This is a genomic window from Desulfovibrio sp. (assembly GCF_014803725.1).
In the GTDB taxonomy this organism is placed as follows: domain Bacteria; phylum Desulfobacterota; class Desulfovibrionia; order Desulfovibrionales; family Desulfovibrionaceae; genus Desulfovibrio.
This window is the reverse complement of record NZ_JAAVBE010000021.1, coordinates 1-56,643: the sequence shown is the minus strand read 5'-3', so window position 1 is coordinate 56,643 and position 56,643 is coordinate 1. Positions and strand designations below refer to the sequence as shown.

At 63.8% G+C, this 56,643-nt stretch carries 53 protein-coding genes, 2 tRNA genes and 2 pseudogenes (1 of these 57 only partly in view); 39 read left to right on the top strand and 18 right to left on the bottom strand.

Annotated features, from left to right (window positions below):
- The 3 genes from HDR50_RS07760 to HDR50_RS07750 form a co-directional block, all read left to right on the top strand.
- Window positions 1-859, top strand: the 3' portion of a protein-coding gene (locus HDR50_RS07760; RefSeq protein ID WP_291357510.1) for an NAD(P)-dependent oxidoreductase. It extends 65 nt beyond the left edge of the window; only the last 859 of its 924 coding nucleotides appear in the window; its start codon lies beyond the left edge, outside the window; the stop codon is at window positions 857-859.
- Window positions 860-932: 73 nt separating this feature from the next.
- On the top strand, window positions 933-2,972 hold the full coding sequence (locus HDR50_RS07755; RefSeq protein ID WP_291357508.1) for an alpha amylase C-terminal domain-containing protein: 2,040 nt from the start codon (window positions 933-935) through the stop codon (window positions 2,970-2,972).
- Complete coding sequence (locus tag HDR50_RS07750; protein ID WP_291357506.1) at window positions 2,972-4,015, top strand: hypothetical protein; 1,044 nt, start codon at window positions 2,972-2,974, stop codon at window positions 4,013-4,015. Before HDR50_RS07755 ends, HDR50_RS07750 begins: the two co-directional genes overlap by 1 nt.
- A gap of 9 nt (window positions 4,016-4,024) precedes the next feature.
- Here the strand turns inward: HDR50_RS07750 and rfbC are convergent, their stop codons facing one another.
- The 10 genes from rfbC to HDR50_RS07700 form a co-directional block, all read right to left on the bottom strand.
- Complete coding sequence (rfbC, locus tag HDR50_RS07745; RefSeq protein WP_291357504.1) at window positions 4,025-4,570, bottom strand: dTDP-4-dehydrorhamnose 3,5-epimerase; 546 nt, start codon at window positions 4,568-4,570, stop codon at window positions 4,025-4,027.
- Between the two features lie 56 nt (window positions 4,571-4,626).
- Complete coding sequence (gene rfbA, locus HDR50_RS07740) at window positions 4,627-5,526, bottom strand: glucose-1-phosphate thymidylyltransferase RfbA (protein ID WP_291357501.1); 900 nt, start codon at window positions 5,524-5,526, stop codon at window positions 4,627-4,629.
- Window positions 5,523-6,623 (bottom strand): dTDP-glucose 4,6-dehydratase, encoded by a 1,101-nt coding sequence (rfbB, locus tag HDR50_RS07735; protein WP_291357499.1) that lies wholly within the window; start codon window positions 6,621-6,623, stop codon window positions 5,523-5,525. The genes rfbA and rfbB overlap by 4 nt, the downstream gene beginning before the upstream one ends.
- 74 nt (window positions 6,624-6,697) lie before the next feature.
- Window positions 6,698-7,258 (bottom strand): exonuclease domain-containing protein, encoded by a 561-nt coding sequence (locus tag HDR50_RS07730; protein WP_291357497.1) that lies wholly within the window; start codon window positions 7,256-7,258, stop codon window positions 6,698-6,700.
- Complete coding sequence (locus HDR50_RS07725; protein ID WP_291357495.1) at window positions 7,245-7,664, bottom strand: hypothetical protein; 420 nt, start codon at window positions 7,662-7,664, stop codon at window positions 7,245-7,247. Before HDR50_RS07725 ends, HDR50_RS07730 begins: the two co-directional genes overlap by 14 nt.
- Window positions 7,661-8,206 carry a thermonuclease family protein gene (locus tag HDR50_RS07720; RefSeq protein ID WP_291357493.1) on the bottom strand — a complete coding sequence of 182 codons (546 nt, stop codon included), beginning with the start codon at window positions 8,204-8,206 and terminating at the stop codon, window positions 7,661-7,663. Before HDR50_RS07720 ends, HDR50_RS07725 begins: the two co-directional genes overlap by 4 nt.
- Before the next feature lie 134 nt (window positions 8,207-8,340).
- A complete protein-coding gene (gene feoB, locus HDR50_RS07715) occupies window positions 8,341-10,560 on the bottom strand; it encodes a ferrous iron transport protein B (RefSeq protein ID WP_291357491.1) in 2,220 nt (739 codons plus the stop codon).
- A gap of 97 nt (window positions 10,561-10,657) precedes the next feature.
- On the bottom strand, window positions 10,658-10,930 hold the full coding sequence (locus HDR50_RS07710) for a DUF2325 domain-containing protein (protein ID WP_165077408.1): 273 nt from the start codon (window positions 10,928-10,930) through the stop codon (window positions 10,658-10,660).
- A 144-nt stretch (window positions 10,931-11,074) separates the two neighbouring features.
- On the bottom strand, window positions 11,075-12,244 hold the full coding sequence (locus HDR50_RS07705) for an HlyD family secretion protein (protein WP_291357488.1): 1,170 nt from the start codon (window positions 12,242-12,244) through the stop codon (window positions 11,075-11,077).
- Window positions 12,245-12,346: 102 nt separating this feature from the next.
- Window positions 12,347-13,639: a competence/damage-inducible protein A gene (locus tag HDR50_RS07700; protein WP_291357486.1), complete on the bottom strand. Its 1,293-nt coding sequence runs from the start codon at window positions 13,637-13,639 to the stop codon at window positions 12,347-12,349.
- A gap of 41 nt (window positions 13,640-13,680) precedes the next feature.
- Between HDR50_RS07700 and HDR50_RS07695 the strand changes: the two genes are divergently transcribed.
- The 7 genes and pseudogenes from HDR50_RS07695 (at window position 13,681) to HDR50_RS07665 (ending at window position 21,921) form a co-directional block, all read left to right on the top strand.
- Window positions 13,681-14,157 (top strand): HU family DNA-binding protein, encoded by a 477-nt coding sequence (locus HDR50_RS07695; protein ID WP_365817196.1) that lies wholly within the window; start codon window positions 13,681-13,683, stop codon window positions 14,155-14,157.
- 213 nt (window positions 14,158-14,370) lie between these two features.
- Window positions 14,371-14,574: a 30S ribosomal protein S21 gene (rpsU, locus tag HDR50_RS07690; protein ID WP_165078020.1), complete on the top strand. Its 204-nt coding sequence runs from the start codon at window positions 14,371-14,373 to the stop codon at window positions 14,572-14,574.
- Window positions 14,575-14,678: 104 nt separating this feature from the next.
- On the top strand, window positions 14,679-15,131 hold the full coding sequence (locus tag HDR50_RS07685; protein WP_291357482.1) for a GatB/YqeY domain-containing protein: 453 nt from the start codon (window positions 14,679-14,681) through the stop codon (window positions 15,129-15,131).
- A gap of 127 nt (window positions 15,132-15,258) precedes the next feature.
- Window positions 15,259-17,685 carry a Smr/MutS family protein gene (locus HDR50_RS07680; protein ID WP_291357480.1) on the top strand — a complete coding sequence of 809 codons (2,427 nt, stop codon included), beginning with the start codon at window positions 15,259-15,261 and terminating at the stop codon, window positions 17,683-17,685.
- A gap of 49 nt (window positions 17,686-17,734) precedes the next feature.
- On the top strand, window positions 17,735-19,471 hold the full coding sequence (gene dnaG / locus HDR50_RS07675; protein ID WP_291357478.1) for a DNA primase: 1,737 nt from the start codon (window positions 17,735-17,737) through the stop codon (window positions 19,469-19,471).
- On the top strand, window positions 19,458-21,224 hold the full coding sequence (gene rpoD, locus HDR50_RS07670; protein ID WP_291357476.1) for an RNA polymerase sigma factor RpoD: 1,767 nt from the start codon (window positions 19,458-19,460) through the stop codon (window positions 21,222-21,224). Before dnaG ends, rpoD begins: the two co-directional genes overlap by 14 nt.
- Window positions 21,214-21,921: pseudogene (locus HDR50_RS07665) on the top strand (thermonuclease family protein). Before rpoD ends, HDR50_RS07665 begins: the two are co-directional and overlap by 11 nt.
- A gap of 52 nt (window positions 21,922-21,973) precedes the next feature.
- Here the strand turns inward: HDR50_RS07665 and HDR50_RS07660 are convergent.
- Window positions 21,974-22,855, bottom strand: coding sequence for an ornithine carbamoyltransferase (locus HDR50_RS07660; protein ID WP_291357474.1), 882 nt, complete (start codon window positions 22,853-22,855; stop codon window positions 21,974-21,976).
- A gap of 332 nt (window positions 22,856-23,187) precedes the next feature.
- Between HDR50_RS07660 and trxA the strand changes: the two genes are divergently transcribed.
- The 5 genes and pseudogenes from trxA (at window position 23,188) to HDR50_RS07635 (ending at window position 27,396) form a co-directional block, all read left to right on the top strand.
- A complete protein-coding gene (gene trxA / locus HDR50_RS07655) occupies window positions 23,188-23,523 on the top strand; it encodes a thioredoxin (RefSeq protein WP_291357472.1) in 336 nt (111 codons plus the stop codon).
- Window positions 23,523-24,449 carry a thioredoxin-disulfide reductase gene (gene trxB / locus HDR50_RS07650; protein WP_291357470.1) on the top strand — a complete coding sequence of 309 codons (927 nt, stop codon included), beginning with the start codon at window positions 23,523-23,525 and terminating at the stop codon, window positions 24,447-24,449. Before trxA ends, trxB begins: the two co-directional genes overlap by 1 nt.
- Window positions 24,442-25,173 (top strand): outer membrane protein assembly factor BamD, encoded by a 732-nt coding sequence (gene bamD / locus HDR50_RS07645; RefSeq protein ID WP_291357468.1) that lies wholly within the window; start codon window positions 24,442-24,444, stop codon window positions 25,171-25,173. Before trxB ends, bamD begins: the two co-directional genes overlap by 8 nt.
- Window positions 25,174-25,377: 204 nt before the next feature.
- Window positions 25,378-25,835 (top strand): annotated as a pseudogene (gene tnpA / locus HDR50_RS07640) (IS200/IS605 family transposase).
- A 202-nt stretch (window positions 25,836-26,037) separates the two neighbouring features.
- Entirely contained in the window at window positions 26,038-27,396 is a 1,359-nt protein-coding gene (locus HDR50_RS07635) for a Y-family DNA polymerase (RefSeq protein ID WP_291357466.1), read from the top strand.
- A gap of 12 nt (window positions 27,397-27,408) precedes the next feature.
- Here the strand turns inward: HDR50_RS07635 and HDR50_RS07630 are convergent, their stop codons facing one another.
- Window positions 27,409-28,746 carry a MiaB/RimO family radical SAM methylthiotransferase gene (locus tag HDR50_RS07630; RefSeq protein WP_291357464.1) on the bottom strand — a complete coding sequence of 446 codons (1,338 nt, stop codon included), beginning with the start codon at window positions 28,744-28,746 and terminating at the stop codon, window positions 27,409-27,411.
- Between HDR50_RS07630 and HDR50_RS07625 the strand changes: the two genes are divergently transcribed.
- Window positions 28,745-29,635 carry a M15 family metallopeptidase gene (locus HDR50_RS07625; RefSeq protein WP_291357462.1) on the top strand — a complete coding sequence of 297 codons (891 nt, stop codon included), beginning with the start codon at window positions 28,745-28,747 and terminating at the stop codon, window positions 29,633-29,635. The genes HDR50_RS07630 and HDR50_RS07625 overlap by 2 nt on opposite strands.
- A 6-nt stretch (window positions 29,636-29,641) precedes the next feature.
- On the opposite strand, the gene HDR50_RS07620 is transcribed toward HDR50_RS07625, so the two are convergent.
- Together HDR50_RS07620 and HDR50_RS07615 are read right to left on the bottom strand one after the other, a co-directional pair.
- On the bottom strand, window positions 29,642-30,130 hold the full coding sequence (locus tag HDR50_RS07620) for a YbaK/EbsC family protein (protein ID WP_291357461.1): 489 nt from the start codon (window positions 30,128-30,130) through the stop codon (window positions 29,642-29,644).
- A gap of 56 nt (window positions 30,131-30,186) precedes the next feature.
- A tRNA-Pro gene (locus tag HDR50_RS07615) sits at window positions 30,187-30,264 on the bottom strand.
- A gap of 129 nt (window positions 30,265-30,393) precedes the next feature.
- Between HDR50_RS07615 and HDR50_RS07610 the strand changes: the two genes are divergently transcribed.
- From HDR50_RS07610 to HDR50_RS07580, 7 genes are all read left to right on the top strand, one after another.
- On the top strand, window positions 30,394-31,512 hold the full coding sequence (locus tag HDR50_RS07610; protein ID WP_291357460.1) for a chemotaxis response regulator protein-glutamate methylesterase: 1,119 nt from the start codon (window positions 30,394-30,396) through the stop codon (window positions 31,510-31,512).
- A gap of 21 nt (window positions 31,513-31,533) precedes the next feature.
- A complete protein-coding gene (locus tag HDR50_RS07605; protein ID WP_291357458.1) occupies window positions 31,534-33,471 on the top strand; it encodes a HEAT repeat domain-containing protein in 1,938 nt (645 codons plus the stop codon).
- Between the two features lie 527 nt (window positions 33,472-33,998).
- Entirely contained in the window at window positions 33,999-34,838 is an 840-nt protein-coding gene (locus HDR50_RS07600; protein WP_241159366.1) for a protein-glutamate O-methyltransferase CheR, read from the top strand.
- A gap of 36 nt (window positions 34,839-34,874) precedes the next feature.
- Window positions 34,875-35,651: a ParA family protein gene (locus HDR50_RS07595; protein ID WP_291357455.1), complete on the top strand. Its 777-nt coding sequence runs from the start codon at window positions 34,875-34,877 to the stop codon at window positions 35,649-35,651.
- Complete coding sequence (locus HDR50_RS07590) at window positions 35,645-36,280, top strand: chemotaxis protein CheW (RefSeq protein ID WP_291357453.1); 636 nt, start codon at window positions 35,645-35,647, stop codon at window positions 36,278-36,280. Before HDR50_RS07595 ends, HDR50_RS07590 begins: the two co-directional genes overlap by 7 nt.
- A gap of 123 nt (window positions 36,281-36,403) precedes the next feature.
- A complete protein-coding gene (locus HDR50_RS07585) occupies window positions 36,404-36,769 on the top strand; it encodes a response regulator (RefSeq protein WP_165077276.1) in 366 nt (121 codons plus the stop codon).
- Window positions 36,770-36,834: 65 nt separating this feature from the next.
- Complete coding sequence (locus HDR50_RS07580; protein WP_291357450.1) at window positions 36,835-39,993, top strand: chemotaxis protein CheA; 3,159 nt, start codon at window positions 36,835-36,837, stop codon at window positions 39,991-39,993.
- Window positions 39,994-40,127: 134 nt separating this feature from the next.
- Here the strand turns inward: HDR50_RS07580 and HDR50_RS07575 are convergent, their stop codons facing one another.
- Window positions 40,128-42,548 (bottom strand): ABC transporter permease, encoded by a 2,421-nt coding sequence (locus HDR50_RS07575; RefSeq protein ID WP_291357448.1) that lies wholly within the window; start codon window positions 42,546-42,548, stop codon window positions 40,128-40,130.
- 307 nt (window positions 42,549-42,855) lie between these two features.
- Between HDR50_RS07575 and HDR50_RS07570 the strand changes: the two genes are divergently transcribed.
- Complete coding sequence (locus tag HDR50_RS07570) at window positions 42,856-43,314, top strand: hypothetical protein (RefSeq protein ID WP_291357446.1); 459 nt, start codon at window positions 42,856-42,858, stop codon at window positions 43,312-43,314.
- A gap of 47 nt (window positions 43,315-43,361) precedes the next feature.
- Window positions 43,362-43,598: a glycine zipper domain-containing protein gene (locus tag HDR50_RS07565; protein ID WP_291357444.1), complete on the top strand. Its 237-nt coding sequence runs from the start codon at window positions 43,362-43,364 to the stop codon at window positions 43,596-43,598.
- An 86-nt stretch (window positions 43,599-43,684) separates the two neighbouring features.
- Here HDR50_RS07565 and ruvB read toward each other — a convergent pair whose 3' ends face one another.
- Both ruvB and ruvA read right to left on the bottom strand, forming a co-directional pair.
- Window positions 43,685-44,647, bottom strand: coding sequence for a Holliday junction branch migration DNA helicase RuvB (ruvB, locus tag HDR50_RS07560; protein ID WP_291357442.1), 963 nt, complete (start codon window positions 44,645-44,647; stop codon window positions 43,685-43,687).
- A gap of 29 nt (window positions 44,648-44,676) precedes the next feature.
- Complete coding sequence (gene ruvA / locus HDR50_RS07555; RefSeq protein WP_291357440.1) at window positions 44,677-45,288, bottom strand: Holliday junction branch migration protein RuvA; 612 nt, start codon at window positions 45,286-45,288, stop codon at window positions 44,677-44,679.
- A 124-nt stretch (window positions 45,289-45,412) separates the two neighbouring features.
- Here ruvA and HDR50_RS07550 point away from each other — a divergent pair, with 124 nt between their 5' ends.
- Window positions 45,413-45,691 (top strand): DUF5334 family protein, encoded by a 279-nt coding sequence (locus tag HDR50_RS07550; protein WP_291357438.1) that lies wholly within the window; start codon window positions 45,413-45,415, stop codon window positions 45,689-45,691.
- 93 nt (window positions 45,692-45,784) lie between these two features.
- Here the strand turns inward: HDR50_RS07550 and HDR50_RS07545 are convergent, their stop codons facing one another.
- A complete protein-coding gene (locus tag HDR50_RS07545; RefSeq protein WP_291357436.1) occupies window positions 45,785-46,354 on the bottom strand; it encodes a hypothetical protein in 570 nt (189 codons plus the stop codon).
- A 246-nt stretch (window positions 46,355-46,600) separates the two neighbouring features.
- Here HDR50_RS07545 and HDR50_RS07540 point away from each other — a divergent pair, with 246 nt between their 5' ends.
- The 13 genes from HDR50_RS07540 to HDR50_RS07480 all read left to right on the top strand — a co-directional run bounded on the left by HDR50_RS07540 (window position 46,601) and on the right by HDR50_RS07480 (window position 56,513).
- Window positions 46,601-47,227, top strand: a complete 627-nt coding sequence (locus HDR50_RS07540; protein WP_291357434.1) for an MBL fold metallo-hydrolase — start codon at window positions 46,601-46,603, stop codon at window positions 47,225-47,227.
- Between the two features lie 17 nt (window positions 47,228-47,244).
- The gene (locus HDR50_RS07535; protein WP_291357432.1) at window positions 47,245-47,865 is read left to right on the top strand and encodes an NAD(P)H-dependent oxidoreductase; all 621 of its coding nucleotides are present in this window, start codon (window positions 47,245-47,247) and stop codon (window positions 47,863-47,865) included.
- Window positions 47,866-48,134: 269 nt separating this feature from the next.
- Complete coding sequence (locus tag HDR50_RS07530) at window positions 48,135-48,623, top strand: ComF family protein (RefSeq protein ID WP_291357430.1); 489 nt, start codon at window positions 48,135-48,137, stop codon at window positions 48,621-48,623.
- 155 nt (window positions 48,624-48,778) lie between these two features.
- Window positions 48,779-49,756: a DUF4198 domain-containing protein gene (locus tag HDR50_RS07525; protein ID WP_291357428.1), complete on the top strand. Its 978-nt coding sequence runs from the start codon at window positions 48,779-48,781 to the stop codon at window positions 49,754-49,756.
- Window positions 49,757-49,856: 100 nt separating this feature from the next.
- Window positions 49,857-49,932 (top strand) — tRNA-Glu (locus HDR50_RS07520).
- Window positions 49,933-50,171: 239 nt separating this feature from the next.
- Window positions 50,172-51,368 carry an integrase arm-type DNA-binding domain-containing protein gene (locus HDR50_RS07515; protein WP_291357426.1) on the top strand — a complete coding sequence of 399 codons (1,197 nt, stop codon included), beginning with the start codon at window positions 50,172-50,174 and terminating at the stop codon, window positions 51,366-51,368.
- A 608-nt stretch (window positions 51,369-51,976) separates the two neighbouring features.
- Window positions 51,977-52,186 (top strand): AlpA family phage regulatory protein, encoded by a 210-nt coding sequence (locus HDR50_RS07510; RefSeq protein ID WP_291357424.1) that lies wholly within the window; start codon window positions 51,977-51,979, stop codon window positions 52,184-52,186.
- Window positions 52,179-52,343 carry a hypothetical protein gene (locus tag HDR50_RS07505; RefSeq protein WP_291357422.1) on the top strand — a complete coding sequence of 55 codons (165 nt, stop codon included), beginning with the start codon at window positions 52,179-52,181 and terminating at the stop codon, window positions 52,341-52,343. The genes HDR50_RS07510 and HDR50_RS07505 overlap by 8 nt, the downstream gene beginning before the upstream one ends.
- A 267-nt stretch (window positions 52,344-52,610) precedes the next feature.
- Complete coding sequence (locus HDR50_RS07500) at window positions 52,611-53,372, top strand: toprim domain-containing protein (RefSeq protein WP_291357420.1); 762 nt, start codon at window positions 52,611-52,613, stop codon at window positions 53,370-53,372.
- Window positions 53,300-53,959, top strand: a complete 660-nt coding sequence (locus HDR50_RS07495; protein WP_365817173.1) for an AAA family ATPase — start codon at window positions 53,300-53,302, stop codon at window positions 53,957-53,959. The genes HDR50_RS07500 and HDR50_RS07495 overlap by 73 nt, the downstream gene beginning before the upstream one ends.
- Window positions 53,960-54,045: 86 nt before the next feature.
- On the top strand, window positions 54,046-55,254 hold the full coding sequence (gene mobV / locus HDR50_RS07490; protein WP_291357418.1) for a MobV family relaxase: 1,209 nt from the start codon (window positions 54,046-54,048) through the stop codon (window positions 55,252-55,254).
- A 146-nt stretch (window positions 55,255-55,400) separates the two neighbouring features.
- On the top strand, window positions 55,401-55,895 hold the full coding sequence (locus tag HDR50_RS07485; RefSeq protein WP_291357416.1) for a protein MobC: 495 nt from the start codon (window positions 55,401-55,403) through the stop codon (window positions 55,893-55,895).
- A 12-nt stretch (window positions 55,896-55,907) separates the two neighbouring features.
- Window positions 55,908-56,513, top strand: a complete 606-nt coding sequence (locus HDR50_RS07480; protein ID WP_291357414.1) for a recombinase family protein — start codon at window positions 55,908-55,910, stop codon at window positions 56,511-56,513.
- The last annotated feature ends 130 nt before the right edge of the window (window positions 56,514-56,643 follow it).

The window sequence follows — 56,643 nt, the reverse complement described above, 5'->3', positions numbered from 1 at the left end:
GGGGCATTCCATGGCCGGCCATCTGCTGGACGCGGGCTGGCCGCTCACCGTCTATACCCGCAGCAAGGGCAAGGCCGAGCCGCTCATCGCGCGCGGCGCCGCCTGGGCCGACAGCCCGGCAGCCGTGGCGGCCGCTTCTGATGCGGTCTTTTCCATCGTGGGCTATCCGGCCGATGTGGAGGCCGTCATGCTCGGACCGACCGGCGCCCTCGGCGGCCTTGGGGCGGGCGGCATCCTCTGCGACATGACCACCTCGAGCCCGGAGCTCGCCCGGCGCATCGCCGCCGAGGCCGCGGCGAAGGGCTGCTCCAGCCTCGACGCGCCGGTGACCGGCGGCGATGTGGGCGCGCGCGAGGCCACGCTGTCCATCTTCGTGGGCGGCGACGCCGCAGCGCTTGCGAAGCTGCGCCCCTGCTTCGAGGCCATGGGCAAGCGGATCATGCACTGCGGAGGACCGGGCACGGGCCAGCAGGCCAAGCTCGCCAACCAGATCGCCGTGGCCGGCGTCATGTTCAGCGTGTGTGAGTCCATGCTTTTCGCGCAGGAGGCCGGCCTCGACGTGGCCGAGTGGCTTGAGCTCGTGGTGCCCGGGGCCGGCGGCAGCACGGCCATGAACACCCTGGGCCGGCGCCTGCTCAAGCGCGACTATGCGCCCGGTTTCTTCATTGACCATTTCATCAAGGATCTCGGCCTCTGCCTCGAGGAATGCCGCCGCATGAAGCTGGTGCTTCCCGGCGCCACCCTGGCCGAGGAATTTTATCGGATGATGCAGGCCAGGGGCCACGGACAGGACGGCACCCAAGCCCTCATCCGCTGCCTGGCCCACCTCTCCGGCAAGGAGTGGCGCGGGCAGCCCTGAACGCTGCGCCCGGACGCGCATTGTGCGCGGCTTACGACGCGCGGCATGACCGCCGTGTGCGGGAGAACTCGCCATGTCGTACACGCCGCCCCAAAATCCTCTGGAAGATCCGGCGCTTGCGCCCTACCATGACTTTCTTGTCCGGCGCAGCCGCGATTTCACCGCAGAAATGGAGCGCATCACTGCGACGTACGGCTCGTTGCGCGCCTATGCGGACCTTTACAAGACCTTCGGGCTGCACCTCATCCACGATGCTGACGGCGCAAGCCATTGGCGCTGGCGCGAATACATGCCCCACGCCGAAGATGTGTGGCTGACCACGAGCCGTCTCAACTTCCAGCGGCGCGCGAGCCACCGCTTCGAGCGCAAGGAGGGCGGCGTCTTTGAGCTGATCTTGCCCCGCGACGCGCTGGAGCACGGCGAATATGTGGAATTGCGCGTCCAGCCCAGGGGGAGCATGGCGGCCGGCCTCGGCAAGACGCCGCCGCCCCTCCGGCGCGTGCCCGCCTTCGCCAACTGGGTGGAGCAGGACAAGGCCGTGCCCGAGCAGTGGTGCGCGCGCGTCTGGTGCCCGGCCGAGCCCTACCAGTTCCGGCACCGGCGCCCCGGGCCCCTGGTCTTCCCGCGCATCTACGAGGCGCATGTGGGCATGGCGCAATCTTCCCTTGACCACAAGGGCGACAGCGTGGGCACCTATGACTACTTCATCAGCTCGGTCCTGCCGCGCGTCAAGGCGGACGGCTATACCGCCGTACAGCTCATGGGCATCCTCGAGCACCCGCTCTACCGCTCCTTCGGCTACCAGGTGAGCAGCTATTTCGCGCCGAGCTCCCGCTACGGCACGCCGGACGGCTTCAAGGCCCTGGTGGATGCGGCCCATGGGCTCGGGCTCGCCGTCATCCTCGACATCACCCACAGCCACGCAGCCTCCAATACCGAGCAGGGCCTCGCCGCCTATGACGGCAGTCACTACTTCTTCAGCAGCAAGGTCAACCAGTGGGGCACGCCCTCCTTCGACTACAGTCAGGAGATGACCCGGCGTTTCCTGCTCTCCAATTGCCGCTACTGGCTCGAAGAATACCGGCTCGACGGCTTCCGCTTCGACGCCGTGGGCAACATGCTCTATATCGACCACGGGCGCGACGACGACTTCTCCCATGTGGGGCGCTGCTTCTTCGGCAAGGACGGCGAGCCGCGCGAGGACGCCGCGGGCGAGCTGTATCTCTGCCTCGCCAATGCGCTCGTCCATGAGGAGGTGCCCCACGGCGTGACCATCGCCGAGGAATTCTCGGGCATGCCGGGCCTCACCTGCCCGCCGTCAGAGGGAGGCCTGGGCTTTGATTACCGCTTTGCCATGGGCATCCCCGACTATTGGGCCAAGGCCGTGGAAAACCCGCGCGACATGGGGAGCCTCTGGTACGAAATGACCAATCACCGCCCCTATGACCGCACCATCAGCTATGTGGAATGCCACGACCAGTGCATCAACGGCGACGACGCCATGATCTGGCGCCTGCTCGGCGATGCCATGTACAGCGGCATGGGCAAGGACTCGGAAAGCTGGAACATCTCGCGCGGGCTGGCCTTTTACCGCCTCATGCGGCTCATCACGCTCGCGACGGCCGACGCGGGCTATCTCAACTTCATGGGGAACGAGTTCGGTCACCCGGAATGGCTGGACGCGGAAGAGCATGCCCACCGGCAGTGGCACCTCGCCGACCAGCCCGACCTCAAGTATTCGGGCCTCGCCGCCTGGGACAAGGCCCAGCTCGTGGGTCTCGTGGGCGAGCACCTGAAGGATTTTTGCAAGCCTCCCCTCTTCCGTTACATCCACGAAGAGGACAGGCTGCTGGCCTTCGAGCGCGGGCGCCTGCTCTTCGCCTTCAACTTCAGCGAAACCAGCGCCCGCGAGGGCCTGCTCTTTGCGGTCACGCCGGGCAAGTATGTGGAATTGCTGTCGTCTGATGAACCGCGCTTCGGCGGCCACGGCAACCTCGATATAACGAAGCCGCCGCTGGAGCACTTCACGCGGCCCCTCGCCGACCGGCCGGAGCAGGACATTGAGCTCTACCTGCCGCCCATGGTGGCGCTGGTGCTCCATCGGGAGGATTGATGGCCCCGGGCGAAACTGGCGCCGCAGCGGCCCCGAAGCAAGAGCGTGCGGCAGCGCCTCCGCAGGCATCCCCGGAAGCCCCCGCAGAGCGGGTGGACGTGGCCGTCAACATCTTCGCCAAACCCTACCAGACGGCGCTCTCCGTGCTGTCGCTGCTGAAGCAGAGCGGCGCGCATGTGGGGACGATCTGGCTCCAGTACGAACCCAAGGGTTCCCGCTATGACCGCGTGAGCCCCTATGTGGTCGCGAGGTATCTCACGGAGGTGCTTCACTGGCCGTGCCGCGTCTCCCAGCCGGAGCACTGGCTGGCGCTCGAGGCCCCGGATATGGCGCGCCTTGACGATGCTGCCTACCGGCTCTCCATACGCTACCAGAGTGCCTTTGAGCACAGCGAGAGCCGCAAGCTGCTGCTCATGCACAACGATATTTATGTGTTCGGGGATGCGCTGGGGGAGATGCTGGCGGCCATGGGGGACGCCTTCGCCATCGGCCAGCTTGGGCAATGCTGGCGCTGCCCGGCCCATGCGGCCCGGGTGGTGAAGGATGTCATGGACCGCCCCCCGTGCAGCTCGGAGCGTTATGAGGAATTCCGGCCGGATGCGGCCGAGTTGCGCCGGCTGTATGCCCACGCGCGAGAACTGGGCGTGCCGGTGCGCCCCTATGAGGAATGTTTTACCGAGTTTTTTGACCGGCAGCCGTGGCCCCTGCCGGAGTGCCGCGTCAACGAGTGGTTTTGCCTGCTGGACCTGGAAAGGACGCGGCCGCACTGCGTGCCCTTTGGCCCGGCGCTGCCCCCGGGGGCCTTCGGCGCATGCGGCCGCTACAATCTGGATACGGCAGTGCCCTGGTTCCGGGCCATGCACGCCCTGGGCTTCCGCGCAAGGCACTTTGATTACAAGCGCTATCTGCGCCACTGGGTGGGCACGGGCAAAATGTCCGCCAGCCGCTACACCATGGCGGAAGACAATGCGCGCGCACTGCTCGCAAAACACTTCCCCGACTATATGGCCTGGCTTGAGCGCAGCGCACGCAAGCCCGCCTGACCCCCGCGCTCAGGCGAAGGTGGGGCACTCCGAAAGCGGCAGCCCGCGCGCATCCTTCTCGGAGAGGATGGGGCCGCCTTCGGGCATGGGCCAGTCGATGCCAAGCGCCGGGTCATCCCACCTAAGGCAGCATTCATCGTCAGGCGCATAGTAGGTGGTGCACTTGTAGACGAATTCCGCGCCGTCGCCGAGCACGAGAAAGCCGTGCGCAAAGCCCGGGGGAACCCAGAACATGCGGTGTTCTTCCGTATCCAGCACCATGGAATAGCTCTTGCCGAAATGGGGGGAGGAGCGACGCAGGTCAACGGCCACGTCGAACACCCTTCCGCTGATGACCCGCAGAAGCTTGCCCTGCGGCTGCCGCAACTGGTAATGCAGCCCGCGCAAGACGCGCCCGCGCGAACGGCTCTGATTGTCCTGCACGAAGACATGCTCGCCGCAGTGGCGCGCAAAGTCGTTCTGCCGGAAGGTCTCCATGAAGGAGCCCCGCGCATCGCCGTGAAGGATCGGCGTCATCACCACCGGGCCGCCGGGGGCGAGAGTCTGAAATTCCATTTGCCCTGAGTCTCCCTTTGTCGCTCACCGGGGCCGCGGCCCACCGGGCCCAATCCCTATGCGTCGTCTCCTGTCCGCCGCGCCGAATCCAGCAGCCGCAGCAGGTATTGCCCATATTCCGTCTTGCCGAAAAATTCACCGGCGCGACGCATCTCGGCATCGCTTATCCACCCGTTCTGCCAGGCGATCTCCTCAAGGCAGGCCACCTTGAGGCCCTGGCGCGCCTCGATGGTCTGCACATAGGAGGACGCCTCGAGCAGGCTCGAGTGCGTTCCCGTATCCAGCCAGGCGAAGCCGCGGCCGAGGCGCACCACATGGAGATCGCCGCGGTCGAGATAGGCCTGGTTGACGCTCGTTATCTCCAGCTCCCCCCGGGCCGAGGGCTTGAGGCCGCGCGCGATGTCCACCACGGTGGCGTCATAAAAATAGAGGCCCGTCACCGCAAAACGGGAGCGCGGCCGCGCGGGCTTCTCCTCGATGCCGATGGCATTGCCCGCGGCGTCGAACTCCACCACGCCGAAGCGCTCGGGGTCGCGCACCTGATAGCCGAAAATGGTGGCGCCCCTGGTGCGCGCCACGGCGCGGTTCAGCTTTTCCGTGAAGTGCTCGCCATGGAAAACATTGTCGCCCAGAATGAGGCACACGGGCGAGCCGGCGAGAAAGTCCTCACCGATGAGGAAGGCCTGGGCGATGCCGGCGGGCTCCGGCTGCACGGCATAGCTGAACTTGACCCCGAAGCGCGAGCCGTCCCCGAGGAGGCGCTGGTACTGGGGCATGTCCGCCGGGGTAGAAATGACCAGGATCTCCCGGATGCCGCCGAGCATGAGCACCGACAGCGGATAATAGATCATGGGCTTGTCATAGACCGGCAGGAGCTGCTTGGACACGCCCAGGGTGATGGGGTAGAGGCGCGTACCGCTGCCCCCGGCGAGAACGATGCCCTTGTAGGCGCTCATTTGCCCTCCATGCGCGTGCCGAGGCCCAGTCGTTCGCAGCGGTAGGTGCCGTCAAGGATGTTACGCCACCACGGGCCGTTTTCCAGATACCAGGCCACCGTGCCGCGCAGCCCCTCGTCAAAGGCCACGCGCGGCTGCCAGCCGAGCTCGCGCCGAATCTTGCCGGCGTCGATGGCATATCGGCCGTCGTGGCCGGGCCTGTCGGTCACAAAAGTGATGAGGTCTTCGTAGCGGGTCACGCCCTTGGGCTTGACGGGGGCCAGCGTTTCAAGGTGGCCGCAGATGGCGCGGACGACGTCGATATTCTTCTGCTCGTTGCTGCCGCCCACGGTGTAGGTCTCGCCGACGCGGCCGCGGGCGAGCACCGTCATGAGGGCGCGGACGTGATCCTCCACATGGAGCCAGTCGCGGATCTGCGCGCCCGTGCCATAGACAGGCAGCGACCGGCCGGCCAGGGCATTGATGATGGTCAGCGGGATGAGCTTTTCCGGGAATTGCCGGGGCCCGTAATTGTTGGAACAGTTGGTGATGAGCGTGGGGAGCCCGTAGGTGCGCTGCCAGGCGCGCACCAGATGGTCGCTCGCGGCCTTGCTCGCCGAATAGGGGGAGCTCGGCGCGTAGGGGGTGGTTTCGCTGAAGCGCGCGTCCATATCGCTGTCGGCGAGGTCGCCGAAGACTTCGTCAGTGGAGATATGGAGAAAGCGGAAGTCCGCGCCTTTTTTCGGATTTTTGGCGAGAAGATCCTGCCAGTAGCGGCGCGCCTCCTCCAGCAGGACAAAGGTGCCGCGCACATTGGTGTCCAGAAAGGGGGCCGGGCTGTCAATGGAGCGGTCCACATGGCTTTCGGCCGCGAGGTGCATGACCGCATCGGGCTCGAACACCTCGAAGGCCGCGCGCATGGCGGCTGGGTCGGCAATGTCCGCCTGAATGAAGCTGTAGCGCGGATGCTCCTCCACCTCGGCAAGCGACTCGAGATTGCCGGAATACGTAAGCTTGTCGATGTTGACAACGCGCCAGTCATCACGGGCCAGAGCCGCGCGCACGGCCGTCGAGCCGATAAAGCCGGCGCCCCCGGTGATCAGAAGCGTATGCGCCATGGAACGATCCACCTCCTGACTGCGTTTCTAACACAGCATATGCTGCAAACCAAGAGTGCCCCGGGCCCATGCGCTCAGATGCGCATGAGGGCGTCACTCACCCCGAGTTCGCGCAGGCGCACGTAAATGAGGGCGCAGCCTTCGGCATCGGAGGCGGCATTGTGGTGGTTGAGCGGGATGCCGAAATGCGCGCACACATGGTTGAGGCTGCGCGAGGGCAGGTCGAGCGGCGCCCGCCGCGCCCCCCGCAGGGTGCAGAGAAAGGGCTGGGCCGGGGGCTCGAGGCCGGCCACACGGCAGCAGGCATAGAGCACGCGCCTGTCGAACTGCGCGCTGTGGGCGAGCAGGCAGCGGGCGCCGCGCAATATCCGCGAGGCCTCGGGCCAGACCTGGGCAAAGGTGGGCTGGTCTTTGAGGTCGCTCCAGCGCAGGCCGTGGATATGGGTGAACCATACACGCGGGGAGGGCGGCCGAAGCAGGCTTTCAAAGCGCGCCGTCACCCGGCCCCCCTCGATGCGCACGAGACCCACGGCGCAGGCATAGTGCGCCGGCCGGCCGGAGGTCTCGAAGTCGATGGCGACGCAGGCGCCTTCAGCGCAGGGCACAGCCCCCGCGGGGTCTTCAGCGTGCGGCATTACCGGCCGCTTCAGCGAGGCGCGCCGTGATATAGTCGCGCATTTCCGGCGAGTCCTCGTCGAGGTTGAAGCACAGGGCGTCCTCGCCCATGAGCCCCTGCGGCACGAAATCGCCCTGCTCGTCCGGGTCCGTGACCAGGTCGGCGTAAAAACACACCGAGAGCCAGCGGCTTTCGGGCTCGTCGTCCACCACGTCCACCAGCACAAAGAGCTCGCGCCCTTTCTGGGCTGCGTGGCGCGCCCTCAAAGAATAGCTGATGCCGGGCCGGGCCTTGAAATCCAGGCTCACGTCCGCAAGGCCCGCCAGAAACTGCTCCCAGGCCTCAAAGGCCGGCTTCACATGGAGCGGGTCTTCCTTCCAGCCGGCCTCAAACTGCTTCACTTCCTCTGCGACAGATCCGTTCATGGCTGCATCCCCCGGGGCGCGGCCTGTGCCGGCGTGCCCGTCTTGCCGCCCCACTGCCAGGGCGGGCTTGTCATGTTGAGGCTCCAGATGCCGCGCCTGTCCTTGATGGCGCTGTGCTCCTCGATATGCCAGCGGCGGCAGAGCATGGCCTTGCAGGTGGCGCGATCCACCCAGGCGAGGCCCTCGTCCACCAGAAGATTGTTGATCGAGCGTCCCTGCGCCTGCACGAGCGCATGGACAACGCCGGCCCCTTCGCCGACGATGCTGACGATGACACGCTCCCCACGCGGCAGGAGGCTGAGCAACGTTTGCCGCGCTTCCTTGCCGAAGGGCTGGTCTTCGGTCGGCATGCCGATGCCGTAGAGGCTGATGGTATAATCCGCGCTCTTCTTGCCCCAGCGGCTGGCAACGGCGATGAGGTTGCCCTCCTCCACCTCGACCACATAGGCCGTGGTCTTGCGCGGGGTGAAGGCCTCCCAGGCGAGGGCCGTATCCGCCATCAGGAATGCGGCCACCAGGGCCGCAAAAAAAGCCAAGCGCATGGCCCCTCCTGCCTTAAGGAATTCTGCCTTGCGGGCGAAGCCCCGCCGGCCGCAGGATATGAAGATGCCCGCCCCTCCCCGGCCTTGTCAAGCCGGGGAAAGACGGGCACGGGGATAGGCGCGGCGGGGCGTCGTCAGCCCCAGAGGGCGCGGCCCGACTGGTACACGATGACCGCCACCGCATAGGCGAGCGCGGTATTGAACACGATGCTGAACACCATCCAGCCCCAGCTCCCGGCCTCCTGGCGGATGACCACCAGCGCCACGAAGCACGGCGAATACAGGAGCACGAAGAGCATGAGCGCGAGCGCGGTGGCCTTGGACCAGCCCGGGTCGCTCGCCAGGCGCTCGGCAAGGGACTCAGGCTCGTCCGGGTCCTGCTCGCCCAGGGCCCAGGCCGTGCCCATGGTGGAGACCACGGCCTCCTTGGCGGCCACGCCGGCAATGAGGGCGATGTCCGTGCGCCAGTCAAAGCCGGCGGGGCGCGTGAATGGCTCCACCCACTTGCCGAGGCGCCCGGCCACAGAATAAGCGAGCTTTTCCTCCTCGAAGGTGTTGTTCGCCTCGGAAAGCTCCTCCTGCACCGCTTCCCGCTCCTCCGCGTCCTTGGGGAGCGCCTCCAGGCGTTCCTCAAGGGAGGCGATGCGCGCCTCATGCGGGGCCGCGGCCTCATCCGGCAGCATGGGGAAGGTCATGGCCGCCCAGATGACCACGGAAATGGCCAAGAGCACGGTGCCGGCCTTCTTGATATACATCCAGGCCCGCTCCCAGCAGTGCAAAAGCACGCTCAAAAGCGTGGGCATGCGGTAGGGGGGCAGCTCCATGACAAAGGGCGTGGCCTCGCCCTTGACGAGGGACGAACGCAGGAAGCGCGCCACCAGAAGGGCGAAAAACCAGCCGGCCAGCATGATGCAGAACATGACCGTGGCCGCATTTTCGGGGAAGAAGGCCCCGGCCAGCAGCAAAAACACCGGCAGCTTGGCGCCGCACGTCATGTAGGGCAACGTCAGCAGGGTGGCCAGCTTTTCCTTGGGGCTGCGCAGGGTACGCGTGGCCATGGCGCCCGGAATGGCGCAGCCGCCCGCGATGCCCCCGGAGATGACATAGGGCATCACCGAGGCGCCGTGCAGCCCGAAGAAGCGGAACACGCGGTCCATCATGTAGGCCATGCGCGCCATGTAGCCGCTGTCTTCCAGAAAGGAGATGAGCGCGAACATAATCATGATGAGCGGCACGAAGCTCAGCACGCCGCCCACGCCGGCGATGATGCCGTCCACGAGGAGCGACTGCACAAGGCCCTCGGGCAGGATGTCGGTAAGGAAGTCACCCAGCAAATCGAAGCCGTCCTCCACCCATTCCTGCGGATAGGCGCCGAGCTCGAAGGTGATCTGGTACATGAGGTAGAGCACGCCCAGCATGATGAGCGGCCCGAAAAAGGCGTTGGTGAGCACGCGATCGATCTTGTCGGACAGCGCAAGCCGGTCCCGCCCCGGGTCCCTGTCCAGCACGCCGTCACGCAGGATGCTGTGGATGAAGCCATAGCGGTGGTCCGTGATGATGGACTCGGTGCTGGCGTTGAAGGTGTCATGGATATGGGCGGCTGTTTTGCGGCAGATGGTCTCCAGGCGCTCGGTGGCGGCGGCGTCGCAGGCTCGGGCCTCGCGCATGATGACCTCATCATTTTCCAGCAGCTTGAGCGCCAGCCAGCGCGGCGCATACACGTCTTTCAGGAGGCCGGAGGACTCGATGATGCGCTCCATCTCGAGAAGGGCCGTGTCGATGTCCGGCCCGTAGGAGAGGCGCAGGGGCTCGCGCGGGCCGCCATCGGCCAGTTTGATGGCTTCCTGCATGGTCTCGCGCAGGCCCTCGCCCTCGCGGGCGATCATAGGCAAGACAGGTGTGTGCAAGAGTTTGCCAAGGCGCTCCATGTCGATGTGGATGCCCGCCTCACGGGCCTCGTCCATCATGTTGCACGCGAGGACAACGGGCATGCCCATTTCGAGCAGCTGCACGGTGAGCAACAGGTTGCGCTCAAGGGCTGAGGCGTCGGCCACGTCGATGACAGCCTGCACATGCCCGGCGGAAAGCTCGCCGCGCGCCACCAGCTCTTCCTGCGAAAAAGCGGTGAGGCTGTAGGTTCCCGGCAGGTCCACCAGGGTGATGTGGCGCCCGTCGACATCAAGAGTGCCCTCTTTCCGGTCCACGGTCACGCCGGGGTAATTCCCCACATGCTGCCGCGCGCCGGTGTAGGCGTTGAACACCGTTGTCTTGCCGCAGTTGGGGTTGCCCGCCAGCGCGATGCGCAAAGGCGCGCCGGCGGCGTGATCCGTCTGTTTTTCCGTCCCTTCGTTCATTCTTCCTCCATGCCCCGTGCTCACGCATCCTTAGGAAAGGATAGGCAAAATGAAATTCATTTCCGAAATAACGGCTGCCTCGAGCCTTGTCAAGCGGCTACCCGAGCAGACATTCCCGCAGGGTCGAAACGCCGCAGGAATGGACGAAGCGGATGGGAATGTTGCGCGAGCGCGCGGCCTGCTGCGCCTTGCGCTTGGCCTCATGCGAGATCTTGTTGGTAAAGACGATGAGCGCATCGGGGTTCCCGATCTTGGCAACGAAGTTGCGCTCATTGCGGCTGATGCACTTGAGGTCGTGGCCAAGGGCCTCTGCCGTGGAAATGTACTCGGGCTTCAGGCGGTCCATGCCGCCGATAAGCGTCACGCTCATGGGTCTCTCCTCCCTGCCGGGCGCAGCCGGCAATTTTTCCCGTGTTGGAGAGACACTAATTGAAAATGAATTTCATTGTCAAGAAGAGCGCCCGCTCTTTCGCGCACAAATTTGCCGGCGCCCGCTGTCGTCCTATTAATCCTATTAAAAGGACAGCCCGTGGGTCATGACCGTGCATTCCGCGGGAGAACCGGGGCTGATGCCCCGCGGGAGCTCGCCGCTGAGGGCGATGCGTACCGGGATGTAGGCCACAGGCCGGCGCATGGAGGCAGCGCTGCCGTCCTCCTGAGGCGCGGCACCCAGCCCTTCGGGGAGCGGCTGCGGAGGCAGCACCTCTCGCACGCTGCCCGACACGCTGGCCTGCCCGATGCGGATACTGCACCGCTGGCCGGCGCGGATGCTGTTGGCATCCCCGGCCGGGAACCAGGCATCCACCCAGAAGGCGTCACGTGCGGCCGCGCCCGCGGGCGCGATGAAGAGCGCCGGTTCCCCAGCCTGGAGCAGTTGCCCGGGTTCTGCCATCCGGCGCAGCACCGTGCCGCCCACCGGCGCATAGAGGGTACCGTCGGCGGAAAGCTGCTCGGGCAGCGCGCTCCGGGTGGCATTCTGGCGCTGCTGCGAGGCGTGGTTGCGCGCCGCCATGACCTCCTGGCGGATGCGCTCCAGCTCCTGCTCCAGCGCCGCGCGCATGAGGCTCGCGCGCTCAAAGTCCGCCGCAGCCGCCTCCTTGCGGCTGCGCGCCATGGCTTCGGCCTCGCGCGCTGCGGCATACTTCTCCTTGCCGGCCGTGCGTTCGCCGCCCTGGCTGTCCAGCCCGCGCAGGGCCAGTTGCGCGCGCACATGCTCGGTCACGCGTTCTTCGCGCAAGAGGCGCAGCCGGTCTTCCTCATTGCGAGCCTGGGCCATGCGCACGGCGAAATCGCGTTCCGCCTCCTGCGCCTGGCGCAGACGGCCCGCGCTCTCCACCATGTCCGGCCCCTGGGCTGGCCGCAAGCTGGCGGCCTCTGCGGCAGCCTGAGCGAGGTGGCGGTCATAGGTCCCGGCCTCCATGCTGCCCACGGGCTGCCCCTGCGCCACAGTGTCCCCTTCCTTCACGTCGAGGCTCGCCACATGGCCGGAAAAGCGGGGCGCCACCACATGCACCATGCCGTCAAGACGAGCGGCAACGCTGGTCACGCGGCCGGAATACATCCACCAGGCGAGGGCCGCGCCCGCCAGCACGAGCACGGCGATAAGCAGCATCAGAAGACGGCGCAGGGGCCAGCGGCCGCTGCTCTTCGCGGTGGGGAGTTCAAGGGTCAGGGCTTCGGTCATGGCGTTTCTCCGGGCAAAGGGCGACCGGGCGGGCGCAAATTTCCCGCCGGCGGTTTTTCCTTTTTCGATGCAGATACCGTACCAGCGGCCAAGCCGCTGGCCTCATGCGCCGTCGGGTGCCCGCGCGCCGATATTCTCCCGCCGTTCCGCTTCCATGGGGAGGGCGGCCAGCCGGCGGCGCACAAGGTCAAGAGCGTGGCTCGCCGCGCGCTGGCGCGTCCAGTTGCGGCCGAGGTAACGCCCCTGCGGCCGCATGACGCGCAGCCAGATGCCGTCCGGCGCGCTGAGGGCAATATAGACAAGGCCCACGGGCTTTTCCGGCGTACCGCCGTCCGGCCCGGCGATGCCGGTGATGCCGATGCCGAGGTCGCCGCCCTGGCGCAGGCGCGCGCCGTCGGCCATCCATGAGGCCGTCTGCGGGCTCACGGCGCCATGGGCGGCGAGCACCTCTTCGGGCACTCCGAGCAGGCGCGTCTTGGTGCTGTTGGCATAGGTGACGAGGCCGGTCTCGAACACGGCGGAGGCCCCGGGCTGGTCGGTGATGCGCTTGGCGAGCAGCCCCCCGGTGCAGGACTCGGCCGTGACGAGATGCAGCCCCGCATCGGTCAGGCCGGCCACAACGACCGCCTCCAGGCTCGGTACATCCACGCCGTAGACCACATCGCCCAGGCGCTCGCATACCGCGCCCACAAGCGGCGCCGCAAGAGCACGCGCTTCAGCCTCGCTGGCGCCCTTGGCCGTGACGCGCACGAACATCTCGCCGTCCGTGGCATAGGTGGCCGCTGTGGGGTTGCTGCCCTGCATGAGGTCGCTGATGCGCTCGGCCGCGGCGCCCTCGCCGATGCCGAAAGTGCGGATCATGGTGGAAACGATGACTTCGCCTGTGCGCCGCTCGAGGAAGGGGCGGACGCTCCCCGCCAGCATGGGTAAAAGCTCGGACGGCGGCCCCGGCAGCAGCAGAACGAACTTGTCCGCGCCCACGGGCACGGCGCAGCCCGGCGCCGTCCCCACGCTGTTGGGGAAGGCCTCGGCCCCGGCGGGCAGGAGCGCCTGCTTGAGCTGGTTTTCGCCCATGGGACGCGTGCCGAAATATTCCCGCAGTCTGGCGAGGCTTGCCGCGTCTTCCACCAGCGGCAGCCCGGCCACGCGGGCGACGGTCTCCTTGGTGAGGTCGTCGTCCGTGGGCCCGAGGCCGCCGGTGCAGACCACGAGCGAGCTGCGTGAGAGCGCTTCGCGCAAGGCGGCTTCAAGACGCGCGGCATTGTCGCCCACGGTCTGCACATGCTCAAGGTCGATGCCGAAGGCCGCGAGCTCCCGCGCCACATGGGCCGCGTCCGAATTGACGGTATGCCCGAGCAAAAGTTCCGTACCCACCGAGATGATTTCCGCTTTCACGCCTGCTCCTTGCGCGCGGGCGCGCTCGAACCGCGCCCCGCATGCTGGGAGAAGTTAACCTTCCGCCCCGCCCTTCGCAAGGGCGCAGGGGGGAGTCCGATGGGCGTTTCGGGGCATCCGCCCTTGACAAGCCGGCCCAAAAGCGTTTGAGTTCCATGTGTACGACGTTGCCGCCACGGCGCTGGCCGTCGAGTGGGGAATCGATACGCGGTTGCCGTCACGCCATCTATCAGGAGGAAACGCTGATGACCAAGGCCGAACTTGTCGAAAAAATCGCAGCCAGGGGCAATCTCACCAAGGCTGGTGCCGAAAGGGCGCTCAACGCCTTTCTTTCCGCCGTGGAAGAGGCCCTGTGCAAGGATTCCAAGGTGACGCTCACCGGTTTCGGCACCTTTGCCGTTGAGAACCGCAAGGAACGCCAGGGGCGCAATCCGCGCACCGGCGAGACCCTGACCATTCCGGCCTGCAAGATGGTGCGCTTCCGCGCCGGGAAGACCCTCAAGGACGCGCTTAACTGACCACTTTTCCCGCGCCGCGGCAGCCCTGGCACCTGTGGTGCGGCTGCCGCGGCCCGGTCCCCCGTGCTCCCTCGCTCAAGCCCCGGCCGCTTGTGCACGGGGCGCCTTTTTTTGCATTCGCGCCGATATTTTTGCTTGAACTTCCGCTCCGGATGGAGTATGGATGCCTTTCGCATTTTTGCGCCGCAAAGGCGCCCAAAGGGGGTGATGTTCGTGCCCGGAGTTTTTCTGAATGATGACGAATATAACTTCGACATTGCCCTGCGCCGTTTCAAGAAGCAGGTGGAGAAGGCCGGCATTCTTTCTGAAATGAAGAAGCGCCAGCACTACGAAAAACCCAGCGTCATGCGCAAGAAGAAGAAGGCCGCCGCCCGCAAGCGGCTGATGAAGAAAATGCGCAAGATGAACATGGCTTAAGCTCCGCCACACATACTGCTTAAGCGCTGCGGGAGATCCTCGGGTTTCCCGCAGCGTTTGCGTCTTCAGCTGCAACCATCTCCCTATTCCTGCGAGAGGAAGTCATGAGCCTGACGGAACAAATCGAAAATGACTATGTACAGGCCTACAAGGCCAAGGACGCGCTCCGCGTGAGCGTGCTGCGCATGGTCAAGACCGCCGCAAAAAACCGCCTTGTGGAACTGCGCCGCCCGGGGGGCACGCTGGACGATGACGAATTGCTGGACGTGTTCATCAAGGAGGCCAAGCAGCGGCAGGACTCCATCGAGCAGTACACGGCCGCCAATCGCCCCGACCTCGCCGAAAAAGAGGCGCAGGAATTGGCCATCCTCACGCACTATCTGCCGAAAAAGCTCTCCCCGGAAGAACTGGACGCCGCGGTCAATGCCGCCGTGGACGATCTTGGCGCCACCGGCCCGCGCGACATGGGGCGGGTCATTTCCGCCATCATGACCGCCTTCAAGGGCCGCGCCGACGGCAAGGAAGTGGCCGCCGCCGTCAAGAAGCGCCTTTCCTAAGTAAAGGCGACCGCCAACGCGCCCGCGCCCTTGCCGCGTCCGCGGTTTTTTCTATCGGTGTGCCATTGCCAGACCGGGGGCCGGCCTTATCTTGTGCGGCATCACCACCCAACCGTGATGCAGGATCATGATACATCCCCGCACCCTTCAGGCTCTTGAATTCGACAAGATCATCGCCGCGCTGGCGCAGCGCTGCATCTCGGCGCCGGGGCGCGCGCTCGCCGAGGCGCTGAAGCCCCTGCCCGATGCCGCGGCAGCGCACAAGGCGCTCAAGATTTATGAGGAAGCCGCCCTGTGGGCGGCCACGCCTGAGCCGGCCAGCGGCAGGCCCTTCGCTCTCGCTGGCTTCCCGGATGTTTCGGGCCTGCTCCAGGCAGCCCAAGGGGGCACCGCAGCTCCCCACCGTGCCCTCCCCGATACCGAAGCCTTCTGGGCCCTGCGCGAGCTTTTGCGCGCGGCAACGAAGGCCCACACCTCCATCACCGTGCCCGACGCCGCCCGCAAGTGGCCGCTGCTTCTGGAGCTTGCCGAAGAGCGGCCCCTCCCGGCCCAGCTCACGGCAGCCCTCAACCGCTGCATCTCCGACGACGCCCTCCTGAAGGATGAAAGCTCGCCCGAGCTCTACCGCCTGCGCAGCGAAGTGCGCCGGCTGCACCAGAGCTGCCTCAGGAAGGTCAAGGATTTCGCGCGGCAATACAATCTCGTGCCCTATCTGCAAGATGATTTCATGACGCTTTCCTCCGACAGGTATGTCCTGCCGCTGAAAGCCAATTTCAAGGGACGCGTGCAGGGCATCATCCATGACTGGTCGCAGACGGGCGAGACCTGCTATTTCGAGCCCCTGTTCCTCGTCGAGATCAACAACCGCCTTCAGGAACTCAAGCATGAGGAGCGCGAGGAGGAGCGCAAGGTGCTCGCCTACCTGCGAGACCTGCTCGTGAGCGAGCTTCCGGGTGCTGAGGGCGCGCTCGCGCTGCTCGCAAAGCTGGACCTCCTCCAGGCCAAGCGCCGCCTCGCCGAGGCGCTGGACGCCCGCCCGGTGCCGCTGACGCCGGCGGAGGAAGGCATCGCCCTCGCGGGGGCGCGCCACCCGCTGCTGGTGCTCGCCCGGCAGGGGTTGGAAGCGCGGGAGGGCGCCTCCCAATCAGGCAAAAGTTCCCGGCCTGTGGAGCCTGTGCGCCCGCTGGACATCATCCTCCGGCCCGGCGAGCGCGTGCTCGTCATCACGGGCGCCAATGCCGGCGGTAAGACCGTCTGCCTGAAGACGCTGGGCCTCATCGCCGCCATGACCATGAGCGGCCTGCCGGCCCCGGCCGCCAGCGGTTCGCACCTGCCGTGGTTCGAGCGCATGGACGCCTTCATCGGTGACGAGCAGAGCCTGGACGGCAATGTCTCCACCTTCACCGCGCAGATCGACCATCTTGCCAAAGCCTGGAAGCATCTGGACGCGCAGGGCCTCGTGCTGCTCGACGAGTTCGGCGCCGGCACCGACCCGGCACAGGGCGCGGCGCTGGCCCAGGCCGTGCTCGACGGGCTTTTGGACAAGCGCTGTTTCGCGCTCTCAGCCACGCATTTTCCGGCACTCAAGTCCTACGCGCTCACGCGCGAGGGCGTGCGCGCGGCTTCCATGCTCTTTGACCCGGCCACGCGCAGGCCGCTCTATGCTCTCGCCTATGACCAGGTGGGCGCCAGCCAGGCGCTGGACGCCGCCCGCGAGCACGGCCTGCCCGAAGACATCCTGCGCCGGGCCGAGCACTATCTTTTGCAGGACGGGCAGGACACCACCGCCCTTCTTGCGCGCCTCAACGAGCTCGCAGCACAGCGCGAGGCGGAGCTTGGCGCCCTCAAGAAGGAGCGCGAGGCCGCCCACAACGCCGCCGCGCAGGCCAGGGAGCGCCTGGAAAAGGAGCGCACCCGCCTGCACGACGAGACGCGGCGCCACGCGGCCGAGCTCATGCGCGCCTGGAAGGAGGGCCGCGCCACGGCCAAGCAGTCCCTCAAGGAGATGTCGCGCCTGCGCGCCTCGCTGGCGCCCGCCGGTGACGCGCCCGCGGATTCGGTGCTCCCCGAGGCGCAGGCGCTCAGCGTGGGCCAGGAGGTGTTCCACACGGTCTTCAACAAGCGCGGCGTCGTGACAGATGTGGACGAACGGCGGGGCCGCGTGCGCCTGGACATGAACGGCGTCATCCTCTGGGCCGAGCGGCGCGACCTGCGCGAGGCTGCGGCCCCGGGCGCCGGCAAGGCCGCAGCGGGGCCGGTGCGGGCGCCGTCGACGTCACCCCGCAAGGCCGCTCCCGCGCAGGGAGAGACAGCGACCATGCGCCTCGATGTGCGCGGGCAGCGCGCGCCCGATGCCATCGCTGCCACGGAGCGCTTCCTGGACAAGGCCCTGCGCGCGGGCTTTTCCGAGCTGGAGATCGTGCACGGCCGCGGCACCGGGGCCTTGCGCCGCGAATTGCAGGAGTTTCTGCGCGCCCATCCCGCTGTCGCCAGCGCGACACTCGCGCCCGAGGACCGGGGCGGCGACGGCATGACCATCGTGGTGTTGCGGTAGGCCGGGCTGCCGCGCCGCTTTTTCTGTCACAACGCGCGCCGAGGCAGGCATGCAGTCAAGGGATGCCATCCGGCTCATCAAGGAACGGCTGAATATCGTGGACGTGGTGCGCCGCTATGTGGAGCTCAAGCGCAACGGCCCGCGCTGGGTGGCGCCCTGCCCTTTCCACCAGGAGACCAAGCCCTCCTTTTCCGTCAATGAGGAAAAGGGCCTCTTCTACTGTTTCGGCTGCCAAGCCTCCGGCGACCTTTTTGACTTTTACGGCCGCATCAACGGCCTGGACTTCCGGGACACGCTGGAACAACTCGCCGCGGAGCTCGGCATCGAGATCGAGCGCGGTGGCCGCCCCTCCGGGGGCGAGGCCCGGCAACGCCAGCGCCAGTCCGAGCGGCAGGCCATGCTGCGGATGCACGAGCTCGCGGCGGCCCACTTCGCCGAGGCCCTCCGCGCGCACGACGGCGAGGAGTGCCGCGCCTATATCGAAAAGCGCGGCCTGAGCGAGGAAATTGTGGAACGCTTCGGCCTCGGCTGGGCCGGGCGCGGGTGGCAGTCCCTCGCCGACACCCTGAGGCGCGCCGGTTTTGGCGCGGCCCAGGCGGCGCAGGCCGGCCTTCTCGGCACCTCGTCGAGCGGGCGCGCCTATGACCGCTTCCGGGGGCGGCTCATTTTCCCCATCCGCAGCCTGTCCAACCAGGTCATCGCCTTTGGCGGCCGCATCATCGGCGGGGAGGACGAAGCCAAATACATCAACAGCGCGGACACGCCCATCTATAAAAAGGGCGAGCATCTCTACGGCCTGGCCCAGGCAAGACGCGCCATCGCGGCGAGCGGCGAGGCCATGCTCACCGAAGGGTACATGGATGTGCTCACCCTGCACCAGTTCGGCTACACCAATGCCGTGGGCGTGCTGGGCACGGCGCTCACGCCGGATCAGGTCAAGCGGCTTTCGGGCTTCGCCTCGCGGCTGCTCCTGCTCTTCGACGGCGACCGGGCGGGCCGCAAGGCGGCGCTGCGCTCCTGCGAGATGCTGCTCACGCGCGGTCTCTCCTGCCGTGTGGTGCTCATGCCCGAAGGAGAGGACATCGACAGTCTTTTGCGCGGCCCGGGCAAGGAGGCCTTCGAGGCGTTGCAGGCCCACGCGCAGGAGGGCCTGCGCTTTTGTGTGGACGCCCTGCGCGCGCTCGCTCCGCGCGAGAGCGTGGAGTGGGCGCGGGACTTTCTCGGGCATGTGGAAGTGCCGGAGCTGGTGAGCCCCTATGCCTCGACGCTTGCGCGGCACCTCCAGATCTCGGAGGAGGAGCTGCGCAGGGGCGCGGCCGTGCGGCTCGATGCCAGGCGCGGCGCTGCGGGCGCCTCCGCCGTTTCGGCCAGCCGCGCGCGCCAGAACATGCGCGACGTGCAGATCATGATCTATGCCGTGCGCTACCCGGAGCGCCTGGCCGACCTGCGCGAGCTCGGCGCGGACCTCGCCCTGCGCTCGGCCGCTGCACGCCGCTTTTGGGACATCATTGAGGAATGGGGCGCGGAAGAGACCCCCTATCACCTCGACGAGCGCCAGAAAAAATTCTGGTTTGAGCAGCGCGGGCCGGGCAAGGCCCCCCTGGAGACCGCCGACTGGGAGTTGGAATGCCTGCGCCGCGACCTTGAAACCTATTACGAGCGGACAAAAAAATCCTCTATTTCCGCAGCGTTACGCGAGAATACGGGAAAGAGTGACTTTGCGGCAGATTTGGAATATCTTCGAGCTCTTAAGGAAACCTTGGAGAACGGCCATGAGCAATCTTAAAGAAGTCCAGCAAATACAGGTGCTTATCGCCAAGGGCAAGGGCGCCGGTTTTCTCACCTTCGATGAGGTGAGCAAGGCGCTCCCGGTGGAGATGAACACCCAGGAGCAGTTTGAAGAGATCATCGGCATCTTCGAGCAGCTCGAGATCCTCATCGTCGATTCCGAAAAGGACGGCAAGAAGATCTCCGCCGCGGCCGACGGCGACGAGGAGATGGCCGAGGGCAACCTCGACCTCGCCGAAGACGAGGATTCCGGCGATTATTCCTCCCGCAGCACAGACCCCGTGCGCATGTATTTGCGCGAGATGGGCGCCGTGCCCCTGCTGGACCGCGACGGTGAGGTGGTCATCGCCAAGAAGATCGAGATGGGCGAGCAGGACGTGCTCTATGCCCTCGTCGAAGTGCCCGTGGCCGTGGAAGAGCTCATCAACGTGGGCGAGGACCTCAAGCAGAACCGCATCAAGCTCAAGGATGTGGTCAAGACCATCGAGGAGGACGACCCCAGCGAGGACGAGATGAACCAGCGCCAGCGCGTCATCCTCCTCCTCGACGAGATCCGCCAGGTCTTCAAGAAAAAGCGCAACTATTACCGGCGCCTCGACGAATGCTGCACGCTGGAGCGCCGCGTGGCCGACCTGCAGAAAAAGATCATCGCGTTCAAGGAAGACATCGTAACCCGCCTGCGCGACATCAAGCTGGAAAAAACGCTCATCGACCGCATCATCGAGACCGTCGAGGACTATGTGCGCCAGATGCACAACTGCCAGCGCGACCTCACGGCCTATATCCTCGCCACCGGGCGCACCCAGGCCGAGATCCAGCAGCTCTTCGACGGCCTCGAAAAGCGCGAGATCAACCCCGTGGAAGCCGCCCGCGACCTCAGGCTCAGCGTGGACGAGCTCTTTTCTTTCAAAGAAATGATCATGGGCAAGATCGAGATCCTGAACCGCCTGCAGGAAAAGTGCTGCCACAACGTGGGCGACCTCGAGGAGGTGCTCTGGCGCATCAAGCGCGGCAATTCCGCCGCCATGCGCGCCAAGCAGGAACTCATCCGCTCCAACCTGAGGCTCGTGGTCTCCATCGCCAAGAAATACACCAACCGCGGGCTCCAGTTCCTCGACCTCATCCAGGAAGGCAATATCGGCCTCATGAAGGCCGTGGACAAGTTTGAATACCAGCGCGGCTACAAGTTCTCCACTTACGCCACATGGTGGATCCGCCAGGCCATCACCCGCGCCATCGCCGACCAGGCCCGCACCATCCGCATCCCGGTGCACATGATCGAGACCATCAACAAGCTCATCCGTACCTCCCGCTACCTCGTGCAGGAGCTCGGCCGCGACCCCACGCCCGAAGAGATCGCCGAGCGCATGGAATACCCGGTGGAAAAGGTCAAGAAGGTGCTCAAGATCGCGAAAGAGCCCATTTCGCTCGAAACGCCCATCGGCGACGAGGAGGACTCCAGCTTAGGCGACTTCATCGAGGACAAGAAGGCCGTGGCCCCGGCTGAAGAGGTCATCAATACCAAGCTCTCAGAACAGCTCGCCGCCGTGCTCGCCGACCTCACGCCGCGCGAGGAGCAGGTCCTGCGCAAGCGCTTCGGCATCGCCGAAAAGAGCGACCACACCCTTGAGGAAGTGGGCAAGCTCTTCAACGTGACGCGCGAGCGGATCCGCCAGATCGAGGCCAAGGCGTTGCGCAAGCTCCGNCACCCGGTGCGCAGCCAGCCNTTGCGGTCNTACTATGANAACTGACGCCCGCTTCCGGNTNCGCAAGCCCGGNGCCGNGCTNTGCGCCCTGGGCGCNTTNCTGGCCCTCTTGTTCTACGCGCTNTCGCCGCTCNGGGCGGAAGATCAGCCGCTCGCGCAGCCGGACGGCATGGTGGCCCANTGNTTTGANGGGGANACCNTCAAGCTCAGGGACAGGCGNGTGGTGCGCCTCGCCGGCATNGACTCGCCGGAGCTCGGGCGCGGCGANACNNNGCCGCAATATTATGCCCGNGAGGCNAANNCGGAGCTGGAGCGNCTGACCCGCGGCCAGCAGGTCTCGCTNTANTCCGCCGGCGTGAGCGANCGNGACCGCCACGGNCGCCTCGTGGCCGANGTGCGCCTTGCGGACGGCCGCTCGCTCAATGACCTCATGGTGGCNTCGGGCGCGGCCTTNTTNTANCCGCANCGCGACCTCGGGCCGCACTTCCAGGAGCGNCTGCGCGANCTNCAGGCCGAGGCCATCCACGAGCGGCGCGGNNTGTGGGCCCACCTGCTNGAGCTNCCGCTCGCGCAGGAGACCTATGTGGGCAATCGNGGCTCGTTGCGCTTTTTCCCGGTGAACTGCCCGGAGGCGCGGCACATCAAGCCNCGCAACCGCGTCCACTTCGGTACGCTCATGGACGCCTTCCTNGCCGGCTACGCGCCGGCGCGCGTCTGCCTGTTCTGGCCNGACGCCAAGTAGGCGGGGCAGCGACGCGGCCNTTCAGGGCGNCCCNGGNCCGCTCGGCCCCGGCTCAGAAGTCAAAAACCCAGTGCAGGATGCGNTTGTGCACGCGCAGGCGNTATTCNGCCTGGCGCACCAGAAGCGACGCCTTGCTGGAGAGCACGGCCGGCGCCACGGGGATGGCGCGCACCGGCGAGGCGCAGAGCAAAAGNCGNGCCTCGGGGANGGCCTTCNCCATGAGCTCCGGCGTGATGGCCCANTNCGCCTGNTGCANGGCATCCANNTCCCCNCGGTAGCCCGCGAACACAAAGTTCACGTCCTTCACCGCCTCTTCGGGCGACTCCACAAACGTCACNGGNCTTCCGATGCGNGCNGCCTTGGCTTCCAGCCCNGCTGTGTCGAACTGCCTNGGCACNGCCACGCGCAGGGCGAAGGGGAACCAGGCCGTCGCCTCGATGAGCGAATGGAGCGTGCCGTTGGCGCAGCCCACCCANGCCGCGGTNACGCCCGCAAGNTCNCGCGAGATNCGCANCATGCAGGCGATGTCGGCCAGCGCGTGCGCGGGNTGCGCGTCCGGGCTGCCGGCATTGATGATGGGGAAATGCACGTCAACTTCCGAGACGTTCCATGTCGTCACGGGNAGCGNGTAGGTNTANAGGCAGTCGAGATAGTAGCCGAAGATGGGCATCAGNTGTTTCTGGAAGTCACTGACCTCCTGATGCCAGGCGCCNGAGGGNCTGCCCTCAAAGATGGTGGTGCCGCCCATCTGGCGCACGGCGGCNGTGACNCAGAGCCGCTCGGGCAGGGAGTGGCGCGCGAAGGCGAGNAGCGCCACCTTCTCGCTCATGAAATCCGANTGCAGCTTGGCATCCGGGATGCCGATGGCCTGCTGCACGAGCAGCCAGCAGGTTTCCGAGCCCAGTTCCCTGATGGTCAGGACATTTCGCGCCATGGCTTCCTCCCTGATGAACTGCGTACGTGAGAGAGCGTCGCGCTCTCCNCGCTTNAAGAGTAGCAGGGGNGCNNGCCCGTGTCCAGACGGCGCNCGGCAAGCAAGATGCGTTCAGNAGTTTCCNCAAAAANTTTCTTTGGCGCCGCCNCANGNTCNNGNNCGNNNAAAAAGCGGNGTNCGCGCCCGGGCAGGATGCCTTGACAGCATGCGCCNCTGAAACTACAAGAATCGAAGGAGAACGCCCCCGGGCTTCTCCCTCNAGGANCGGGCACGGCGCTGTCCGCCGAGGCCGGTTCCGGCGCAATCGCCGCCACNAACCCAAGGAGAGTACCATGGTNGAAGAACTTACTGACGCCACGTTTGCGAACGCCATGAAGAGCGACATCCCGGTCTTTATCGATTTCTGGGCGCCNTGGTGCGGCCCGTGCCGGGCCATGGCCCCGATCATTGANGAGGTGNCCAAGGAATATGAAGGCCGCGTCCGCTTNTACAAGATGAATGTGGATGAAAACCCCGCCACGCCCACCCAGTACGGCGTGCGCGCCATCCCCACCATGGTGCTCGTCAAGGGTGGCGACACGGTNGAGCAGGTCACGGGCGCCATCACCAAGGANGCCCTCAAGAAGATGGTTGATTCCAAGGCNTTGCCTAATGAAGGCGTTGCCTAATGNATGACGCCGTTATCGTTGGTGCTGGTCCTGCCGGCATAACGGCTGCCCTCTACCTGGCCCGCTCCGGCTGTTCGGTGCTCCTTTTCGAGAACCTGACGCCGGGCGGCCAGGTGCTTCTGACGGAAAAACTGGAGAATTACCCCGGTTNTCCGCAGGGCATCAAGGGCTATGAGCTGGCGGATCAGTTTGCGGCCCATCTGGCTGACCTGAACTCCATCGAGCGNCCCCAGGGCGAGGTGAGTTCCATCACCGGCAANGCCGGGGATTTCACCATCAAGGCCGAGGCGGGCGNNGANGAGTACCACGCCCGNGTNGTCCTCGTGTGCTCGGGNGCGCGCCACCGNACGCTCGGNCTGGAGAAGGAAGACACCTTCATCGGGCGCGGCGTTTCGTATTGCGCCATCTGTGACGGCAACTTCTACCGCAATCAGGTGGTGGCCGTGGCGGGCGGCGGCAATTCGGCCCTGGAAGAGACGCTGTATCTTGCCAACATCGCNTCCAAGGTNCACCTCATCCACCGCCGCAACGCCTTCAGGGGCTACCAGNTCTATCAGGACAGGATCGCCGCCAATGACAAGGTGGAAGTGCACCTGAGCACNGTCATCGAGGCGTTGGAGGGCGAAAANGANCTCACCGGCCTTGCCCTGAAAAATGTGGTGACGGGCNCNCAGNAGANCCTNCCGGTGCANGGCCTGTTCATCTATGTGGGCTTCCTCCCCCAGACNGGCTTCCTCCCNGNGGNNGTNGAGCGNGATCACCAGGGCTTTCTNGTGACGGATACGGAAATGCGCACCAATGTGCCNGGCATCTTCGCCGCGGGCGACATCCGCTCCAAGCTCTGCCGCCAGGTCATCACCGCTGCCGGCGACGGCGCGACCGCCGCNCAGGCGGCATTCGTCTTTCTGGAACAGCTCGATGGCTAAAAAACTGCTCCGCTGCCTTCTGTTGGCCCTCTCGCTCGGCGCGCTCGCCGGCTGCGGCATCATAGACATGCTCTATCTGCCGCCGGCCGANGANACCGCCCANGAGATCTTTGAAGCGGCCAACGANGCCATGAGCGAAAAGAACTATGTGCGCGCGGTGGAGCTGTACAACAAGCTGCGCGACAACTANCCCTTCAGCCCCTACACCATCGACGCGGAGCTCTCCNTNGGCGACGCCTACTTCCTNGATGAGGAGTATGACCTCGCCGCNGAGACCTACAAGGACTTNGAGGCCCTGCANCCGCGTCACGAGGCCATGCCCTATGTGCTNTACCAGACGGGCATGTCGCTTNTGAAGCAGTTCCGCTCCATCGANCGCGCCACCACGGAGCTGCAGGAGGCNTATGACTGCTTCAGCCGCCTCCAGCAGTCCTANCCCGATTCGCCCTANGCCAAGAGCGCCGAAGAAAACATGCTGACCTGCCGCAAGCTCATGGCCGAGCATGAGCTCTATATCGCGGATGTCTTCTGGCATATGGGCAAGTANGGGCCCGCGTGGCGGCGCTACGANTTCGTNGCGGACAACTTCAAGGATGTGCCCGAGGTGGCGGANCACGCCAAGGAAAAGAGNATCGCCGCNTACCACAAGTACCGNTCCGAGGTGGCCGCNGANACGCGCGAAAAGCGCCAGGGCTCCTGGAAGAANTGGTTCACNTGGCTCTAGCGNCGAGGNGCACGGGCAGGAAAGATACAAAAAGGGCTGTCGGCAAGACCGGCAGCCCTTTTTGTATGAAGAAAACCTCCGGCCTGGGGGGAGGTTCAAAAAGGCTTTTAGCTATAAGTATATTATGAAAACTCCTTTTGATTTGTCACAATGGAGATGCGGTCTGGCAACTGCACTCTGCAAACAAATCAAAAGGAGGTCACAATGGGTGAGGCAAAGAGTTTAGCGCACTCGAAATGGAATGGTAAATGTCACACCGTATTCGTCCCTAAATATCGCCGACAGATATTCTATGGGGAAAAGAAACCGGCAATAGGAGAGATTTTACGAAAACTCTGTGAATGGAAGGCGGTAAATCTTCTCGGAGCCGAGTGTTGTCCTGACCATATCCACATGCTGCTCGAAATACCCCCGAAGATGAGTGTTTCCAGTTTTATGGGTATCTCAAGGGCAAGAGCAGCCTGATGATTTATGAACAATCCGGCGACCTGAAATTCAAATACCGCAACCGGGAATTTAGGTTCCGTGGCTAGTACGTCGATACGCCAAGAAAAAACACAAAGAAAATCCAGAAATATATCAAGGGATAGATAGCTCAGGATAAACTCGCAGACCAGTTCAGTATCCTGTACCCGGGTAATCCGTTTACGGGCGCCCCGTAACAAGAATGCAGATGTCAGATCGCATATGCGCCTGTTGGGCGCTGCTGGCAGGAGAGCCTTACGGACGCATATGAAGAACCCCGGCTATGCCGGGGGCCTTTTGGGCAAAATGGCGCCGGCGCGGGATTTTCTTCCAGAAGTGGCGGCACCAGCGCCCCTGGCTCGTCTTTTGATTCGCCCGGATATTTGCTATCTTTCTCCCATGGCCCCATACGACTACAGCAGCGCCGCCGACGGCTCCCTCATGGCCCTGGCGGACTGCGACTCCTTCTACACTTCCTGCGAACGCGTCTGCCGCCCCGACCTCGAGGGACGCCCGGTGGTCGTGCTGAGCAACAATGACGGCTGCCTCGTGGCCATGAGCCGCGAGGCCAAGAAGCTCGGGCTGCCCATGGGCAAGCCGGCCTTCGAGGTCAAGAGCGAGCTCGAAAAGCACGGGGTGGCGGTATTTTCCTCCAATTACACCCTCTATGGCGACCTTTCCCACCGGGTCATGCAGACGCTGGAAAGCGTCGTCCCCAAGGTCGAGGTCTATTCCATCGACGAGGCCTTCCTGCCGCTCACCGGGGCGCTGGCCGCCAATGCCCCGGAGGTGGTGGCCGCCGCGCGCGGGCGTGTGCGCCAATGGGTGGGGCTCCCCATCTCCATCGGCATCGCGCCCACGCGGGTGCTCGCCAAGATCGCCACGCGCGTCGCCAAGAAATACCCGGCCTACGGCGGCATCTTTGACCTCAGCCGCAGCCGCAAGGCCGAGGAGCTCCTGGCGAGTGTGGACGTTTCCGACATCTGGGGCGTGGGCCGGAAGAGCGCGCTGAAGCTCAAGTGCGAGGGCATTCGCAACGCCCGCGACCTGCGCGACGCCGACCCGGACATGATCCGCCGCCTGCTCACCGTCCACGGGCTCAACATCCTCATGGAGCTGCGCGGCATTCCCGCCATCGGAGAGGACATCCCGGCCACGCATACCTGCATCATCTCCTCGCGCTCGCTGGGCTACAAGGTCACAACATGGGAGCCCATGGCCGAGGCCGTGGCCTACCATGCGGCCCGCGCGGCGGAAAAGCTGCGCGGCAAGGGGCTTGTCACGCAGATGGTTTCGGTGCGCATCCAGACGGCCTACTACCGCAAGGACCAGCCGGGCCACGACGAGATGACCATGCTCCGGCTCGAGCGGCCCACCTGCGACAGCGCGGTCATCATCCGCGCGGCGCGGCGCGCCCTTTTGCGCATCTTCCGGGCGGGCTACGGCTATGCCAAGGCCATGGTCATGCTCACGGATCTGAGCGACCCTGGCAAATGCCAGCCGCATCTCCTCGACATGCTCGACGGCAATGCCGCCCGTGACGCCCGGCGCCAGAAGCTCATGGAAGTGGTGGACAGCATCAACCGCCGGGAAGGTCGGGAGACCTTGCGCTTCGCCGCGCAAGGCCCACGGGACGCCAAATGGCACATGAAGCGGGAGCGGCTGTCGCCGGCCTGGACCACGGATGTGCGCCACCTGCTCCAGGTCAGCGGTACGAGCGGGGGCTATACGGCCCGCAATGACATGGACCCGGCTTAAGACGGGGCGCTGTCAAAAGGCCTCCATCAGCAAGCCGCGCGCATCGAGCCCCATCGGGCGCGCCTCCACCAGGCGCCCGACACCGGCATCCGCCCTGGGAGGTGCCGGAAAAATGCAGGGCACATAATATTCATTGACGCCCTTGCACACGCCTTTGCCCCGGGCGCCTTCGCCAGCATCGGGCGCGACGAGCATGCGCTCAAGCCGCAACTGCCCCTCCCAAAAACGCTGCCGCTGCCGCTCCACCACCGCGCGGGCCGCGGCCGCCCTTTCCTGCCGGAGCCGGAGGGGAAGCTGGCCCGGGAACTGCGCCGCCGCCGTGCCCGGGCGCCGCGAATAGGGAAACACGTGCGCATAGCTCAGGGGCAGGCGCGCCAGCGCTTCCATGAGGATGGAGAAATCCTTTTCCGTCTCGCCGGGAAAGCCCACAAGGATGTCCGCGCCGAGGCCCATGCGCGGCCAGAACGAGGCGAGGGCCGCGAGCGCCCTTTCCAGCCCCGCCGCCGAGTAGTGGCCCCTGCCCATCTGCCTGAGCACTGCCGGGCTCGCATGCTGCAGCGAGATATGCAGATGCGGGCAGACGAGCCGGCATCCGGCCAGCGTTTCAAGGCCGCGATCGTCCAGCTGGGAAGGCTCGAGCGAGCTTATGCGCAGGCGCGCCCGGCCGGCGAACTCCGGCGCGAGCTCCGCGTCGAGAAAGCGCAAAAGCTGCCAGAAATCGCCGTATTCCGGCCTGTCGCGACCATATTGGGACAGGTTGATGCCTGAGATCACCAGTTCCGCATGGCCTTTCACCAGCAGGGCGCGCGCCTCGGCGAGGGCCTCCTGCGGGGGGCGGCTGCGGGGAGCGCCGCGCGTTTGCGGCACGATGCAATAAGTGCAACGGTGCACGCAGCCGTCCTGTACCTTGAGCACGGCCCGGGCGCGGCTGAAGCCGCTGATATGAAAGGGCGGATAGACGGGGGGCGCCTGTTGCGCGGCCGGACCTTCTCCTGAGTGGGGCCACGGGCCGGCGAGGAGCGCGACCTTGGCGTTATTGCCGAGGCAGAGGTCAGGTTCGGCCCACTCGGCGCCGGGGCGCGGCCGGAAGGCTTCAAACAGCCGGGCCGCACAGCCGGCGAGGATGATGCGCGCCTTGGGCGCGGCGCGCCGCACCCGAAAAACGGCATTGCGCGCGTCCCGCTCGGCGCGGCCGGTGACGGCGCAACTGTTGATGAAGACCACATCGGCCGCTTCCGGGGCCGTGGCCTCGCTCCCGCCCTGCGCCTGCCACGCCTCGCGGATGGCCTGGCTTTCGTACTGGTTGACCTTGCAGCCAAAGGTCAGGATATGGAATGTCCAGGAAGGCATGCCCGGTGATGTATGCAAAAGCCCGGCCCTTGACAAGCCGCAGGGCCGGGACGCATGCTCGGCCATGCTCCTCCCCGCCGCCCTCCTCCCCTTTCTGCTGACACTTCTGCTCGCTACTGTGCCCGCACAGGCGGGGACGGCCGGGCCACCAGAGGGACTTTCGGAAGAAGACGCGCTCAACCTGCATTGCCTGCGCGAGGCATATCCCGCGCTCCGCAGCCTTGAGACCGACAGCCAAGGGCGGCAATGGCTCATTTTTGCGGACGGCCGGCGCGTCCTCTATCGGGAGGCACCAAGAGCGCAAGGGGCGCCCGAGGCAGTCCGGGACGTGGCCGCCAGCATGGCCGCGCCTTACCCACTGGAACCATCGCGGCCGCCGACGCCGCCGGGCACCTCGCCGGGGAGGCTGCGGCCCTATGACTTGCTGACGGCGCTCTATGGCGGAAGCCGCGAGAGCGTGAATGCCGGCCTTGTGACCGTGCCCTGGCAGGGGCGTTCCGTGCGCCTGAGCGCGCCCGCGGCCGAAGCGCTCGGGCGCGTGGCGCGGCGGCTGGCGGCACTCCTCGCGGAGCGGCCCGACCTCAAGCCTTATATTAAGAGTGAAGGCGGCTTCGCGTGGCGGAGCATTGCGGGCGAGGACAGGCTGAGCGCGCATGCCTTCGGCATCGCCCTTGACCTCAATGCGAGGTTCGGGCCCTACTGGCGCTGGAGCCGCCTTATGCCGCATCCGCGCCAGCAGGACTACCCGCCGGAAATCGTGGAGGCCTTCGAGGCCGAGGGCTTCATCTGGGGGGGCAAGTGGCATGAATATGACCTCATGCACTTTGAGTACCGCCCGGAACTCCTCTGCAAGGCGCGCCTTGCCGGCAAGGCCCGGCCCGCGCCCTGACGCGGCTCAGCCCTCCTGCCCCTCCTCGCGCCAGCCCTTGCACACATCCACCCAGTCCGCGGCGGCGGAATACTTTTCCAGATCTTCCATATCGAGCTCGATGGCGCTGTTGCTGCTGCCGCAGGCGGGAAAGACGGTGGCGAAGCGCCTGAGCGAGACATCCAGATAGACGGCCACGCCCTCGTTGACGGCAAAGGGGCAGACGCCGCCCACGGCATGGCCCACGAGACTTTCGGCCTCGTTCGGGGCAAGCATCTTCGCCTTGGCGCCGAAGCGGGCCTTGTAGCGCGGGTTGTCGATGCGCGCGTCCCCGGCCGTGACCACGAGCAGGGGCTTGCCCTCAACCATGAACGAGAGCGTCTTGGCGATGCGGCAGGGCTCGCACCCGAGCGCCCGCGCCGCCAGTTCCACAGTGGCGCTGGAGACGGGAAATTCCTGCACGCGCTCCGCCATGCCGTGCTGCTTAAAGTAGGCTTTGACCCTCTCGATGGACATGCGAGCCCCCCAGAATGAGAAAGGGTTGCGGCAGATACCGCAACCCCGGAAAAGTGTGGTCGGGATGGCGCGATTTGAACGCGCGGCCTCAGCGTCCCGAACGCTGCGCTCTAGCCAAGCTGAGCCACATCCCGCCAACAGAGTATTTAGGCTATCGGCAAAAATTTGGCAAGTTTTTTTTGTTTGTCAAACCAGAGCCTCTGGCGTACTATGCCGAAAACATCGCGGAACAGACAAGACCTTCATGTGGAGTGGATGTTTTTATGATCCGTGTCCTCGTGGTCGATGATTCGACCTTTATGCGCCACGCCCTTGTCTCCATGCTCGAGCAGGACCCGGAGATCAAGGTCGTGGATACGGCGCGCGACGGGCTGGACGCCCTCGAAAAAGCCGAAAAGCTCGACGTTGACGTGATCACCCTTGACGTGGAGATGCCGCGCCTGAACGGCCTCGAAACGCTCAAGAAGCTCATGAAGACCAATCCCCTGCCGGTCATCATGGTGAGCTCCCTGACGGAAGAGGGAGCCGTGAGCACGCTCAAGGCCATGGAATACGGCGCGCAGGACTTCATCCCCAAGACGCAAAGCAACGACAAGGACGCTTTCGCCGAAGAGCTGCGCCGCAAGGTCAAGGCACTCGCCCGCCGCAAGAGCATCATCCGCCTCAAGTATCACCACCATGGCGCGCCCCAGGCCGGCGCCAGCGCCGGAGCGGCACCAGCGTCGCAGGGGCTCGCCCGTCCCGCAGCCTCCGGGGGGCCGCTCCACGCCAGCCCGGCGCACGCGAGCGCCGCCTCCGCCTGCAAGGGCCCGCGCGACCTCGTGGTCATCGGCGTTTCCACGGGCGGCCCGCCGGTCGTCCAGAAGATCCTCGCAGCGCTCCCCGCGTCGCTGCCCGCGTGCATCCTCATTGCCCAGCACATGCCGGCCACCTTTACCGGCCCCTTCGCCCAGCGCCTCAACAGCGTGAGCCAGATTTCCGTATCCGAGGCCGTGGATGGCGACAAGCTAAAGAACGGCCACGCCTATGTGTGCCCCGGCGGCATGCACATCGGCGTGCGCCAGCGCGGGCCGCTGCCCGAAGTTTCCGTCACCAAGGAACCAAAAAGCGCCCTCTACAAGCCCACGGTCAATGTGCTGATGGAGACCGCGGGCAATGTCATGGGGCGGCGCACCCTGGGCGTCATGCTCACCGGAATGGGCTCCGACGGGGTGGACGGCGCGCGCGTCCTGCGCGAAAAGGGCGGCTGCCTCATTGCGCAGAACGAAGCCTCCTGCGTGGTCTACGGCATGCCCAAGGCAGTGGTGGACGCCAACCTCGCCAACCTGATTCTGGACGCTGACGAGATCGCCAGCGCCATCATCGCAACGGTCAAAGGCTGACCCTTCCAAACGAGAAGCACCATGAGCATGGAAACTCCTCAAGCCAGCGCTTCGGACATCCTCGAAGCCCTGCGGTCCGGCGACAATGACGCCGCCCGCAGCGCGGCCTTCAGCGCCGGCGACCTTGCCCTGAAAGAGGCCATCCCCTACCTCTGCGAGCGGATCAAGAGCGGCAATATCGGCGTCCAGGAGGCGGCGGAATACGGCCTGCGCAAGATACGCGGGCCCCAGGCCATAGAGGCCCTGCTGCCCCTGCTCGCCAGCGACGAAGCCCCGGTGCGCAACGTCGCCATGGACATCCTGCGCGAGATCGGCGTGGACGCCATTGACGCCATGCAGCCCTATTTGCGCGGCGACGACGCCGACCAGCGCATCTTCATCACCGACATCCTCGGCTATTGCCGCAGCCACCGGTCGGCCATCCTGCTCGGTGACGCCCTGCTCAAGGACCCGGAAGTCAACGTGCGCTACCAGGCGGCGGTGAGCCTCGGCAACCTCGCCTATCCCGAATCGGTGAACAATCTCTGCCAGGCCATGCACGACGAGGAATGGGTGCAGTTCGCCGTGGTGGAGGCGCTGGCCAAGATCAACGATCCCGCGGCCATCAGCGCCCTCATCAAGCTTTTGCCGCTTTCTTCCGTGCTCGTGAGCGCGGCCATCGTGGACGCCCTGGGTGAGCTTGGCGACATCAAGACCGTGCCCATGCTCTTCAACGCGCTGGAAAATGTCAGCGACATCCTGCGGCACAAGATCGTCAAGGCCATCGTGCAGATCCTCAAGGGCCGCGCGCTCACCCTGCTCGCGCCCAAGTCGCAGGAGCGCCTGCGCGAATACCTTCTCGACGCCCTCACGGACAACGACGAGGAGATCCAGATCGCCGCGCTCCAGGGCCTGAGCTCCATCGGCACGGGCGAGGCGAGCAACGACATCCTCACCCTCGCCCAGACCATCGACCCGGAGCGCCAGCCCGAGCTTTACGAGGCCGCCGTGCGCGCGCTCGCGGCCATCGGCTATAATGAGGTCGTTCGCGACGCCCTGCGCAGCGAGGACGAGACCCGCATCACCATCGCCATGGAAGCCTGCCAGCTCATGGAGGACAAGCGGTCCCTCGAAGAGTTCAAGAACCTCTTCTGGCGCGTGGGCCGGGAGCTTCAGCGCGCGGCCGTGGCCGAGGTGGCGCAGCTCGGCACCTGTGACGACGTGCCCTTCTTCCTCTCGGTCATCGACGAATGCAAAGACGCCGAAGTGCTCAAGAGCGCCCTCGCCTTCTTTGGCAACCAGCACACCTGCCCGGATGTGGAAGACGTGGTCTTCGCCCAGCTCGACCACCGCTATGTGGACGTGAAGGAGATGGCGCTGGAGGCCTGCATCAACCTGCACAGCGCCATGCTCAACGAGCGCTTCAAGAAGCGCGCCCACAGCGACGACGTGATGCAGCGCATGATGGCCGTCTATGCCCTCGGGCGTTACAGCGTCACCGAAAACATCGCCGAGATCACCGACGCCCTCGAGGACGCGGACGCGTCCATCCGGCGCGTGGCCGTGGAGGCCTTCCTCAACATGGGCGCCGCGGCCGAGCGCTACCTGCCGCGCCTTTTGCCGCGCCTCTATGATGAAGACAAGGACGTGCGCCTCGCCCTCGTCGACCTGCTCGGCCAGATCGGCACCCCGGCGGTGATGCCGCACCTCATCACGGCCCTGCGCGACGAGAACGACTGGGTCCGCATCCGCGCCATCGAGGCCCTGGGCGTCAACAAGAACCATGAGGCGGTGCCCACCCTGGCCGGCATGCTCGAAGATGCCGAGCCGATGGTGGTGCTCCGCATTATCGAGGCCCTGGGGCGCATAGGCGGCAATGTCGCCTTCGGCGTCCTTCTGGGCATGACCGACCACGAAGACCCGGAAATCCAGCACGCGGCGGCGGATGCCGTGGCCGCCATCCAGGCCGAACAGGAGTAGCTATGGCGACCTCTCCTACGCAAGACAAGCCTTCGTTCTTCAAGGCCGGCGACACGGCGCAGCGTTCCGCGACGACCGGGGCCACGGCCGGACGCGGAACCGAGGCGGACAAGCCCACATCGCTCTACAAGCCAAGGCCCACCTCCGCCTTTGCCACGGGCACCGCGGGGGCTGCCAAGGACACGACACAGCGCCCCTTTGCGGCCGACCGCACGCCCACGTCGCCCTTTGCGAAGCCGGGCCAAACGGGTACCACGCAGACGGGCACCGCGGCGCGGCCTTTCTCCTCGCTGCGCACCGGCGCCCAACCAACGCCGGCGGAAAGCCCGACTTCCCGTTTTTCGAGCCTGTCGCGCACGGCAGCGCAATCAGCGCAGCCCGCCACGGCGCGCCCGGCGACGACTGCCGCAAGGCCGGTCTCCCTGCGCACAACGGCCGGCGGCGAACCAACGCCCTCGCCCACCAGCGCCTTCCGCAGCAAGACGGACGCCCCGGCGCCCCGCGCCACGTCGCCCTTCCGCAAGGATCTGCAGATCAGCGACGAGGAATTCCTGCTGCTTCGGGATTTCATCTACCAGCAGTGCGGCATCTTCATCGCCGAGAACCGCAAGTACCTTGTGGAGAACCGCCTCTCCAACCGCATCAAAGAACTGAACCTCAAGAGCTATAACGAGTATTACAACTTCCTCCGCTTCGACGCGAGCCGCAAGCAGGAGCTGAACAAGCTCTTCGAGGTCGTCACCACCAACGAGACGAGCTTTTTCCGCAATCCGCCGCAGCTGGAGGTCTTCCAGCGGGTGGTGCTCGCCGAGGCGCTGGACCAGGCGCGCAAGAGTGGCCAGAAGAAGCTGCGCATCTGGTCGGCCGGCTGCTCCACCGGCGAGGAGCCTTACACCCTCGCCATCATCCTCCACGAGACGCTGAAAAACGACATCGGCAACTGGGACATCAAGATCACGGCCAACGACCTTTCGGAAGCCGTGCTCGCGGCGGCGCGCCGCGGCATCTACAACGAGTATGCACTGCGCACCACGCCCAAGGAGATGGTGGACAGGTACTTCCACAAGGACGGCAACGTCTACAAGCTGGACGCGGCGCTCAAGCGCCTGGTCTCGTTCGGGCAGATCAACCTGAGCGACAAGGAACAGCTCAAGCGCGTCGAAAAGTCGCAGATCGTCTTTTGCCGCAATGTCATCATCTATTTTGACGACGACATGAAGCGCAAGGTCATCAACGCCTTTTATGACAATCTCCAGCCCAAGGGCGTGCTGCTCATCGGCCATTCGGAATCGCTGCACAACATCAGCCGCGCCTTCCAGCTGGAGCATCACAAGGGGACCATCCTGTACCGCAAAATCAGCGAGTGAGGCCCGGCGGGGCCTCGCAGGCCTTTCGGAACGTGTGTGAATGCAAAGATTCTGACGATCGCCAACCAGAAAGGAGGCGTGGGCAAGACCACCACCTCGGTCACGCTCGGAAGCGCGCTCGCGCGCGAGGGCAGGAAGGTGCTCCTGCTCGACCTTGACCCGCACGCCTGCGCCACGCTGCATGCGCGGATCTTCCCCGAGGAGGTTTCCGAAAGCCTGTATGACATCTTCCTCGCCGACGAAGCGGCGTGGCCCCTGCTTTGGCCGCAGGTCATCCGGCCCGGGGCGCTTCAGGGGATGGACATGGCGCCCGGGCATATCAGGCTCTCGGAACTGGAGGTGGACTTCCGCGAGCGGCGCGCCAAGGGGGCCGTGCTCGCGCAGAGCCTCGCGAAGCTGAAGGAGAGGTATGACTTCATCATCCTGGATTGCCCGCCGCATGCGGGCATCCTGCTGGTGAACGCCCTGGTGGCCGCGGACTTGCTGATCATCCCCATCCAGACGGATTTTCTCGCGCTGCATGGGCTGAAACTGCTCTTTGACACGCTGCATATCCTGAACAAGGTGCTCCCGGCGCCCATCCGCTACCGGGCGGTGCCGACCATGTATGACAGGAGGGCCAAGGCCTGCACGCGGGTCCTGGAGCTCATGCGGCAGAAAATGGGCGGCGCCGTTTTCCAGACGGTCATCAGCGTGGACACGCATTTTCGGGAGGCGAGCGCCCGCGGCTGCTCCATTTACGACATTGACGCCCGCTCGCGCGGGGCGCTCGGCTATGCCAGCCTGGCGCAAGAAGTGCAGGATCTATGGTAAAGACGCCCGAGGAGTATTTTTCCGCGCTCGACCTCGCCGGCCCCGGCGCGGGTGGCGCCCTGAACGACGCCGAGCGCGCCTTCGTTGAAAAATACGTCGGCGCGGAGCTTTTGGGCGGCCTCCCCGCCGTTGGGGGCGCACGCGCCCCGGGCGCACCGCAGAAGCCGGCGCCCACGCTCAGGGAGCGGCTTCAGGGCGAGGCGCGCGTCCAGATGGTGTCGTTCTTCGTGGCGGAACAGCTCTTCTTGCTGCCTGTGGCCGGCATCCAGGAGGTCTTGCGGCATATCGAACTTGTGAAGGTGCCCATGGCGCCCTCGTTCGTGGCCGGCGTCATCAACCTGCGCGGCCGGGTGACGCCGCTCATCCTGCTGACCGACCTGCTCACCAACGAGGGCGGCACCTATAGCGAGCGCAGTTCCATCATCGTCTGCGGCGCGGACCTGCTGCAACTGGGGCTCATCGTGGACAGGGTGCACACCATGCACATGGTGGAGCAGGAAAAAATTTTGTGGAACGTGGAATCCAAGCTGGGAGAAAGCGCGGACTTTCTGTGCGGCGTCGTTGACCTCGACGATCATGTCTGCGGTATCGTCGCCCCCGAACAGATCACGCAACGGCTGCTCGCCTGATGCGGGCACACTCGCATTTGAAACTGTGGCGGGAAGGGCGCCGCGCTGGCGCGCACCCCTTCAGCACGATTCACGCCGGGCTTTTGCGAAAGCGCGGCAGTACGCTCGGGAACAGGTGTCAAAATGAAACATATCATGGTCGTCGATGATTCAAAGACCATTCGCAATCTGGTGGCCTTTGTCCTCAAGACCGAAGGCTTCAAGGTGACGACCGCCGAGGACGGGCTGGACGCCATCGAAAAGCTCTACAGCCTTGAACCGGTGGATCTCATCGTGTCGGATGTCAACATGCCGCGCATGGACGGCTTCACCTTCATCAAGACCCTGCGCACGCAGGACGCCTACAAGGACATCCCCATCATCGTGCTGTCCACCGAGGGCCAGGAGCAGGACATCCAGACGGGCATGAGCCTTGGCGCCAACCTTTACATGGTCAAGCCCGCCCAGCCCGAAAAAATGGTGCGCAATATAAAGATGCTTCTTGGCTAGCCGATAAGACCAGCAGTATCACCCCGGGAGCGGGGCTGCTTTTTAGCCACAGGTAAGGAATGGGTATGAGCCAAGACTTCTTTGATCCGGAACTCGTTGCCGACTTCATTGCGGAAGCCAAGGAACATCTTGAGACCATCGAACCCAACCTCCTCGAACTTGAGAAGGCTCCCGACAATCTCGCCCTGCTGAACGATATTTTCCGGCCCATGCATTCGCTCAAGGGCGCGTCCGGCTTTCTTGGCCTCAACCGTATCAACCATCTCGCGCACAAGTCGGAAAATATCCTCGACGAGCTCCGCAAAGGGAGCATGCAGGTCACTTCCGAAATCATGGACGTTATCCTGTCGTCCACGGATGCCCTGCGCCAAATGATCGAGAATCTTGAAAGCACCAATTCCGAAGGCGACGTCGAGACGGAATCCATCATGGCGCAGATCGACGCCATCATGGCGGGCGAAAGCGCCAGGCCGGCAGAACCGGCGGAAAGCGCCCCCGAGGACGCGCCGGCGGAAGAAACACCAGCCGAAGAGGCCGCGCCCATCGAGGTGGAGGCCGAGGTCGTCATCGAGGCCGAACCCGCCGAAGCCCCCGCGGCCGAAGCTGCGGCACCTGAGGCTGCCCCCGAACCCGCGCCCGCAGCGGCTGCCCCCGTGCAGCCGGCCGGCGATGCGGAAAAGCAGCAGGGCATGAGCGCCAAGGAGTGGGTGGCGAGCCTTCCCAGCGGCGCCCCCTATGCCCTCACCGCCTTCGGCGAAGGCCACCTCAAGGACTTTATCGACGAATCCTACGAGATCATCGCCAACCTCAACGACGGCCTCCTCGAGCTGGAGGAAAACCCCACCGGCCGCGACGACCTCGTGAACGACCTCTTCCGCTATTTCCACAACATGAAGGGAAACAGCGGCATCATCGGCTACAACGAGCTCAACGGCCTGACGCACGAGGCCGAGACCCTGCTCAACAATGTGCGCCAGGGCAAGATCACCCCGAGCCACGAGCTCATCGACCTGCTTCTCCTCACGGTGGACGTGATGGAGGGCCTTGTCCAGACCATCGACGTGGCCGCCTGCCAGGCCACGCCCTTTGACACGAGCCCCATCGTCAAGCAGCTCCAGCTTGCACTCGCCGGCGAGGGCATCGCCCTGCCGCCGGCGTTGCGCGCGGCTCAGGCCCCGGCTCCAGCCCCTGCCCAGGATGCGGCCGCGCCGGACGCCGAAGCAGCAGGGGGCGATGCCGGGGTGGTGCAGCCCAACATCATCCCCGTCGGCCACGAAAACGACGACGCCGATGTTTTCCGCGTTACCGTGAAGCAGCAGATGGAAATCATCAATGCCGCGCTGGCCACTCTGAAGAAGGACAGCACGCAGAAGGATTCCATCGACGCCCTTTACCGCTGCCTCATCGCCATCAAGAACGCATGCAGCTTTGTGGGTCTCGACGAAATCAAGGTCTATGCCGAGCGTACGGCGGGCATCGTGGACCAGGGCCGGAGCACGGGCACGGATTTCTCCTTCCTGACCGACCTTCTCAGCCAGGAGACGGAGATCATCAACGATATGGTCCAAAAGGCGCTTGACGAGGGCAAGGTCAGCGCCAAAACGGAAGAAGCGGCCCCGGGCGCGCCCCAGGCTGCTGCCGCCTCTACGCCTGCGGCTCCCGCCAAGGAGGCCCCCGCGGCGCCGGCTGCTCCGGCCGCACCCGCGGCTCCGGCCGCTGCGGAAAAGCCCGCGGCAGCAGCCGCTCCGGCACAACCTTCTTCAGCCGCGCCCGCGGCGCCCAAGCCTGCTGCCACTTCGGCCGCGGCTGCCCAGCCGCAGGCCCAGGCAGCCCCCAAACCCGCTCCAGCGCCTAAGCCGGCGCCGGCCGCGCCCGCCGCGCCCGCGGCAGCTCCCAAGCCGGGCCCCCAGCCGGCGGCAGCCGCCCCGGCCCCTGCCAACAACAAGGCGCCCGCCCAGGGCAATGACCATAAGAGCTCGTCCACCATCCGCGTGGACCACGAGCGGCTTGACCACCTGATGAACCTCATCGGCGAGCTCATCATCAACCGCAACCGCTACACGCTCATCGCCCGCTCCCTCGAAGGCAGCGAGGACAGCATCAACGTGGCCGAGGTGGCGCAGAGCCTTTCCGAGACCACCTATGCCATGGCCCGCATCTCCGACGACCTTCAGGACACCATCATGAAGGTCCGCATGGTGCCGGTCTCTTCCGTCTTTTCGCGCTTCCCGCGCCTCGTGCGCGACCTTTCGCGCAAGAGCGGCAAGGAAGTGGACCTCATCATGGAAGGCGAAGAGACGGAACTGGACAAGAGCGTGGTTGAGGTCATCGGCGACCCGCTCGTGCACCTTATCCGCAATTCCGTTGACCATGGCATCGAGCCCGAGGACGTGCGCATCGCCGAGGGCAAGCCCGCCAAGGGCAAGGTCGTCCTGCGCGCCTTCCACAAGGGCAATTCCGTGGCCATCGAGATCGAGGACGACGGCAAGGGCATCGACCCCAACAAGATGCGTGAAGTCGCCATCAAGAAGGGCATCATCACCCCCGAAGAAGCCGCGCAGCTGGACGACCGCGAGGCCATTGAGCTTATCTTCGCGCCCGGCTTTTCCTCCGCGGAAAAGATCACGGACATCTCGGGCCGCGGCGTGGGCATGGACGTGGTGCGCACCAACATCAAGAACCTCAAGGGCAGCGTCAACACCTATTCCGAGGTCGGCAAGGGCACGCGCTTCACCCTGAGCCTGCCGCTCACGCTCGCCATCATCGACGCGCTCATGGTCAATGTTTCCGGCCAGATGTACGCCATCCCGCTGGATGCGGTCTCGGAGACCACCAAGATCGAGACCGTGCGCCTCACCGATGTCAAGGGCCGCAAGGCCGTGACCCTGCGCGGCGAAGTGCTCGGCATCGTGGAACTTTCCGAAATGCTTGGGCTGCCCCGCTCCACCGAGACCCTGCCCGAGGTGCTTTCCGTGGTCGTCATCCACGACAACGAGCGCCGCCTGGGCCTCGTGGTGGATGAACTCCTGGAGCGGCAGGAAATCGTCATCAAGCCCCTGGGCGCCTATCTGGGCGACCTCAAGGGCATTTCCGGCGCCACCATCATGGGCGACGGCTCGGTCATCCTCATTCTGGACCCGCACGAAATCTATCTCATGTCCACTTCCAAGTCGGCCGGCATCAATCCCGGCATGGACCAGAGCAAGCAGCTCGCCGCCAAATAATCGGAGAAACACTCGCACATCAAAAAAACCACCCGCCATGCGGGTGGTTTTTTCGTATAAAGGAAACCTCCCGCTGCCGGGAGGTTTCCTTGGTCAAGTCCGAAGTGCCGTCAAGACGCCACTTGCGCCCAAGCCTAGGCCGGCTTGTGGGCGAGCAGGCCCGTCAGCCACGCGGGCAGGCCGAACCAGTGGCAATACAGGGCAAAGGTGCCGATGGCCAGCGCCAGGATAAAGAGGAACCAGAACCAGAACTTTATCCTGTTGCGCGTCTTGCGCATGCGCGCGGTGAGCCGGTAGGGGTCGTCCATGTTCCTTCTGGCGTGCGGCGGCATCTTGCCCACGCTGGTCAGGGTCTGGCCCATGACAAGATTGATGGGCGCGCCCTGGTTGACGGCCCAGCCGGAAGCGTCCAGCAGGGGCCCGAGGCTCCGGCGCCTGAGCTTGAACCAGGCGATGACCACCGAGGGCCCGGAAATGCAGATGAACACCCCGACCAATGCGAGCGGCCACCACCAGCCGAGCGAGGCCAGCGAATTGGCGATGTAGGCGAAGGCCGCGCTGAGCACGCTGAGGGCCACACTGACGGCGGCGAAGATGCCGGCGCCCTTGGCAAAGTCAAAGGGCGGCTTGGCCTCCGCCGGTTTTGCCGCCGCTGTGCCCACGGCCTCGGCGCTCGCCTTGCTGACGCCCTCCTCCTTGGCGGCGAGGAACTTTTGCACCTGCTCGCTGATGAGGTTGGAGATGCGGATATAGGGCGCCCACACCGCCTCGCGCAGGCTGATGGGATTGTGCACCACCTTGGTGATGACCGAATCCCATTCCTTGCCGTGATTGTCGATGAACAGGCCGTGGCGCCCGTCGATGAGCGCGGCGAGGTCGCCCGCCGTGAGCGCGGCCGAAATGGAGCCGGTGGACACGGCGCCGTCCTGCTCGGTACGGCGGATGTCGCAATAAATGAGGCACAGATGGCTTTGCGCGGCAAGGCGCACATGGGTCTCAAGGTCACCCACGGGCACGCACAGGCGGCACTCCCGGCTGTCGAGATAGAGAGTGCCGGACTGGAAAATGGCCCGCTTGCTGGGCTCGTAAAAATCGATGAACGAAACGAAGTTCATCAGCAGGGTATAGAGATGCGCATGGAAAAGGGCCAGCTTGTCCAGATCCTGGATGGCGGCCATTTTCGGGGCGGCCAGGTCTTTTTGCGCCAGATCCGCAAAGGCAGTGCGCGTGGCGGCATCCAGGAAGCGGGCTATCTGGGCGTCATCCAGCTTGTCCAGATTTTCGTTGGGCGTGACCGGCATCCATACCCGCTTGAGCGGGTCATCGGCGGGCGCGAAAGCCAGCGGCGCAAGGTCGGGCAATTCCAGCCGGCTGGCGTCGGCCGGCGGCAGGTCATAGACGGGCTTGCTTTCCAGCGCGCCCGCATAGGAGGCAAAGCCGGCCTTGATCTTGGCCCATTCCTCCTCGGTCAGGGCATCAGTCTGGCCGCCCTTGGAGAGAAGCGGCGCGAGCAGGCTGCAAAACTCCTTTACGTCGGCGAGCCACGCCGGGTTGAGGCCCTGGTTGAGCGGAAGCGGCTTGCGCGCCTCGACGCGGGCCAGCGGCATGCGCACGAGCGTGGCCGCAAGGTTCTCTTTGATGAGTTCCCCGTTCTGGTCCGGGCTGATGCCATCCGAACCGAGGCCCGCATTGGCGAGGGCCGTGTCCTCATTGAGCGCGGCGAGGGTGCCGGGCGCGAAATCGGCCATGCGGCAACGGTTGAAATAGTCGTCGATCTTGGGCCCGAGGCGCGTGAGCAGCGTCCAGGCCGCGGCCGTCGCCTCGCCGAGGGGCAGGGCCGCCCCGGCCACCCGCACGCGGAAGTCGCGCGTGGCTTCAAGCCTTTTGGCGAATTCGTCCGCGAGTTCCGCATCGAGGCCGGGCTTGCCCGAGGCGTCCTTCCTGGCGCCGACCACGGCGAGGGCGGCGCGGACATATTCCGCCACATCCTTGTCCTCTTCCGGCACGGAAGAAACGGGCACGATGCCGTCACCATTGAACGCATAGCCCTCGGCTTCGGCCAGTACCGCCTCGATCTGCGCGGGGGTGACCTCCTGCGCGTCCGCGGCGCCGCTTTTTTCAAGGGCGAGCTTGGCGGCGGCCAGCAATTCCTTGCCGGCGTCCGTGTCATCGCGCAAGTTGTCGAGGGGCATGGCCTCCCCGCCGTCCCTGAGCTTTGCCGGATGCTGCACCCGGTCGCACACCCAGGCAACGGCCGCCAAAATGTCGGCCGAGCGGATGCGGCCGTCCTTGTCCGGGTCAAGCAGTTCGAGCGTCCGTGTGTCGAACTCAAGCCCGTGCGTGGGGCAGCTCATGGCCATCCACAGTTTCTGGTCGAGGCTCGCGAGGTTGCGCCACTCCCAGTCCGTTTGCAGGATGGCCTGGTCGAGGCCGCTCATGCGGCGGAAGGTGAAGACATCCTCGGTTTTTTGGGCCGCGGCTGTGTCGCCGGCCTCGGGGGCTGGCTGCGCGCTGCTGTTCTGCTCTTCTTCCATGGTGGTATCGTTTTCCGGCATGGGTTCTCCCGAGGGACGACATCGGCGCCCCGTTGTATGTGGTGGAAATTTTCTTCGGGAATCCGCAGGATTGCGGTGGACCGCCTGACAAATCCTTGCCATAAATGCCGCAGGGCGTCAAAGAGGCGCCGGGCTGGCCTGTGTTCACGAAAAATCGCCCGTGGCCCCCGGTTGGCCGGCCGTGAACAGTTCAGCGGAAAAGCCTTGATAGTTCAAGGAAGTTCCGGCTATACTCCGTTTCAGGAGCGCGCGCTCCTGCCGCCGGCAGCCGCTGCGCGGCCGTCGAGATAACGCAAAGGAGCCTCGTGTGAAAAAATCGCTTTTGCGCCTTGGTCTGGCACTGGTCCTCGCCCTGACGTGCGCCGCCGCGCAGGCTGCGCCGGCCGCCTCCTCCAACAACCTTGTGGGGGACCCCGCCATGAACCCCGCAGGGAATCCTGTTGACCAGTTCACCGGCGAAATCTGGGTCAACACCACTGAATCTGACAAGGCCGCCTATCTGTTCGGCATCGACTCGGCCGTGACAGTGGAATATTTTGTCAATGCCAAGATGACGGAGAAGGCAGCCAAGGCCGGCAAGAAGCCCGCCTACACCCTTTCGCCCTTTGAAAAGGGCTGGATGGAGGCCTTTGCCAATACTTCGCGCTCTGACCTCATTAAGCTGGTTGACGAATGGTATGCGGCCCATCCCAAGGAACTGCAGCGGCCAGTCCTGGGCGTCATCTGGTATGAAATCATCACGCCGCGTCTAGCGGCCAAGAAGTAACCCCCCGTTCATGCGGCCGGCCCCGGCCGGCCCATCAGGAGCCAGATATGAAAAAAGCACTGATCATTGGCATCATGGCCGTTGTTTTCGCCTCCGGCATTGGCTGCACCAATATGAGCCGCACCCAGCAGGGTGTGGCCAGCGGCGCGGCCCTGGGCGCCCTCGGCGGGGCGGGCATTGCCGCTATTTCTGGCGGCATGGCCGGCTGGGGCGCGCTGGCAGGCGCCGGCGTGGGCGCGCTGGCCGGCGGCATCGTCGGTCATGAGCAAGACAAGCGCTGGTAATCAAAGCGAAAATGCGGGCTTTGTCCGCGATGTGAAGAGGGCCGGATTCCCGGCCCTCTTTGCGTAGGCGATGCAAAAAAAGCGGCTCAGGAAAGCAGGAGTTTCAGGTGCTTGTAGGCGCGGGCCGTCGCCATGCGGCCGCGCTGCGTGCGCTTGAGGAAGCCGCACTGGATGAGATAGGGCTCGTAGATGTCCTCGATGGTGCGCACCTCTTCCGAACAGGCGGCAGCAAGCGTTCTGACGCCAACGGGGCCGCCGTCATAATGGGTGATGATCACCTCAAGGAGCTTGCGGTCCATCTGGTCGAGGCCCAGTTCATCCACGTCCATGCGCGCAAGCGCCTCCCCTGCCTCGACAGCGGTGATACTGCCGCTGCCATGCACCAGGGCAAAGTCCCGCACGCGGCGCAGGAGGCGATTGGCGATGCGGGGCGTCCCGCGGGAGCGGCGCCCGATCTCCTCCGCGCCGTCGGGCGTGATCTCGACGCCGAGGATGCGGGCCGAACGGCTGACGATGCGCGCAAGGTCCGCCGGCTGATAGTATTCGAGCCGCGCCACGATGCCGAACCTGTCGCGCAGCGGGGAGGAAATGAGCCCCATGCGCGTGGTGGCCCCGGCCAGGGTGAAGGGCTCGAGGTCGATCTTGACCGTGCGGGCCGCTGGCCCCTGGCCGATGACAAGATCGAGCTTGAAATCCTCCATGGCCGGGTAGAGCACCTCTTCCACGGCCACAGGCATGCGGTGGATCTCGTCCACAAAGAGGATGTCGTGCCGCGAGAGATTGGTGAGGATGGCCGCAAGGTCGCCGCTGCGCTCCAGCACCGGGCCGGAGGTGCAGACGAGGTTGACCCCGAGCTCGGAGGCCATGATCTGCGCGAGGGTCGTCTTGCCGAGCCCCGGATTGCCGTAAAAGAGGGTATGGTCCAGCGCCTTGCCGCGCTCGCGGGCGGCGTCGATGAACACGCGCAGGTTGGCGCGCAGTTCATCCTGGCCGATGAAGTCGTCCAGGCTACGCGGCCGCACGCTGTCGTCGGCGCTGGCGCCGGGCATGGCGCCCCTCATTTCGCCGTCCGCGGCCATCATGCCTTCCCCTTTGCCAGAGCCTTGAGGGCCGCGCGTAGCGCGCCCGTCACATCGAGGTCGGGCTCGTCATGGAGTATCTCCCGGAGCAGCGGGCCGCACTCCCCTTCCGAATAGCCCAGGTTTGCGAGCCCGGCGAGGGCATCGCGAAACACGGAGCCGGGCCTGCCGTCTGGCGCCAGGATGACCGCCTGCGGCGCATCGTCGGTCTTGAGCTTGTACTTGAGCTCCAGAAAAATATGCTGCGCCGTTTTTTTGCCAATGCCCGTGACCTGCGTGAGCGCGAGCACATCATCTTCCTGCACCAGCCGGCGCAGGTCGGCCGGGCGGAAGGTGGAAAGGATGCCGAGGGCCGTGCGCGCGCCCACCTTGGAGATGGAGAGCAGGGTCTCGAAGGTCTGGCGTTCTTCAAAGGTAGCGAAGCCAAACAGCTCCAGCGCGTCTTCGCGCACGCAGAGAAAGGTATACAGGGCGACCTGCCCCCCGGCTGCGGGCAGGGCTGCAAAGGTGTGCGCCGGCAAAGCCACGGCATAGCCGACGCCGGCATCGGTGACGACCAGGCAGGCATTGCCCCAGACTTCGCCGAGCCGGCCTTCAATATAGGCGATCATGCTGCTCCCGCAGTGGATTGTCGGCATGGGCGCCCGAAGCGGCGCCCGCTTTGTGCCCGTCCTGCCGCGCCCGCTCCGGGGCGGCATATTGCCAAGACGGCAAAATGGATTTACACCTCGCGGTATGAACCATCTCTTCCTTGGGGCGCTGCTCGTGGGCTGCCTGCTCTTGCCGCAGGCGGCCGCCGCGTGGGACGGCTTTGACGCCGACAGCACCGACCTCGTTGAACTGACGCCCGACAGGCTGCCCAGCGCCGGAGAAACCGTGGACGTGCGCTCTTACGATTCGGACACCACGCAGACCTGCCTCGTGGAGAGCGTGGCCCGCAATTCGCGCACCATCGAAGTGGTGGTGCGGGCGCCTGACGGTACCCGGCGCACCCTGGTCATGGAAGGCCGCTGAGCCCGGGCTGGCGTAGTCCACAAAAATGCGGCGCCCTCCCTGCGTGAGAGGGCGGCGCGCCTCTAGCCGCATTCGCGAGGGCCCGGTACGACCTCAGGCGCTCCCCCCGTCGCGCTCATAGCCCGGGAGGACGACAGTGGCATTTTCGCCCCTGCCCTGCCCCTTGGGGCACTGCGGCCGCATGTGACACACCTCGCAGCCGCCCTTGAACGGATAATAGGTGAGCACCGCATAGCGGCGCCCGAGCGCGCTGGAATCCTCATCCTTGTAAGGCAGCCCGAGCCCGGCTAAAGCGCTCCGCAACTCCGGGGAGGGCTTCGGCGAGGGCGCGCAGCCGCCGGAAGCCACCTGGGGCAGCACCTCCTGGATGGCGCTCATGCAGAGATATTGGGCAAGCGCATTAAGCTGGAAGCCCTCTGAAGCCGATTGCGCCCATGTCTCGTCCACGGCGGTCTCCACTTCTTCAGGCAGCCACACGGCGAGCCACGAGGAAGAGCCCGACTTCACCTGAGCGGCCTTGAGCAGGGGCTGCCACGCCTCCCATTTGCCGAGGAGCCGTTCCAGCACAGCGCCGCCCAGACGCTTCTCCTGGCACAGGCCCATGAATTCTTCGATGTCAAAATACGGCTGAAGCTGATGCCCGGTAATGGTCGTTTCGCTCACGCGCGCTCCTTTGGCTTGCCCGGGCCGGCTCATGGCCTCCCGCTTCAGGCATTGTAGCCACGCATCGGGGGGCGTCAAGAGCAATCCGCGCACCGCAGCGGCGAAAGCCTATACTGAAGGGAAAGCGCAGCCCGGCTCCCCTGCCCCGGGCTTGCCGCCGGCCTTTCCCTGCGGTAGCATCCCTTGCTCGGCAACCCCCCGTCCGGCTGCCTCATCACGCCACTTCTCCATAAAAAGGATGTCATAATGCCCATCGCCACCTTCCCTCTCGGCCCGCTCGGCACCAACAGCTATATCCTGAATGCCGGGGCGAACGCGGTCGCCATCGACGTGGGCGGCGACCCCGCGCCCATCCTTGAATATCTCACGGCCCACAAGCTCACGCTGGCCGCCATCTGCCTCACCCACCGGCATTTTGACCATGTGTACGGCGTGGCCGCCCTCGCGGAAGCGACGGGCGCCCCGGTCTACTCCCCCGCGGGAGATGATGTCATCGCCAACACCGAATCCGGCATGGGGGGCATCTGGGGCATGCCGCCGGTGACACCCTTTGCCAGCGTCCCCATGCCCCTTGGCAAGACGCAGTTCGGCGGCATGGAGTGCATCGTCCTCGAAACGCCGGGCCACACGCCGGGGGGTATCTCCCTCTACTTCCCGGCGGAAAAGGCGGTTTTCACCGGGGACGCGCTGTTCTACCGCTCCATGGGCCGGACGGATTTCCCTGGGGGCAGTCAGGACCAGTTGCTGCGCTCCATCAGGGATACCCTGTTTCGCCTGCCCGATGACGTCACCGTGTATCCGGGCCACGGGCCGGCCACCACCATCGGGGACGAACGCCGCCACAACCCCTTCTGCGGCGAGTTCGAGGAGTGAGGCCGGCACTCGTCCTCATGTGCAGTCCGCATGCGGGCGGGGTTTCGGATCTGCTGGCGGAGACCTTTGCCGCCGGTCTTGAGGATGCTGGATGCCCGGCCCAGCGGGTGCCATTGCGCGAACATCCCGTCGAGGCGTGCACAGGATGCGGCGCTTGTGCGCAGCCGCCGCATGCCTGCGTCCTCGCCGGGCAGGATGAAGCGGAGTGGTTGTTCGCATGTTTTGCGGAAGCGCCTCTGGTGCTCCTGACTTCATCCATTTATTTTTATGCGCTGCCGGCGACGTTCAAGGCATGGATCGACCGGGGCCAGCGCTTTTGGGCGGCACGGGCCGCAGGAAGCCGGGGAGCCGAGTCCCCTACTCGGCCCCACAGTGCGGCCAAGCCCGTGCTTGCGGCCCTTGCGGCGGGGCGCCCGCGCGGCGAAGAGCTCTTTTCCGGCGCGTTGCGGACGCTTGCGTGGTTCGCAACCACCCTGGGCGCGCGCCTGGTGGAAAATCGCGTTTTCCGCGGGCTCGACCGGCGCGAAGACCTCTGTGATCGCCCCCAGGACTTGGCTGCCCTGCGCGAGTGGGGAGGCATGTGGGGGCGGCGTCTCACCGGCGCTGAAAAAATGCCGTGCCACGCGCCTTCACCATGAGCTTCGGGACCCTGCGCCGCTGGATCGGCGCCCTGGGGCTGGACGAGATCCGCTGTTGCGTCTGTCAGCAACCCTTTTCGCCCTCCTCCACAGGAGCTTGCGAGAATTCCCTGCCCCTCTGCCCCGAATGCCGGCCGCTCTTGGCTCCCTACACCGGCGCCCGCTGTCCGCACTGCGGCTTCCCCTATCCGGGAGCGGCGCCAGACACTGGCGGAAACGCCAGCACCCCTTGTGGGGAGTGCCTCAGTGATCGTCCTCCATGGCGCGCATTGGCCTACCATGGCTTATACAAGGGCGCCCTCAGGGAGCTGATCCTGCGGTTCAAGTTCGGCGGCGACCTCGCCCTTGTGCGGCTACTCGGCGCGTGGCTGGAAAACGCCGCCTCGTGCCTGCCGGCACCCGACGCTCTCGCGGGGATGCCCCAACATCCCGCTCACCTGCGCCGGCGCGGCTTCAACCAGGCGCATGAACTCGCCCGCGCCCTCCACGCGGCCACGCGCATCCCGCTCAGAACGGACCTTCTTTTCCGCAAACACGACAGTGCGCCGCAGGCATCCCTGAATGCTCAGGAGCGGCACAAGAATGTGCGCGGCGTCTTCGGCGCCGACGCGTCCGTGGCCGGGCTGCGCCTCTGGCTCATCGATGATGTCGTGACAACGGGGAGCACCTTGCGGGAGGCGACGCGAACGCTGCTCGAGGCTGGCGCCGCCGAGGTATGTGTCCTTGCCGTGGCACGGACACCGAGAACGACTGCCTGAAGAACCCGCGTTTCCTGCTTTGCAGCGGGGAGCGCGGTTTGCGGAAAATATCGGGCAAGCTGCCCCATGACAGGGCAAAGGCTTTTTGATAGCGTCTTTTCACGCAAATAGGCCGCCAGTCGCGGCCCGAACCGGCGTAGCAACGAGGGCACATCATGCGCGCCATCCTTTTTTTCCTGTGGTTGAGGCAGGGGCGCCGGGCGGCACTGGCGGCGCTGTGCGCGCTGTTTTCCCTGGTCGTCCCCCCTGCGTGGGCGGATGCGCCGGTCACCCTACTGGTGCCCAGCCGCCCTGTCGTGAGCAAGACAGATACCCCGTCACCCACCGCTGCTGCGCCCAAGGCCGGGGCGCAGTCTGCTGAAAAAACTCCTGCCAAAACCAAGGTGCAAGGCGCGGGGGATGTACCGTCCACAGAGCCTGCGGAAGTCGATATCCTCCTTTCCATGATGCGGCCCTTCCTCCATGCCGGTGTTGAGGTGGACATGCCGCAGCTTTTCGCCGTCCTGCGGCATGATGCCGACCCTGCGGCTGACCTGGGTGGCGCGCAACCCGAGCGGCGTGACCTGCTCGGGGACGTGGAGGAGATCCGCTATCTCGACCACAAGGCCTGGGGGGCCAATGTGGCCCTCGACAAGCCGGGCTTATACCAGTTCATCGTGGAGGGGCGCCCTTGGTGGGATGAAGATCGGCAAACATTTTTGCGCCACCAGGCCACGATGGCGCTCCCGGTGCATGGTGTTGACCGCGGCTGGAATGAAGCAGCCGGGCAGAGCTTCGAGATCGTGCCGCTCACCCGGCCTTTTGGCCTGAGTGCCCCGGCGCTCTTTTCGGGCCGTATCCTCTTGGACGGCAAACCGCTCGCAGCTGCCAAAGTGCGGATGGTGCGCATCAATTCGGACGGAGCTGCCGCCCCTACTCCCTGGCACGAAGACCTTGCGGGAGTGAGCAACTCTGACGGCGAATTTTCCTTCCTGCTCTCACAGCCAGGCTGGTGGTGCTGCGAGGCCCTGACCGCCGGCCCACCGTTAAAGGGACCGGATGGCGAGCTCAAGCCCGTGGAACGCGGTGCCCTCTTCTGGCTGTTTGTCGATGGATCTCCAACGATCCATGACGCCGACGGCCGTAAGCGCTAAGCGCACGCCGCCTATAATGAAAACCAGAAATTACCCCACCCCCCGGACTACTAAAATATCTCTTGACGAATCTTCCCCCAACAGATAGAAAGAACGCGCTGTCACCATCGTCTATCCGGTTAGGACGGCGGCCTCTCAAGCCGCTAAGACGGGTTCAAATCCCGTTGGTGACGCCATTTTTGGGTATAACGAAGGATGCCAAGGTGTAAAAAGCCTTGGCATTCTTTGTTTTTTCTCTCCAGTTGTGTTTCCCGAAGTGTACTCAAGTCCAGTTGCATCCACACTTTTCGTGGGTATATTTGTAGGCATCGCTGTGCTATGCTGCATCCCGATACCCACACAGTCAACTTGCTGAAATAGCAATATTTTTGTCCATGTGGGTATCATGCCGTCCAACAATGTGGAGGTACCCAAGATGCCTTTGACCGATACCCACATCCGCAGCCTGAAACCGGAAGCGAAGCCGAGGAAGTATTTTGATGGTGGTGGCCTCTTCCTCTATGTGCCTCCGACCGGCAGCAAGCTCTGGCGCATGTCCTACCGATTCGAGGGCAAGTCAAAGCTGCTCAGTTTTGGGGGATACCCTGCCGTTTCCCTGAAAGATGCACGGGCACGGCGCGAGGAGGCAAAAGGGCTGCTCGCCAAGGGTATCGACCCCTCAACGCAGAAAAAAGCCGCCAAGCAGGAACAGGTCACGGCTGAACGCGACAGCTTTGAAAACATCGCTCTCGAATGGCATAAAACGCGTCTTGTGGGGCTATCTGCCAAACATCAGGGCACGATACTCTATCGCCTGAATACCTACATTTTCCCCTCCATCGGTAAAAGGCATATCGCGCGGCTGGAAGCGCAGGATATTCTTGCTATCGTCAAGCCCATTGAAGCAAAGGGCAATTACGAAACGTCGCGGCGGGTTCTCCAGATCATTAATCAGGTCTTTCGATACGCTGTGATTCTCGGCAAAGCCAAACACAATATCACAGCAGATTTACATGGAGCGTTGAGCCCGCGTAAGGTTACCCATCGGGCCGCTGTCCTGGAAAAAGAGAAAGTCGCCCAGCTCCTCATGGCCATAGACGAGTATGCTGGCTATTACCCGCTTGTCTGCGCCCTGAAACTGGCTCCGATGCTGTTTGTGCGTCCGACCGAATTACGTTGCGCCACTTGGCAAGAGTTTGATCTGGAGGCAGCCGAATGGCGCATCCCCGCCGAGCGCATGAAGATGCGGCGCACACATATCGTTCCCTTGTCCCGTCAGGCTCTCACCATATTGAAGGAGTTGAAAAAGTTTTCGGGGGACGGTCATTATCTGTTTCCTTCCACGCGGACGGAAACGCGGCCCATCTCTGACGCGACCATGCTGAATGCCCTCCGGCGCATGGGCTATCAGAAGCATGAAATGAGCGTTCACGGCTTTCGCTCGATTGCTTCCACCCTGCTCAACGAACTTGGCTATAACCGCGACTGGATTGAACGCCAGCTTGCGCATGGAGACAGTAATGGCGTCCGAGCAGCCTATAATTATGCCGAATATCTACCAGAGCGGAAAAAGATGATGCAGGAATGGAGCGATTTTTTGGACGACCTACGCGATAAAGTAAGGCATAAATAAGAAGCAATGCTTAAAAATATCTAATCTCTGAGTAGGGCGTTAGAGTAGCTACTGTAACGCTCTGCTTTCTTTTGAGCCACAAAAGCCCCCTGCGCAAATATATGTGAGGGGGGCTTGCCGACCGATGGCCGACAAGCCGGGGGACATCTAAGAAAAATATTCCAACAAGTTATAGTCATTATTAAAAGTAGCATCCTCTGGATGGGTTTTTCTCATATTTTGAAATCTCCGTAATTATGGAGCAATTTTGTGGTTTGAAGAACTCTGGTTACAAAATTGGTTACAAAAATACATATAAACATCAGCTTTTTTAAAATTAAATCACGATTTATTCCTCCCATATATTTATGATAAGTTGCTATTTATATTATGAATTTAAAGATATGCGTTAGAGGTATTTACCAGGTTAAAAATTTTTCAACCAGAAAAACGGCTAGTTTGGCCGCTAAGGCGGACAAATTTCTATAAGTATTTCTGCACATTTAATTTTCCTCAACTGCATCCAGCCGCATCTGGATACGTTCTGGTTACATGCTGAAATATATGGATAAATTTACAAAATACAGGCTATAACCCTCCGTAAACCATTTTTGAACGGAGGAAGGGTTATGGCAACGCAAATACCCGCCACAGGTTTTCTCAGGCTCCATCAGATTCTGGAATTCTTCCCCATCAGCAAGAGCGCGTGGTGGAAAGGCTGCGCGACCGGGCGCTATCCCAAGCCGCTTAAGCTTGGCCCGCGCACCACGGTCTGGCGCGCCGAAGACATTCGGGCATTCATTGAGAATGCCGGTCAGTCGGAGGTGAACCATGAATGACCTGTTGCAGACGTTCCAGGAAGTTCTTGGCACACATGGCCTCGTCCCCGAGGAAATCCTTGCGGACGGTGAGCTGCACCGCTGCCCAACAGAAAGTAGGCCACACAAGCGAAACGGCGCGTACATCGCGCATTTGGATACTCCGGCTACGCTCTGATGGTGCAACTGGGAAACAGACGACCAGGGCACATTCTGCACTGAAGAAAAACCCACGCTTTCACCAGCCGAGCTTTCGGCCTGGCAGCAACGCCAGCAATCCCTACGTCGTCAGCGGGAGGAGGAATGCGCCAAACGCCATGCTGAAGCTGCGCTGCGTGCCCGCCAAGAATGGGAAGGCGCGCGTCCCTGTGACAGCGACCACCCGTACCTGCTTCGCAAGGGTATCACCCCGCTCCTAGGCATCCGGCAATCACGGGATGGCGCGGTGCTTATCCCCGTTTTGGATGCTGCAAGCAGACTGCAAAGCCTGCAACGCATCTATCCAGATGGTACAAAGCGCTTCCTCGTGGGCGGCAAGGTGCAGGGCGGACGATTTACCATTCCCGGTTCGCAGGGAAAACCCATCGCCATTTGCGAAGGTTTCGCTACCGGCGCGAGCATCCATATGGCCACCGGCTGGGCGGTCGATGTGGCTTTTTCCGCACATAACCTTTCGACAGTGGCCCGACTGGTAAAAGATCGATTACCCGACCGGGAAATCCTCATTTGCGGCGATGCTGATGAAGCCGGACGCAAGAAGGGCGAGGAGGCCGCGAAAGCTGTAAACTTTCCGCTCGTGATTCCCCACTTCACTACAGGCTCTGGCACAGATTTCAATGACCTTCACCAGAGCGAAGGGATTGAAGCCGTCCGCTCCCAACTGGAAGCGGCCCTCATCAAGCGCCAAGGTCTGGTGGCTCTGGATATGAGCGAGTTCCTGTCCATGAAGATACCCGACCGAGGTTATCTTCTATCGCCCATCTTGCCGGTTCAAGGGATAGGCATCCTCTACGCGCCGCGAGGTGTCGGCAAAACCTTCGCGGCCCTGAGCGTTGCCGTGGCTGTCGCCTCCGGCGGAGCGGTATTCAACTGGCGCGCGCCCCTACCCAAAAAACGCTCTATGTGGATGGCGAAATGCCCGCCACGTCCATGCAGAGCCGTTTGTCCGCCCTCGTGGGTGGCATGGCTATTCCGCCTCAGGCGCTGAAAAACCTTTCGCTCATCACTCCTGACTTGCAGCCCTGCGCCATGCCTGATTTATCCACGTCCAACGGCCAATCCATGATTGAGCCGCTGCTGAAAGGCGTGGACATGATTGTCCTGGACAACATTGCCACCCTCTGCCGCACGGGCAAGGAAAACGAATCACAATCTTGGCAGGCCATGCAGGCGTGGCTTCTGGATCTCAGACGCAGGGGCATCACGGTTCTCCTGGTTCACCACGCAGGGAAGTCCGGCGACCAGCGTGGAACCAGCGCAAAAGAGGACATCATGGATACGGTCATCAGTCTCCGCAGACCCAAGGAGTACGCGATGGCTGAGGGCGCGAGATTTGAGGTTCATCTGACCAAGGCGAGAGGCATTCTCGGCGACGACGCCAAGCCGTTCGAGGCCAATCTGATTACCGAGGGGAGCGCCTTGCACTGGCAAGTCCGGGAGATCGAGGACGTGGAGCTGGAGGAGCTGAAACGCCTTCTGGAAGAAGGCTACAGCATACGCGACTGTGCTGAAGAAATGGGCAAATCAAAATCGGCTGTCCATCGTCTGAAAAGAAAACTGGATGGTCTTGAGTGAGTCTATTTTCAGGTGTCCCGCTGTCCCGCTGCTTAAGCGGCGGTACAGCGGGACACCTGTTTCTTATAGAAGAAGGAAATCCACGTATGTCCTTACTCGTCCTGCATATGAACAAGTTCAAAAAGGACGCTGTTCGCGGCATCCAGTCGCATAATCGGCGCGAGCGCGAAAGCCATTCAAACCCGGATATCGACTATGCCCGGAGCGTCCAAAATTACGATCTCCATGCAGCCGCCTCGGAAAACTATGCACAGGCCATCCAGAACCGTATCGATGACCTGCTCATGGTCAAGGCTGTGCGTAAGGATGCGGTGCATATGTGCGGCCTTGTCGTCAGCTCTGACAGGGAGTTTTTTGACAAGCTCAACGCCGACGAGACCGAGCGCTTTTTTGAGGAGGCAGCGGCATACCTGACGGAGTTTGTCGGCAAGGAAAATGTCATCTCGGCAATGGTTCACATGGACGAGAAAACACCGCACATGCACTTTCTCCATGTGCCAATTACGAAGGACGGCAGGCTGTGCGCCAAGGACATCTACACCAAGGCCGCACTGAAGAAAATGCAGGATGAACTCCCGAAGCATCTGCAAAAATGCGGCTTCCCCATTGGGCGTGGCGTGGAGCAGCAAAAGGGCTCGGCCAAGAAGCACCTGGATACCAGGGAGTTTAAACAGCAACAGGAAATGCTGGCATCCATGCGGCGGGATGCAGCACGATTGGAGGCTATTCTTTTTGACCTCCAAGAAGAGGTGAATCGTACTGAGAAGGCGCGGCGAGCGCTCTTTGAGGACAATGAAATCTGGAGAAAGCGTATCCTGGAGACAGAGAAGGCCTTGAAAAATGGCCCACTATTACCAGAAGCAAATTTCTTCAATTACAAAGATGTCCTCGCTCATGCCCAGGAAAAACTGGCTGAGTATCAGATGGCTCTTGCAGACAAGGAGGAAGTGGCCCGGCAGCGGGACATGCGGGCACGGCAGGCGCGGACTCTGTTGCAGGAGCGCGATAAGGCGATGGAAGCCGTGGGGAGGGCAAAATCCATGATTGCGGCTCTGGAAGCGGAAAACAAAAAACTTCAGACGCGCTTGTCACAAGCCAAGGAAAAGGCTGCGTCCGAAATGAAGGACATGCAGGATTTTATCCTGGTCTCGGGCAACCACCTTCGCTTTCAGGAGTTTCAGCTTCAGCGCATGGAGGAAGAGGCATTAGAGTCCCGTGCGCGGGTCGAGCGTGAACGGCAAATCCGGCAAGAGGCCGAAAGGCAAAATCAGTCGCGTGGCATGAGGATGCGCTGAGGCATCTGTGAGGAATCTTGGCGCAGCAACAAGATATAGCCCACTATACTTCACTGGCGTGAAGCCGTGGGCAAGCGTGCCGCTTGAGCGCTTAAAGCCAAAGGCAGAAATCGCGGCATATGCCGCTCAACCCAGGAGAAGGAAAAATGGCAATCACCGCCGAGCAAGCCAAAAGTATTCGACAAGAACTGGACCAACTACGCCCCGCGTCCGCCCTTTCAGGGAACAGGGAACTGAGCATCAAGCAGACGATTTTCGCACTGGCTCCCGCCTTAGAGCGGATGAAGAAGCGCGGCTTCGAGCTGCCGGAGATTATCGCCAAGCTGGCCGAGAAAGGCATAGAGGTCAAACCGCAGACACTCGCCAAATATCTTGGCGAAGCCCGACGGCAAAAGGACGCCAGAAAGACAAAGAGGCAGGCCTCCAGCCCCCATTGCTCCGCGCCCAAAGCGGCTTGTCGCAATGCGGGGCCCCTGGATGCAGACACACCCCCCGTCAAGACCAGTAAATCATCGGATCAGGAATCATCCAATGTCCGTGATTTCCCTCTCCCAAATAATGGAGATTCCTCTTTAGGGAAAAGCTCCCCTAGATATGGTACATTCAAAATAATCCCTGATACCCCAATCGGGGAACTCTAAGGAGAGATCAAAATGGCACAGACGTATGGATACATCAGAGTGTCAAGCATAGACCAGAATGAGAGCAGGCAGCTTCTTGCTCTGGAGAAGATGGACATCCCAGCCACACGGATTTTTATGGATAAGCAATCAGGAAAGGATTTTCACAGGCCCCAGTACCAGGCGATGCTCCGAAAACTCAAGGCCGGAGACCTCTTGTGCATTTTAAGCATTGATCGCCTTGGACGAAACTATGAGGAAATCCAGAACCAATGGCGGCTGATTACCAAGGAAAAGGGCGTGGATATTCATGTGGTGGATATGCCCTTGCTGGATACAAGGCGTGACAAAAATCTACTCGGCACATTCATAGCCGACCTCGTCCTCCAGGTACTCTCTTTTGTGGCTCAGACTGAGCGGGAAAATATTCGGAAACGGCAGGCAGAGGGAATCGCTGCCGCAAAATTGCGTGGCGTCAGATTCGGCCACGCGCCAAAGCCGTTGCCCCCAAACTTCGCCGAGATATTCGAGCTTTGGGAAATGGGGAGAATCACCGTTTCCGAAGCCGCTAGGAATACAGGAATGGCCCGCTCAACTTTTCGTAATAAGGCAAAATCATTTATGAAAGATTGTCCATAAAGCGCCGATTATGTCTACTGAACCGCCACCCTATCAGTATGATTGTCAAGACATTTTTTAAACAAGAAAATGCGCTGGGTCAATCTTCGGTGGACAATCATCAATCTCGGGAAATGGCTTGGCGGTTCAG

Bases quoted from the DNA above. Each gene is read 5' to 3' on its own strand.
- HDR50_RS07580 (WP_291357450.1), top strand. From the start codon at position 36,835: ATGAGCCAAGACTTCTTTGATCCGGAACTCGTTGCCGACTTCATTGCG.
- HDR50_RS07620 (WP_291357461.1), bottom strand. From the start codon at position 30,130: ATGTCCATCGAGAGGGTCAAAGCCTACTTTAAGCAGCACGGCATGGCG.
- ruvB (WP_291357442.1), bottom strand. From the start codon at position 44,647: ATGCCCGGCGCCAGCGCCGACGACAGCGTGCGGCCGCGTAGCCTGGAC.
- ruvA (WP_291357440.1), bottom strand. From the start codon at position 45,288: ATGATCGCCTATATTGAAGGCCGGCTCGGCGAAGTCTGGGGCAATGCC.
- HDR50_RS07590 (WP_291357453.1), top strand. From the start codon at position 35,645: ATGGTAAAGACGCCCGAGGAGTATTTTTCCGCGCTCGACCTCGCCGGC.
- HDR50_RS07575 (WP_291357448.1), bottom strand. From the start codon at position 42,548: ATGCCGGAAAACGATACCACCATGGAAGAAGAGCAGAACAGCAGCGCG.
- HDR50_RS07515 (WP_291357426.1), top strand. From the start codon at position 50,172: ATGCCTTTGACCGATACCCACATCCGCAGCCTGAAACCGGAAGCGAAG.
- HDR50_RS07695 (WP_365817196.1), top strand. From the start codon at position 13,681: ATGCTGGGAGAAGTTAACCTTCCGCCCCGCCCTTCGCAAGGGCGCAGG.
- rfbB (WP_291357499.1), bottom strand. From the start codon at position 6,623: ATGGCGCATACGCTTCTGATCACCGGGGGCGCCGGCTTTATCGGCTCG.
- HDR50_RS07630 (WP_291357464.1), bottom strand. From the start codon at position 28,746: ATGCCTTCCTGGACATTCCATATCCTGACCTTTGGCTGCAAGGTCAAC.
- HDR50_RS07610 (WP_291357460.1), top strand. From the start codon at position 30,394: ATGATCCGTGTCCTCGTGGTCGATGATTCGACCTTTATGCGCCACGCC.
- HDR50_RS07505 (WP_291357422.1), top strand. From the start codon at position 52,179: ATGAATGACCTGTTGCAGACGTTCCAGGAAGTTCTTGGCACACATGGC.
- rfbA (WP_291357501.1), bottom strand. From the start codon at position 5,526: ATGAGCGCCTACAAGGGCATCGTTCTCGCCGGGGGCAGCGGTACGCGC.
- HDR50_RS07720 (WP_291357493.1), bottom strand. From the start codon at position 8,206: ATGCGCTTGGCTTTTTTTGCGGCCCTGGTGGCCGCATTCCTGATGGCG.
- HDR50_RS07540 (WP_291357434.1), top strand. From the start codon at position 46,601: ATGCCCATCGCCACCTTCCCTCTCGGCCCGCTCGGCACCAACAGCTAT.
- HDR50_RS07725 (WP_291357495.1), bottom strand. From the start codon at position 7,664: ATGAACGGATCTGTCGCAGAGGAAGTGAAGCAGTTTGAGGCCGGCTGG.
- dnaG (WP_291357478.1), top strand. From the start codon at position 17,735: ATGCAGTCAAGGGATGCCATCCGGCTCATCAAGGAACGGCTGAATATC.
- HDR50_RS07585 (WP_165077276.1), top strand. From the start codon at position 36,404: ATGAAACATATCATGGTCGTCGATGATTCAAAGACCATTCGCAATCTG.
- HDR50_RS07480 (WP_291357414.1), top strand. From the start codon at position 55,908: ATGGCACAGACGTATGGATACATCAGAGTGTCAAGCATAGACCAGAAT.
- feoB (WP_291357491.1), bottom strand. From the start codon at position 10,560: ATGAACGAAGGGACGGAAAAACAGACGGATCACGCCGCCGGCGCGCCT.
- HDR50_RS07750 (WP_291357506.1), top strand. From the start codon at position 2,972: ATGGCCCCGGGCGAAACTGGCGCCGCAGCGGCCCCGAAGCAAGAGCGT.
- HDR50_RS07705 (WP_291357488.1), bottom strand. From the start codon at position 12,244: ATGACCGAAGCCCTGACCCTTGAACTCCCCACCGCGAAGAGCAGCGGC.
- HDR50_RS07605 (WP_291357458.1), top strand. From the start codon at position 31,534: ATGAGCATGGAAACTCCTCAAGCCAGCGCTTCGGACATCCTCGAAGCC.
- HDR50_RS07680 (WP_291357480.1), top strand. From the start codon at position 15,259: ATGATACATCCCCGCACCCTTCAGGCTCTTGAATTCGACAAGATCATC.
- HDR50_RS07550 (WP_291357438.1), top strand. From the start codon at position 45,413: ATGAACCATCTCTTCCTTGGGGCGCTGCTCGTGGGCTGCCTGCTCTTG.
- HDR50_RS07495 (WP_365817173.1), top strand. From the start codon at position 53,300: ATGCCCGCCACGTCCATGCAGAGCCGTTTGTCCGCCCTCGTGGGTGGC.
- HDR50_RS07535 (WP_291357432.1), top strand. From the start codon at position 47,245: ATGTGCAGTCCGCATGCGGGCGGGGTTTCGGATCTGCTGGCGGAGACC.
- HDR50_RS07710 (WP_165077408.1), bottom strand. From the start codon at position 10,930: ATGAGCGTGACGCTTATCGGCGGCATGGACCGCCTGAAGCCCGAGTAC.
- HDR50_RS07685 (WP_291357482.1), top strand. From the start codon at position 14,679: ATGAGCCTGACGGAACAAATCGAAAATGACTATGTACAGGCCTACAAG.
- HDR50_RS07635 (WP_291357466.1), top strand. From the start codon at position 26,038: ATGGCCCCATACGACTACAGCAGCGCCGCCGACGGCTCCCTCATGGCC.
- HDR50_RS07565 (WP_291357444.1), top strand. From the start codon at position 43,362: ATGAAAAAAGCACTGATCATTGGCATCATGGCCGTTGTTTTCGCCTCC.
- HDR50_RS07510 (WP_291357424.1), top strand. From the start codon at position 51,977: ATGGCAACGCAAATACCCGCCACAGGTTTTCTCAGGCTCCATCAGATT.
- HDR50_RS07485 (WP_291357416.1), top strand. From the start codon at position 55,401: ATGGCAATCACCGCCGAGCAAGCCAAAAGTATTCGACAAGAACTGGAC.
- HDR50_RS07525 (WP_291357428.1), top strand. From the start codon at position 48,779: ATGCGCGCCATCCTTTTTTTCCTGTGGTTGAGGCAGGGGCGCCGGGCG.
- HDR50_RS07730 (WP_291357497.1), bottom strand. From the start codon at position 7,258: ATGCCGCACGCTGAAGACCCCGCGGGGGCTGTGCCCTGCGCTGAAGGC.
- HDR50_RS07625 (WP_291357462.1), top strand. From the start codon at position 28,745: ATGCCCGGTGATGTATGCAAAAGCCCGGCCCTTGACAAGCCGCAGGGC.
- mobV (WP_291357418.1), top strand. From the start codon at position 54,046: ATGTCCTTACTCGTCCTGCATATGAACAAGTTCAAAAAGGACGCTGTT.
- rfbC (WP_291357504.1), bottom strand. From the start codon at position 4,570: ATGGAATTTCAGACTCTCGCCCCCGGCGGCCCGGTGGTGATGACGCCG.
- HDR50_RS07755 (WP_291357508.1), top strand. From the start codon at position 933: ATGTCGTACACGCCGCCCCAAAATCCTCTGGAAGATCCGGCGCTTGCG.